Here is a 45,437-nt window from a genome sequence, read left to right on the forward strand (position 1 = left end):
TATATAGATGCTTCTCAAATTGGAATAACTGATGGTATTGGGGGGATGATTATTGATCTAATTTCAAACCATTTAGTTAATTTAAGTTCAAAAGTAATAAAACCGTTTGTGATGTTTGTTGATGAAGTACATAGATATACAAAGGGAGTCAATAATGAAGGATTTACATTTTATACCGGATTGAACAGTATAGCACGTGAAGGAAGAAAGAAAGGAATTTTTCTGTTCTTAACTACACAGAATCCAAATGATGTAGATAAGGTGCTCCTAGGGCAGGTTGGGACATTATTGGTTCATCGACTTACCTCTCCTGATGAATTAAAGTCGATACAAAATCACTTATCTGAAAATCAGATAAATCAGGTGAAGAAGTTAAATACAGGAGAAGCAGTTTTAACAAGCATCAACCTCCTGAAGGATATTTACATAAAGGTAGATAAGTGTAATCGACTACACCATAATGATACTCCAAGTCTGTTTAATCATTAAAGTTAAGTTTCTTGCCTTTTGCTCTCCCGCCATTTTCCAAAAGAAATCATACGGTGACTAAAAACTTCCTTGATTTTATGCTAAAATAGAGCTAAGTTATTTAGAACAGAATGGGAGTAGGTTATGGTTCCAGCGTATATTAGAATTCATGATGCGATTAAGAAAGAGATTGATGGGGGCGTTTGGGAGATTGGTCAGCGTTTGCCGAGTGAGCGTGATTTGGCAGATGACTACGAGGTGAGTCGTATGACGCTTCGTCAGGCGATTACGCTTTTGGTGGAAGAAGGGATTCTTGAGCGTCGTGTGGGTAGTGGGACTTATGTGGCTAGTCATCGTGTGCAAGAGAAGATGCGCGGGACAACGAGTTTTACGGAGATTGTGCGTTCGCAAGGTAAGATGCCGTCTTCACAGTTGATTTCTTATCAACGTAAGCCAGCTAATGACACTGAGATTCAGCAGTTACAGCTTAAGGCTAGCGATTATGTGGTGCGTATGGAGCGCGTGCGTTATGCGGATAATGTGCCTTTGGTTTTTGAGGTAGCATCAATTCCTGAGAAGTTGATTCAGTCGTTTAATCGTGAAGACATTACAGAGCATTTCTTCCAGACTTTGACGGATAATGGCTATGAGATTGGTAAGAGTCAGCAGACTATTTATGCGAAAAATGCCAGTGAGCGCGTGGCTAATTATCTTAAAGTGCCTAAAAATCATGCGGTGCTTGCATTGACTCAGGTGTCATATTTCTCAGATGGACGTCCATTCGAGTATGTTCACAGTCAGTATGTTGGCGACCGCTTCGAATTTTATTTGGAGAATAATTAAAATCAATAGGACAGCACATCATAGTGTTGCCCTATTTTTAGCGATATTTCTGGTATCGTTTACAAAAATATCAAAATAAGTCTGATTAACCAATTCTGACTATTAAAATCAGTCAAAATATGGTAAAATAAAGGCTATGGAAATTGAAAAAACCAATCGTATGAATGCTCTTTTTGAGTTCTATGCTGCTTTGTTAACGGACAAGCAGATGAATTATATTGAACTGTATTATGCGGATGACTATAGCTTGGCTGAGATTGCTGAGGAATTCGGCGTTAGTCGTCAAGCAGTTTATGACAATATCAAGCGAACTGAAAAGATTTTAGAAGCTTATGAGATGAAGCTACACATGTATTCGGACTATATTGTTCGTAGTCAGATTTTTGATGAGATTTTGGATAAATACCCATCAGATGACTTTTTGAAAGAAAAAATTGCGATTTTGAGCAGTATTGATAACCGAGATTAATTTACAGATAATTGATAATTTATAGATTTAGGTAGGAGAATTTATTATGGCTTTTGAAAGTTTGACAGAACGCCTGCAAGGGGTTTTTAAAAATATTCGCGGAAAGAAAAAGCTATCTGAAAAAGATGTTCAGGAAGTAACGAAAGAGATTCGTTTGGCTTTGCTTGAAGCCGACGTTGCTTTGCCAGTCGTTAAAACATTTATCAAACGCGTTCGTGAACGTGCAGTTGGTCACGAAATCATTGATACACTTGACCCAACTCAACAAATCGTTAAAATCGTTAACGAAGAATTAACAGAAATCCTTGGTTCTGAAACAGCTGAGCTTGAAAAATCACCTAAAATTCCTACAATCATTATGATGGTTGGTCTTCAAGGTGCTGGTAAAACAACATTTGCTGGTAAATTGGCTAACAAGCTGATTAAAGAAGAAAAAGCTCGTCCAATGATGATTGCGGCTGATATCTATCGTCCAGCAGCCATCGACCAATTGAAGACTCTTGGTAGCCAAATCAACGTTCCAGTCTTTGATATGGGAACTGACCACTCAGCCGTTGAAATCGTAACAAACGGTCTTGCACAGGCTAAAGAAAGCCACAACGATTACGTTATCATCGATACGGCTGGTCGTTTGCAAATTGATGAAAAACTCATGGAAGAACTCCGTGATGTTAAAGCTCTTGCGAAACCAAATGAAATTCTTTTGGTTGTTGATAGCATGATTGGTCAAGAAGCTGCCAACGTCGCTGATGAATTCAACAAACAATTGGATATCACAGGGGTTGTCTTGACTAAGATTGATGGTGATACTCGTGGTGGTGCAGCACTTTCAATTCGTGAAATCACTGGTAAACCAATCAAATTCACTGGTACTGGTGAAAAAATCACTGATATTGAAACATTCCACCCAGATCGTATGTCAAGCCGTATCCTTGGTATGGGTGACCTGCTTACATTGATTGAAAAAGCCAGTCAAGAATACGATGAAAAACGTTCAATGGAACTCGCTGAAAAAATGCGTGAAAATACCTTTGACTTCAACGATTTCATCGAACAACTTGACCAAGTGCAAAATATGGGACCAATGGAAGATCTTCTTAAGATGATTCCTGGTATGGCTAACAACCCAGCTCTTAAGAACTTCAAGGTCGATGAAAAAGCTGTCGCTCGTAAACGTGCTATCGTGTCATCAATGACGCCTGAAGAACGTGAAAATCCTGATTTGCTAACACCTAGCCGCCGCCGTCGTATTGCAGCTGGTTCAGGTAACAGCTTTGTTGATGTCAACAAATTCATCAAAGATTTCAACCAAGCAAAACAAATGATGCAAGGTGTCATGTCTGGTGACATGGAAAAAATGATGAAGAAAATGGGTATCAACCCAAATAACCTTCCTAAAAACATGCCAAACGGTATGGACATGTCATCACTTGAAGGTATGATGGGCGGAAACGGTATGCCTGACCTATCAGCGCTCGGTGGTGATATGGACCTTAGCCAAATGATGGGTGGCGGATTCAAAGGTAAAATCGGCGAATTTGCCATGAAACAATCAATGAAACGCATGGCAAATAAAATGAAAAAAGCTAAGAAAAAACGCAATAAAAAATAATTGTTAAAAAACCGAGAAGTAGTTCTCGGTTTTTTTGTGTTTGATTTAGTTATTTCTTTCTACCTTTGCTTCACAGAATTTATTGAGGCAATCATGGCATGGGCGTTTTTCTTTGTTAGGAGTAGTTTGTTTTTTGATATCATGCGGGTAAACACCGATATACTTTTTAAATAGGCTAGCAAAACGGCTGTGAGAGGTATAGCCGACCGCAATAGCCACTTCCTTAATTTCTAGTTGGGTTGTCATTAATAAGTGCTCTGCTAGCGCCATACGACGTCGTTGGATGTATTCGGTAATTGTCATATGATACTTGGTCTTAAAGGCTGTTTTGAGCTTGGTTTTACTCATCATAGCAATTTTAGCCAGTAAATCTTGTGGAATTGTTGCCATCAGATGATCATTGATATAATGGCGGACATTATCCAAAGCGAGGCTATCTTCTTGGCTCATTTCTTGTTCATCTTGTGCGGCATAATAGTTATTAATAATGACGCTTAGCCATTCTTTAGCCTTGATTTCATAGAAAAGTTCGCTGGCAGAAGATCCCAACTTATAGTGTAAAATATCATCAGCAATTTTTCCAAGTCCTGCTCCCAGAAAGTGATTGGCTTCTTTGAAAATATGACATAAATCATCAGGGTTTAATTGGTAGCGTCCGACAAGGCAGTCATCGATGATTTTTTGTTTAAAATCAAAGCAAACGGCTTGAAAATTAGTGTGCTCATGTAGTAAAGTCTGAAGAATTTGATGTTGATTGCAAATCACAAAGCTATCGTTACTTGAGAGTTGCTGGTAAGGTGGCAAGATTTCACCATTAGCAGAAATGACATGGGCTGAAAAGAGGGCAGTATCAGGAAAAGCCGACAAATCGCAACAATAGATAGTTTCCTTTTTTAGAGTAAAATCAAAAATACTAACTCGGAAGTATTCAGTCTCATAGGTCCAATAAAATCCTTCTAAATCATCACATGACAAGTAATAACTTTGACCGTGTGGAGCAAAGCGGCTGCAATTAGGGAGTAAAATAGCTTTTTGCTTGATGTTATCATTGAAAAAGATGGCTGACATGAAATCTCCTTTTTAAAATAACACGATTGGACGAATAGCACAATTCGCCAATATTGCTGAATATGCATTGAATACATAATTATTACATGCTAGAATGTATGTCAAATCCATTATAATGTTTAAATGCCTATTTATCAATATTTTGGATAAAAATAAGAAGGAGCTCATATGATTAAGGTTTATAAAAAGTTATTTTCTTATGTGCCTGAGTTTAAGTATTTGGCTTATCTTGCTATTTTATTAGCAGCTTTGTCAACTGTTTTTACGATTGGTGCTTTTTATGACATGTATCTCTTTTTAAATCATCTAATTGTTCAGAATAATGCGACAAATATTGCCCATTATGCAAAAACGGTTGTTGGTTTTATGATGACTGGGATTGGTATTTACCTCATTTCAGGGCTATTAACCCACATAGTAGCTTTTCGTTTGGAAACTAATCTTAGAAAAAAAGGGATTGATGCTTTGAGTCAATCAAATTTTGCTTATTTTGATACTCATACATCAGGATACATTCGTAAAACCATTGATGATAATGCTGCAGAAACACATACGATTGTTGCTCATTTAATTCCTGATAATACAACAAGTGTCATGACTTTGTTATTGCTGGTCCTTGCAACTTTTGCAGTTAATGTTTATCTGGGACTTGCTTTAATTCTGTTAGCAGTCGTTGCTTTGTTGCAGATTAAACAGATGATGGGAAACGCTGAGTTCATGGATGCTTATATGAAAGCTTTGGAAAAAATGAATAGTGAAACCGTTGAATATGTTCGCGGGATGCAAGTTATCAAGATTTTTAAAACTTCTGTACAATCCTTTAAAGCTCTTTATACAGCTATTAAATCTTATTCAGATTATGCTCTCAATTATAGCTTTTCTTGTCGTACAGCCTTCATTATCTTTCAAGTAATGTTTGCGACTTACGCAACTTTGATTGTGCCAATTTACTTATATTTCGTACCGCAATCACAACAATTAGCTTTGCTACCAAAATTTATTTTCTTCTATTTTGCGGTTGGTTTGCTGTATGTTACCTTTATGAGAATCATGTATGTTTTCATGTATCAGTATAAAGGAAGTGTCTCGGCAGAAAAGATTGAAACTTTGTACAATGATATGACCAGCCATCGTGTAGCTCTTGGAGATGAAGAACTTCTTGAAAATGGTAATATCATCTTTGATCACGTAAGTTTTGGTTATGAAGATCAAAAAGTTATTGACAATCTGTCATTTGAATTGGAAGAAAACAAGGTCTATGCCTTTGTTGGAAGTAGTGGTAGTGGGAAATCAACAATTGCCAAATTGATTGCTGGACATTATCGAGTTGATAGCGGAAGTATCAAATTAGGTGGAAAACCCATTGAATCCTATAGTCAGGATGCTTTGATGAGACAAATTGCATTTGTCTTTCAACAATCAAAACTTTTTAAAATGTCTATTTTTGACAATGTCAAAATCGGTAATCCAAATGCAAACGATGAAGAGGTTATGAAAGCCTTGGCACTAGCCTCATGTGAAGAAATTCTTGATAAATTCCCTGAACGTGAACAAACGATGATTGGTTCAAAAGGTGTTTATCTTTCAGGTGGTGAAAAACAACGTATTGCTATCGCACGCGCCATTCTAAAAGATGCTAAAATCGTTATTTTAGATGAAGCATCAGCTTCTACAGACGTTAATAACGAATACCAAATCCAAAAAGCTTTTGCTAATTTGATTGCTCATAAAACGGTTATTATCATTGCACACCGTTTGTCATCAATTAAAGGTGTTGATGATATTTTAGTGATTGATAAAGGTCAAATTATTGAACGTGGTAACAGTAATGAATTACTGGAAAAAGGTGGTAAATATAAAGCCTTTAGCGATCTTTACGCATCAGCAAATGAATGGAGGGTGTCATGAAAAAGAAATTACAAGAACTTTTTGCCTTGACTGAACACGGTGCAAGTCGTTTATTATATGCTTGCGTCACGGGATTATTTGTATCAGCAGCAGAATTAACACCGATTATCTTGATGATGTACTACATCAAGCATATTTTGGCACAGGAAACTCTTTCTTTTTGGACAGTTATTCTAGGTTTAGTTTTAGTTGCTGCAGTGACTTATGGCTTTTTCTACATCGATTATAATGCGACTTATACGGCTACTTATCAAGAAAGTGCTGATCTTCGGATCGATATTGCTGATACTTTACAAAAAATGCCTTTATCGTATTTCTCACAACGTGATTTGACAGATTTGTCACAAACCTTGATGAGTGATGTGGAACGTCTTGAACATGCTCTTAGCCATGCGATTTCTAAAACGATTGGCTTTGTCCTTTACTTTATTTTATTAACGATTACGCTTTTTTTCATCAATCTTCCTTTAGCTTTGTGTATTTTTGTCCCCATTTTTCTAGCTTTTTTAGCACTTATTTTGTCAAAAAATATGCAAAAGAAAGCTGTTAAGAAATACTGGAAACAGCTCCGCGAAAACTCTGATAGTTTCCAAGAAGCTATTGAATTACAGGAAGAAATAAAAGCTTACAATTTAAGACAAACCATCCATGATAAGCTTTATCAGCAAATGGAAAAAAGTGAAAAAATCCATATTATTTCTGAAGTTCTTCAAGGTATTCCAATTAATATATCCAACTCAATTATCAGATTGACAATCGGATTGGTGATTTTGGTTGGAACAAATCTTTATTTCCAAGGTCAAGTGAGTCTTCTGGTTTTGCTGATGTTTATTCTACTTGCTATCAAAGTTTCTGACAGTACTGAAAACATTGTTTTAAATGTCGGTGAAATTCTCTACATTGACTCAGCTGTTAAAAATATTAAAGAACTTCGTGCAGTCAAACAACAAAGTGGACAAGATGTTACTCTCAAGCATTTTGACATCGAACTCAAAAATGTTGGCTTTGCCTATAAAGATGGACAAAAGATTATCGACGGTGTATCTTTTGTTGCCAAACAAAATGAAATCACAGCACTTGTCGGACCATCAGGATGTGGTAAAACAACCCTATTAAGACTTTTATCTCGCTTGTATGATTATCAAGAAGGTCAAATCACTATTGACGGCAAGAACATCCAAGACATTAGCACCAATAGTTTATTTGATAACATCTCAATTGTCTTTCAAGACGTTACGTTGTTTGATAATACGATTTTGGAAAATATTCGCCTTGGTCGACCAGATGCAACAGATGAAGAAGTAAAAGAAGCTGCTCGTCTGGCAAATTGTCAACATTTTGTTGAAAAATTACCTGAAGGTTATGAAACAAGAATTGGTGAAAATGGTGCAAAATTATCTGGCGGAGAACGTCAACGTATATCTATTGCACGTGCCATTTTGAAACAGGCACCAATTGTTATCCTTGATGAAATCACTTCATCACTCGATATTGAAAATGAAAAGTTGATTCAAGATAGTTTAAATTATTTATTACAAGGTAAAACCGTCATTATCATTTCACATCGCCTCAAATCAATTGAAAATGCAGATAAGATTGTTGTGATGAAAGATGGTCAGGTTGACGGTATTGGTAAGCATCGTGATTTGCTTGAAAAATCAGCTGTTTACCGTGATCTCATTGAAACATCGCAAAAAATTGAAGAGTTCAAATATCAAAAGAATGCTTAGGAGAAAAAGATGAAAACAAATTCCTTCACTGTTAAAGATTTGATTAATGCTGGTTTATTTTCACTCTTAGTTTTTATAGCTATTTTTGCTAGTGGCATGTTTGGGTTGATTCCGATTTTTATGCCATTCATTCCTTTTCTATGCGGGCTTTTTGCTGGTCCTGTCTTTATGCTTTACAGCACCAAGATTCACCGTTTTGGTATGGTCTTAATCATGGGAGTCATTATCGGACTTGTTTTTACTGTCACAGGTCACGGAATTTATATCCTACCAGGAATGACACTCTTATCTTTAGTAGCTGAATACATTTTGAAAAAAGGTGGCTATGCTAGCGTAAATCACACGAAGTGGGCTTTTACTGTCTATTGTTTATCATTTGGTTTCAATATGATTCCGATTTATGTTTCTAGGGCTGCTTATGTGCAACGTTTGGTCGAAGAAGGCTATGGTCAAGCTTACGCTGATAAAATGATGAGTATCTTACCTTATTGGTCATTCTTCCCAGTTCTTGCCCTAGGAGCAGTAGGTGGTTACCTAGGAGCAACAATTGGTGTCAAGATGCTGAAAAAACATTTCCAAAAACTTGAAATGGCGTAAAATACAAAAAATGAATGCAAACTTGGTCGCTTGGTGCGGCCAAGATGCATTTTGAGAGTGAATGAGATGAAGTTAGATTTTCGAACAAAATTACTAATGACAGTTGTCATTTCCTTTGTTTTGCTATTTGGCAATTTGCAAAGAAGCTACCCGATTATTGGTTTGATTGTAACCTTTTTGCCTTATGCTTTTTTACTGCTAGAAAGAAAAGTAAGCAAAGCCCTTAAGGGAGCAAGTTTAATGATTTTTGCTTTAGTATTGCAATACTATGCAGGCTTGCATGCGTTTAGCGGCATTGGAGCGTCTGTTGTGTTATTCTTTTCTATTATCGTTTTACGGATGGGACCAGGGCTTGCCATGGGAGAATACAGTCTTTTAACGACAACCATGAGCGACTTAGTAGCTTCTTTAAAGAAAATGAAGTGTCCAGATAGTTTAATTATTCCTTTATCAGTCATGTTTCGCTTTTTTTATACGGTAAAAGAAGATTATCGCCAAATCAAGGAAGCTATGTACTTGCAGGGTTTGGTGACTAGTCAATTCTTCCGTCAACCTTTACGCATGATTGAATACCGATTTGTTCCGCTTTTGATGTGTTTGTCCCGCACGGCAGATGATGTGGCTATTTCGGCAACAACCAGAGGTATGACAGTCGGTCAGGAACGTTCAAGTATTTCAAAGAGTCGCTTGAGATTACTTGATTATTTTTGGATGTTTGCCATGTTGACCATTTTAATCTTAATGATTTGGAGTTAAAACTATGCTAAAACTCAACCATTTTTCACTAACTTATGACCAGCCAATCTTAGAAGATATCAATTTAAGTTTTAAACCAGGAGAAATTACTGTTTTAACAGGGAGTTCAGGTTGCGGAAAGAGTAGTCTTTTGAAGGCGATTAATGGGGTAATTCCTTATTTTCAGCCTGCTAAGTTATCTGGTGATATGACTTATGATGGAGAAAGTTTGCTTGATTTGGATATGGCTGAAAGAAGTCAAGTAGTGGCTAGTGTTTTTCAAAATCCTAAAACGCAATTTTATGCCGTTAATTCAACGGATGAAATGGCGTTTGCACTTGAAAATCGCAATATTCCTGCCAAAGACATTTTTGATCGTATCAACTATTACACGGATTTATTAGAAATGCAGGATTTGCTTGACCGTGATATTTTTACTTTATCAGGTGGTGAAAAGCAATTACTTGCTATTACCAGCGTTGCTTGCATGGATAATGACATTTATCTCTTTGATGAACCATCGTCATCGTTGGACCGTGAGGCAATCTCTCGCTTTAAACGCGTTTTGATAAAGCTTAAAGAGCTTGGAAAAATCATTATCATTGCTGAACATCGACTTTATTATCTGAAAGATTTGATGGACCAGTTTGTCCTTATTTCTGACAATAAAGCGCATGTTTATCCCATTTCAGCGGTTAATGATGACTTGATTCAAGCGAAAAATTTGCGCGCATTGACAGAAATCAGCAAATCTGAGCTCATCAAGATTTGCTCGTACCAAAAACAATCAAAATACTCTTCAAATCAGGCAAATGGCAAGTTGATTTGTCAACGTTATAGCTATCAACACGACGACCAGCCAAAGAAAATTTTTGATTTCAATCTAGGTATCGATCAAGGCATTAACTTTATCATCGGGAAAAATGGTATCGGGAAAACAACTTTTTTAAGATGCCTATCGGGGTTAAATAAGAAATTCAAAGGAAAAACATACTACGATAAGAAACTCGTCAAACCAAGCTATAAATGGCTAAGTGAGGTGGTTCAAGACGTGAATTATCAGCTCTTTACAGAGTCTGTTTGGTCAGAAATTTCGCTGGTTAGTGATGATGATGCTATCAAAAAGGATGCGCTTACACAGTTTGGATTAATAGATAAAATAAATCGACACCCACAAAGTTTGTCGGGCGGTGAAAAACAACGTTTATTGTTAGCCATGGCAAAAGCTTCAAATAAGCCAATTGTTGTCTTAGATGAGCCAACAAGCGGTTTATGTAGGCAACAAATGGACAAGATGATTGAAGATTTGCAGCAAATGGCCCAAACAGGAAAGATTATCATCGTGGTAACACATGATTATGAGTTAATTAAGCATTGCAAAGGAAGAATCATAGAATTCGTCGAATAAGCTTAAAATATCAAATATATAACGTAATAATATATCATAGAATATATTTAAAATAGATTGTTAATCTCTGACAGATAAATCATTTGTCAGAGATTTTTTAAAACAGAAAAATAAAATCAAAAGTAAGAGTACAAGTTAGTCAAAAATTCTAAAAAGCATTAAAAACGTTGATATAACAGATTTTTTGTAAAAAGACATAAAAAGATGATATCTCTTTCTATGATTTTTTCTCATTACATCTTTCCGAAAAACTGTAATTTTCTTGAAAAACAAATCAGTCTATGATAAACTACTATTATAAAGACATCTAGGGAGATTTTTAGATGAAACGTGAAAAATTACTTGAAAAAATTGATGAACTAAAAAATATAATGCCTTGGTATGTCCTTGACTATTACCAATCAAAACTTTCTGTACCATATAGTTTTACAACCTTGTATGAATACCTCAAGGAATATCGACGATTCTTTGAATGGATTCTTGATTCAGGTATTTCAAATGCTAATCAAATTGCTGATATTGAATTAAGTACTTTAGAACATTTATCAAAAAAAGATATGGAATCCTTCGTTCTTTATCTACGTGAACGTCCTTCTTTAAATACCTATTCAACTAAGCAAGGGGTTTCACAAACCACTATCAACCGCACTCTCTCAGCACTTTCAAGCTTATTTAAATATCTGACAGAAGAGGTCGAGGACGAAAATGGTGACCCCTACTTCTATCGAAATGTCATGAAAAAGATTTCGACCAAGAAAAAGAAGGAAACCTTGGCTGCTCGTGCTGAAAACATTAAAGGGAAGCTCTTTTTAGGTGATGAAACTATGGCCTTTATCGAGTATATCGATAAAGAGTACCAAAATAAGCTCTCTCACCGTGCCCTCTCCTCCTTCCAGAAGAATAAGGAACGTGATTTAGCGATTATCTCACTTCTTCTTGCCTCAGGAGTTCGTTTATCTGAAGCTGTTAATCTTGATTTAAAAGATTTAAACCTTAATATGATGGTTATCGAAGTTACTCGTAAAGGTGGCAAACGCGATTCTGTTAACGTTGCTGCTTTTGCTAAACCTTATCTTGAGGAGTATTTGAAAATTCGAGCACCTCGTTATAAAGCAGAAAAACAAGATCAAGCACTATTTTTAACGGAATACCGTGGTGTTCCAAATCGTATCGATGCTTCAAGTATTGAAAAATTAGTTGCTAAGTATTCGCAAGATTTTAAGGTTCGTGTGACACCCCACAAGCTACGTCACACTTTGGCAACAAGATTGTATGGGGCTACTAAATCACAAGTACTCGTCAGCCACCAATTGGGACATGCAAGTACTCAAGTTACCGACTTATATACCCATATTGTCAATGATGAACAGAAAAATGCTTTGGACAAATTATAATATTAAACCAAAGACCAGATGTCTTTATAGAAAATAAAACTAGAATCCATATTTTACATAAATAAAAATATGGATTCTAGTGTCACCTTTTAAAATTACTTTCCCAATAAACATTTTGATAAAAATAAAAGCAGGACAAATAGTCTTGCTTTTATTTTTGAGGTGTAATGAAAACTTGAGTTCCTTGCTCGATTTGACTTTTGATAGAAATATTTAGATTAAGACTATCTAAGACTTGTTTTGTCATATAAAGACCAAGACCAGTTGCTTTTTGATGTTCGTGACCATTAAAACCAGTAAAGCCTTCTTCAAAAATTCGTGGCAAATCTTCTTCAAGTATGCCAATACCATTGTCTGATATTTCAATACAACCTTTAGATATTTGAATAGAAATCTTTCCGCCATCTTTTGAATACTTAATGGCATTATCAATAAGCTGTGTAAGAGCAAAATTTATCCATTTACGATCTGAGTTGAGTTGCCAATCACCGCTAACTTCTACAGAAAGATGCTTTAGTAGACAAGAAACACGGTATTTTTTTACAATTTCAGTTACACAATCTTTAACTGAAATTTTTTCAAAACGAAAATCATCTTTATTCTGATTAAACTTCAAATAGTTTAACAAAGTGTCTAAATAATTCTGGAGTCGATTTAGTTGTTGTTCAACCTCTTTTTGTTGAAGTTGATTTGTTTGAGCCATAAGAGATAATGCTGACAAAGGAACCTTCATCTGATGTGACCACATTTTAATCAGATCTTGGATGTTTTCGATTTGTGTTTTAAGATTTAAAACTTCAGTAGCTTGTTCTTCTTTTTGCTTAAAAATAATGTTTTTAAATGCTTCTTCAGATGGCAAGTAAAAGTCATCTAATTCTTTTACATAAATAAATTGTTGTAAAATTACTTGTTTTTTCTTAAATTTACAGTATTGTCGTATACTGATGAAAATTAGTATTGTAATATTAAGGCTAAAACTGACTTCAAAATACGTAAGTGGCAAATGAAATAGGAAAAATGTTATTAGAAACAGACTTGCTAATATAGCATAAGTCAAATACCATATACTATATTCTTTAAAAAATTTGTGGATCATTTTAGAAGGTACCCTACTCCTCTCACGGTATGGATGCGATCAAAGCCAATTGGCTGCACTTTTTTGCGTAGGCGTGTCATGTTAACACTCAAAGTATTTTGGTCGATAAAACTTTCGTTCTCCCATAGTTTTTCTAGCAATTCTTCTTTTGGGACGACTTGATTTTGACGCTCAAACAAGATGCTTAGAATTTTATTTTCTGTTGGAGAAAGATTAATTTGCTCGCTTCCATTTGACAAAATACCATCACGTGACAGTGAAAACTCATCAAGTTGATAGTTATCAGAAGTGAACTGGTATGCTCTACGCAAAAATGCTGAAATCTTGGCATCCAAAATAGTTAGAGAGAATGGTTTAGAGACAAAGTCATCTCCTCCCATGTTAAGTGCCATGACAGTATCCATTTCATCATCGCTTGAAGAGATAAAAATAATAGGTAAAGTCATGGTTTTACGGATTTCGGTCGTCCAGTAAAAGCCATTAAAGTAAGGCAGTGTAATATCCATCAAAATAAGATCTGGTTTTATTTCTTCGATCTCTTGCTTAATAGCACGAAAATTGTTGACACTAAAAACGTCATAGGATTTAGTCAAGTGCTGCTTTAGCAAAGTTACGATGGTTTGATCGTCTTCGACAATATAAATTTTTCCTTGTTTCATATTTTCAATTGTAGCAAAAAATGGTCATTACGACCATTTTCAGCTGAACTTTCTTATCAAAATTTTTTTGGAGTTTTTATTTAAAAGAGTAGTTTTATGATTAGCGCTCGATTGCTTTGTAGTATGTTCGACTAGTAAATTTATAGATTAAGAAGTAAATGATAATGAGGCTTAGTATTGTAATACCACTCACAATAATCATACTTGAGCCAGTTACACCAAAGAGTAAGAGCATTTGTTTTAACATTGTTGACGCAAAGATAAAGTGCACAATTGCAACTCCAAGTGGCATGAAGAAAACAAGTAAGGTTTGTGAATTGATGGCTTTTTTCACAGCTTCTTTACTCATACCGACTTCTTGTAAAATCTTGTATGATTTTTTATCTTCGATTCCTTCTGTTAATTGTTTATAGTAGATGATTAGGGCGGCGCCAAGTAAGAAGCTAAGGCCAAGTAAGAAGCCTGTAAAGAGGAATCCTCCAGTAATAGCATACATTTCATTTCTGAAGTTTTCTTTCGTTTCAACGATACCTTGAACTTCTTGATGAACATCATCGTCAGGCAATACCATATCTTTAGAGATTTGGTTAACTTCATTTTTTGTCAAATTACCATAGGCAATTAAGTTCTCTTGCATTGGCATACGATGCGCCTTAAAAAGGTTCTCAACTTCTGTTAATTCTGAATCACTACTAAAGATGATGACACATGGATTGTAAGAATTTCCGAATTCTGGGAATGTTGCTGACTTGAAGTTTTTAACATTTTTAAATGTCTTATCAAATAAAGTTAATCTCTCAAGTTGGCTATCTCCTTTTTGTTTGTAAAAAGCGATTTGACCGTCTTTTAGTATTGGAGTATCATTCCCTAGCGCTCTGAAATCATCTTGTGTTGTCATATAAACAGATCCAAATGCATTGATATTAGGGTGTTTAACATCATTATCTGTAAGTTTCATTGACTTTCCTGTCGGAACAGAGAAAGCTGCCATATCGGATTGATAAGTTAGAAAATCATCATTTGATTTTCCGAGTTTATCACTAACTTGTCTTTTGAGAATATCAGTAAAATCACCTTCAGTGAGCGTTTTTGAATCGTCATTTGAGTTAATGTAATTAGTCAACGTAATCTGTGTATGTTCAGGAAACAAGGTATCAAGTTGATTTTGTCCACTGACGTACAATGATGTTGTTGTCGCAATCGCTACAAAAGACATGATGGCAAGTAACGTGATATTAGCTAGACCAACTGCATTTTGTTTCATTCTGAAAATCATTTGTGAAGTTGTTACAAAATGTTCGGGCGTGTAAAAATATTTTTTATTTTTGCGACGATGTTTTAGGTACCAAGCCATAAAACTAATGTAAAAGAGATAGGTACCAATAATGACTAAAACTACTGCGATAAAGAAACGATATACGACTACTAGCGCAGCTATTTTTTCAGAAGTTACTGATAGATAATAACCAGAACCGAGGCAGATAAGGCTGAGTAATGCAAAAATGATATTGCCTCGGGGTTCTTTTTCACCTTTTTCTTGGCGTTTAAACAAACTAAGAGGTGATGAACGATGAATGGTGATGAGGTTTACGATTTCTAGTAGGGCAAAAATTACCGCAAATGCAACAATATTTAGGATAAATGCTACAGGTGATAAAGACAAAATGAGCTTATCATAATGTAACAGGTTGACGAAGATGAGGTAGAAAAGCTGAGAAAAAATTGCGGACAGCACACTACCTAGTATGATAATACCAATGAATGACAGAATTAATTCAATCGTTGATACTAAGCTAACCTGTTTACGATTCATCCCTAAGATATTATATAGACCAAATTCTTTACTTCTCTGCTTTAACAAGAAATTGTAACTATAAACTTCCATGATGATTGTGAAAATCATTAGGACAATAATTGCAAGACCAAGAACGGAATTGCTATACTGCATGTCATCAGAGACTGGACTGTAAAGAATCAATAGTGTAGAACAATCTAGGATAAACAGTACAATACTTGCTAGTAAGAATGGGGCAAAGATGTTAAATGATTTTTTGAGGTTTGACCAAGCTAATTTAGCATAGAACATCTTACTCACCTCCTAGAAGGGCTGTCATCGCAAGTGAAATGTCTTTACTGAACTCTTGATTGGTTTTATTTCCACGGTAAATTTGGTGGAAAATACGACCGTCTTTGATGAACAACACACGTTTGGCATGACTTGCTGCATTTGCGGAGTGAGTTACCATAAGAAGTGTTTGACCATCGTTATTGATTTCTTCAAAAAGATTTAGAATATCTTCTGAATTCTTGTAGTCTAGCGCTGCTGTTGGTTCATCAGCTAAAAGAAGTTGCGGATTTGTTATCAAACTACGAGCGATAGCAACACGTTGTTTTTGACCACCAGATAGTTCAAATGGACGTTTTTCAAGCAGCTCTTCTATGTGTAATTTAGGAGCGAGTACTGCAATGCATTTTTCCATTTCTTGATAGTTAACACGCCCAAGTACTAAAGGCAAAAAGATATTATCCTTAACAGACAATGTATCCAGCAAATTAAAATCTTGGAAAACAAATCCTAAATTTTTTAAGCGAAAGTCGGCTAAGTTACTTTCTTTTATTTTTGTAATTTCTTGACCATTTAGGAAAACTGATCCGTTTGTTGGCTTTTCAAGTGTTGCCAAAATATTTAACAAGGTTGTTTTACCTGATCCGGATTCTCCCATGATTGCGATAAATTCTTTTTCATCAACCTTAAAATCAACGTCTTGCAGTGCGCGCGTCACTTCTTTTGAAAAGCGCGTGCGAAAAACTTTCTCTAAGTGATTGATTTCTAGTAACATAATTTCTCCTTTTTTTCATTATACCCTTTCAAGCTCAGAAATGCTTAGTTAGTCTTTTACTTTTGAAAACTTTTTAGCGCTCTTTTAGCGGTCTTCTACCACTCCAGTACCAAAAAGCCAAGCTTGCTACTCCTACTATGATGATAAATAGAATACTTATCAGACTATATAGTGCAACCATTTTAAGCACCTCCTTTTACTTTGTTATACGAAAGGCATATGAGATGATATAAACAATAGATCCCAGAAATAGCAATACAATCCAAATGAAAAAATGAATCCATAGGCTAAGATAGTGTTTAATTTCTTCTTTCATATACTGCTACTCCTTTCTTATTGACATCTTTAGTTTATCGGAAATCAGCTCTTTTTTTCTTACAGTTTTGGGGATGAAACCTTACAAAAATGTAAGAAAAACACAGAAGTATATTGGCTTCTGTGTTTTGTATTATCTTACAAGCTTTGTGCAATCTGTTTTAGGTAAGCATGACTTTCGAGCTGTTCAACTGGATTAGTTAAGTCTTTTAAGTTAATCTCGTAGATACTACTTGCTTTTTCGTTAAAGAGTGGCAAAGCTTTAGCCCAATCGATTTTTCCATGTCCGAGTGTCAGGCTATCATGGGTTTTACCTAGAGAATCTACTAAATGGTAATGAACGATATGATCCTTCAAAGTCTTTAGAGACTGTTGAAGAGCCTCGTTATCACCGTGAAGATAGATAAAAGCATGAGAAATATCATAGGCAAGCGGGTAAGCTTTTTTCGCTAGCAAGCCATCAAATTTAGGATCTCCATAGGCATAGAGCCTTGAAATCCCATTTTCAAACATGATATAACCTTTACCAATATGGCAAAAATGATCCATGCGAGAGAAAAGATACTGACGAGCATCCTCAATTGAAGCAAAAGGTTCTAATAGTTCAGCTTCTTCTAACTCGTAAGAGCCGTGAACCAGCACTTTACAGTCGTATTTTTTTGCTAAATCAAGTAATTTTTGTGTTGAAAAATCGATAAAGTTAACCAATTCAGCATTATTTTTTGGATGAGCTACTAATTCCAAACGCTTTCCTTGGTACTTCATGGGATGATGAAGAACGATAGTCTTTACACCACTTGATTTTACTTTCTTGATAGCTTCTTCTAGTTGTTTTAAGCCATCAGTTGTATAATCAGCTTCGCTTGTGAAAAATTCAAAAACATCTGGATGATATTTTAGACGACTAGCTACTTGCTCTGGAGCGCAGCTAGCTTTTAATCCTAATTGAATTGGAAACATGATGTCACCTCTTCTTTGATTAATAGGTTTAAACGTTAAGGTATTCTTCTAAGTCTTTCAAAGCACGTTCAGCAACTTTTTCGTAACGTTCTTTTTTATCACGGATACGTGGTCCTTCGAGTTCTTTAACGATACCAAAGTTAACGTTCATTGGTTGGAAATGTTTGCTTTCAGCATGAGTGATGTAGTGTGGTAAAGCACCGATAGCTGTTGTTTGAGGGAAAATAACAGGTTCTTCACCCTTGAAACGACGCACAGCATTGATACCAGCTACAAGACCTGATGCAGCAGATTCAACATAACCTTCAACCCCAGTCATTTGACCAGCGAAGAAAAGATTTGGATTTTGACGTGTAGCAAATGTTTCTGTCAAAAGGTTTGGTGAATCCATGTATGAGTTACGGTGCATAACGCCGTAACGTACAAATTCAGCATTTTCGAGGCCTGGAATCATACGGAAGACACGTTTTTGTTCTCCCCATTTAAGGTGTGTTTGGAAACCAACGATGTTAAATAAGCTACCAGCTGCATTGTCTTGACGCAATTGAACAACGGCATAAGGTGTTTTAAACTCGCCATCACGTGGTCCTTTGTAATCTTCTGGGTATTCTAGTCCGACAGGTTTCATAGGACCATAGAGCATTGTTTTAATGCCTCGTTTTGCCATGATTTCGATTGGCATACAACCTTCGAAGTATTTTTCTTTTTCAAATGAATTTAGCGGAGCTTCTTCAGCATTGACAAGAGCTTCGTGGAAAGCCATGAATTCTTCTTTTGTCATTGGGCAGTTAAGGTAAGCAGCTTCCCCTTTGTCATAACGTGATTTAAGGTAAACTTTATCCATGTCGATAGAACTTTTATCAACAATTGGTGCTGCCGCATCGTAGAAATAGAAGCCGTCGCCGCCGTTTAATTCGTGGATTTTTGCAGCCAAGGCATCTGAAGTAAGTGGTCCACTAGCGATAACTGTAATGGCATCATCTGGGATTTCAGTGATTTCTTCACGAATGACTTCGATAAGTGGATGATTTGTGACTTCGTCTGTTACCATTTGTGAAAAGCCATCACGATCAACAGCCAAAGCGCCACCAGCAGGGACGCGCGTGCTTTCAGCAGCTTTCATGATAACAGAATCCAAACGGCGCATTTCTTCTTTCAAAAGACCGACCGCGTTTGTCAAACTGTCACCACGAAGCGAGTTTGAGCAGACGAGTTCAGCAAATTTGTCTGTTTTATGTTGTGGTGTTGCTTTTTTACCGCGCATTTCATAAAGTTTAACTGGAATACCGCGCTTAGCAATCTGATAAGCAGCCTCAGAACCAGCTAAACCAGCTCCAATAACGTTAATGTATGATGATTGAGACAATATACTAATACCTCCAAAAATGAGCTTAGAAAAGCCTAAAACTCATTTTCCAGATGTGGGAGTTGGCCCATATCTGAATCTTTCTATTTTTGATACCTGACTATCATAACATAAAATCAGTGAAATACAAATAAAATCTTGTAATTGTTTACGTAAGTAAAATTATGTAAAAATCAATGATTATCTTTTCTAATCATATTCTGATACTGTAAGTGAATGCCGATATGACCAATTCCTAAAATAATTGCTGCTAAGGCTAAAAAAGGATTCTTACCATAGATGGCTAGGCATAGAACTGCAAAAATTGGTAAACTTGCTCCTGCTACTGGTATTTTCAAAATAGGGGCGTAAAAATCAGTCATCCTTTTTGATCCCATAAAATAACGAATCCAAAAGATTTCATAAAGAAGCATGCAAAGAGCTGCTGCTATTAGCCACCAATTCCAATTTGTCCAAGAATGCCAGTTAAAGTCAGAAAAGATGAGAACTAGACAGGTAACAAGCACTTCTCCAATACGTTCAAGTAGGGTTAAGTACTTATTTTCTTGGCACTGATAGTGGTCATAATCTTTTGGTTTATGTCGTGTCCAAATAAGATTTGGTACAGTTAGCAGTACTAAAAAGATCAATCCAACATAAGAAAAGCCAAAATGCATGATTATCCTCCCTAGAATATACAAATCCAAGCAGCTAATAGAACACTTAAGATACTAAATAATGAACCAATTAAATAATATTCTGCAAAAGCTGGGCTCTCTGAAATCTTATTATAACGTGCAATTGATTTTGCTGTGAAAACCAGACCGATTGAGGCGAATTGATTAAAGATAATACAAATACTCATCACAATACGTTCCAATAGTCCAATAGTCGCCCCAGCCCCTGCAATAGTATCCATTTTCTGATTATCGTGTGGTTGATATTTTTGAAAAAAGATTTTAAAGACAACATTCGTTGGTTTGGTGATTAAGACAAGAAATAAAATCATATTTAAAACTGGTCCTGTAACCTGGCTAGTTATCAAACTAGAATCTACTTGATAACGTGTTAACAAAACAATAATCACTAAATGTAAAATCTGATCAAGAAGGAAAGTTGTCATAGGATTTAACCGAAGCCAGTTAGCAACGTTTGATTTTCCAAAATCAATAACTGAATGCGTCAGGAAAATGAGTAGACTAATCTTCCACAAACTTGGTAAAAAGAGAGTTACTATTACCAAAGGAAAGGCGACACCAAGTAGGTGAATTAGAAGATATTTGTTTTCTGTGTTTTTACGATCTGCAACTGTTTGACTTTGTAGGTGAAAATCAGATAAAAAGTGACAGATTAAGAAAAGTGTCAAAATGGGATTTTGAATGAGATAGTGAGAAAGTCCAGTAATAGGCATTAAGCTAACTCCTCTCCATGATGTTTAAGGCATTTTAAAGCTGTTTTTCGTGCGCGAAGGTAAACTTTGATATTGCTGCTTTTAAGCCGTTTTGATAAGGCACTGGTCGTTAATTCTAATCGTTTAGCAAGCATTTGTTGGTCGAACTGCTCATCGTAAATTCCAAGCGCTAATAATTCTTTTAAGATAATTTCTTGACTTGCTCGCCAGTCTGATTTAATAGCTTCGCTGCTTGCAATCAAGGTATTAACAACGCTGACTTGATTCTCATCATCAAAAGAAACCGCAATTTGTGTATTGCCGTAGTCATTTTTTTGATGAATATAGTTAATGGCTTTTCTGGCATGCCAATAAGCTGGACCATCAGCACCAATACTTTGTTCGGGATTGATGTCTGTTAGAATTTTTCCTATCCCAATTCCGAAACGTACCTGATAAGGTTGCATAGCGAGATTGATGCGGTCAATAATTTGAAATAAAGGGGCATCAAGCGTCAATAATCCTTGAAATTCATCTCCCAATGTAATAGATAATTTTGAAACCAATACTTCTTTAAATTCTGTATTCAAATCATTTAAGCAAGTTTCTAATATTTTTTGAACTTGGTATCGATTATCGATTTTCTTTGAATCAATAATGTCGCCAATTAATGCAAAATAATTCATAAGCCACCTCTCTTATAAGTCTATTATAACAGACTTATCAAAAAAAGTCCGTTATAACGGCAATTATTCAAAAAGTCTATTATAATGGCAATGAAAACTGACCTAAAAAAACCTCACAAAGAAAATTTGCAAGGTTTGAAAGATTTATTTAACTTTTGCTTCTTCGTAGTCACATTCTTCGTTGCTGCAGACGACTTGTTTACCACCGCCACGAATTTTCTTCTCAACGAGGAATTGACCACATTTTGGACAAGAACGTCCGACTGGTTTATCCCATGAAGTGAATTCACACTCAGGATATCGGTCACAGCCATAGAAAAGACGATTACGTTTTGTCTTACGTTCAATCACTTGACCTTCGCCACAAATTGGACAAGTCACACCAATTTCTTTTGTGATGGCTTTGGTATTGTGACATTCTGGGAAATTGCTACAAGCGTAGAATTTACCATAGCGTCCTAATTTGATTACCATTGGGTGTCCACAAACGTCACAGTCAAAACCAGCAGGCTCATCTTTGATTTGAATTTTTTCAATTTCAGTTTCTGCTTTTGCTAGTTCTTTTTCAAATGGTTTGTAGAAAGCATCAATGACTTTTTGCCATTGTTCTTTTCCTTCTTCGACTTCATCAAGTTTACCTTCCATGTCAGCGGTAAATTTGACATCAACGATATCTGGGAAGAATTCAACAATCAAGTTATTAACGATTTCACCCAATTCAGTTGGTTCGAAGCGTTTTGAAACCAAGCGAACGTAGTAACGTCTTTGGATAACATCAAGTGTTGGTGCATATGTTGATGGACGTCCAACACCGTTTTCTTCAAGCGTTTTAATCAATGTGGCTTCAGAATAACGTGCAGGTGGTTGAGTGAAGTGTTGTTCAGGATTTGTTGAAACTTTCTTAACAACATCGCCTTCAACCATGTCGGGCAACATTTTATTCTTATCAGAATCGTTGTAGACAGCCAAGTAACCGTCAAATTTGACTTTACTACCGTTAGCTGTGAAGCGAACGCCATTTTGCTCCAAGTTAACTTTCATGGTATCAAACACCGCAGCTGTCATTTGACTTGCGACAAATCGATTCCAAATCAATGTGTAGAGTTTCAATTGGTCTTTGTCTAAGTGTTTTGCGATAGATTCTGGTGTTAGGTTAACGTTTGATGGGCGAATAGCCTCGTGGGCATCTTGAGCACCTGAAGCGTTTTTCACACGACTACCGTGTTTAGAGTAATTTTCACCGAAACGTTCTGTAATAAAGCCTGCAGCATCATTTTGCGCAACAGGGCTGATACGTGTAGAGTCGGTACGCATGTAAGTAATCAAACCTTGTGTACCACTCTTACCAAGACTAATCCCTTCGTACAACTGTTGAGCAACCATCATAGTCTTACGTGTACGGAAGTTGATTTTGTTAGCAGCATCTTGTTGAAGAGATGATGTTGTATATGGAAGTGGTGCGTTACGACGACGCTCTTTCTTTTCAACTTTTGCTACGTTAAACTCGTCACTTGTAAGTCGAGCAAGAACTGCTTGGACATCCTCGTTAGTGTTGAGTTTTAATTTTTTACCATCAATGCCATAAAAGGCTGCTTGGAATTTCTTAGTTCCTTTTTTGAAGAATCCATCAATTGTCCAGTATTCTTCAGGTTTAAAGTTTTTAATCTCGTTTTCACGGTCGATAATGAGTTTCAATGCAACAGACTGAACACGACCTGCAGAAAGACCTTTTTTAACCTTTTTCCAAAGCAATGGTGAGATAGAATATCCAACAATACGGTCAAGAACACGACGAGCTTGTTGTGCATCTACCAAATCCATGTCAATCTGACGTGGTTCAACGAAGGCATTTTTAACAGCATCCTTAGTGATTTCATTGAAAACGACACGGTTTTTATCATTTTCGTCAAGTCCCAAAATGTGTGCCAAATGCCATGAAATAGCTTCTCCCTCACGGTCCGGGTCACTTGCGAGATAAACTTTTTTAGATTTTTTAGCCTCTTTTTTCAAATCATTAATTAGAGGACCTTTACCACGGATATTAATATACTGCGGTTCATAGTTGTTTTCAAAATCAATAGACATGCTTGATTTTTTCAAATCACGGATATGACCAACTGAAGCGACAACTTTGTAGTTGCGTCCTAGATATTTTTCAATGGTTTTTGCTTTAGCTGGTGATTCCACAATAACCAAGTTTTTCTTGGCAGCTGTTTTTTTCTTTGTTGTTTTTTTACTTGTCTTTTTAACAGCTGTTTGGGCTTTTGTAGTAGTCGTTGCCATAAGCTCACTTCCTATCAGTAATAAACTTATAACATGATACCCCGCTTTTTCCAAACTGTCAATAAAAAAGTTGTATTTAATAGAAAAAACTTGTTTACAATTGGTACTCTGAAAGGACGTCTAAGCCTGATGTGATGCACTTTGCGCCTTCTTTGATCAAATGATGACATCCGTCAGATTTTCCGTCTAAAATATTACCTGGAATGGCAAAAACGTCTCGTCCTTCTTCTAGGGCTCGCTCACAAGTAATTAAGCTGCCAGATCGCAATTTAGCTTCTGCTACTATGACGCCTTGGGATAACCCTGCGATGATGCGATTGCGTTCTGGAAAATGGTATTTTAGTGGCGCTTCTACTGCTGTGTACTCACTTAAAATCAAATGATTTTTTCCAAGGTAGTCCTGCAACTGCTTGTTTTCTTTGGGGTAATAGATGTCAAGACCACAACCGATAACTGCTATTGTCGCTCCGCCATTTTTTAGGGCTGAAATATGTGCGCTGGTATCGATTCCTCTAGCTAAGCCACTGACAATGACGAATTGATTTCCAAGTTCTTTGATAATTTTTTGAACGGACTTGGTTCCTGTCTGTGTGGCTGTGCGTGCTCCTACTACTGCCATTTTTGGACGATTGAGTAGCTCAATATTGCCTTGATAAAAAAGCAAAACAGGCGGATTATAAGAGTGTTTTAATTCCAGAGGATAGTCGTCATCTAGTATTGAAATACTAGGGTATTGGTTAAAGACTTTTCGCAAAGTTTTACTATCCAAATCTTTGTATTTTTCCATAAATAAAATAGGATTCTTACATTTGGACACAACTGCCATATCGCGCAAGGAAAGAGATTTATTCTCTCGCTTTTGATAATCTAAAATTGCTAGAATATTGAGATTTGTTAGTCCTGCTTGTTTTAATTTAAATAGTTCAAAATTATTCATTAGTCACCTCACTACTTTTCTATTCGAAAAAAAGTCCTATAACCATAGGACTTTGTGAGATTTTTTTGAGTTAATCTAATATTTTGATGATTTTAGCTGGATTTCCGGCGATAACCACATTATCTCCAAATGATTTGGTTACAACAGAGCCAGCACCAACGACGACATTATCACCTAAAGTGACACCTGGTAGAATGGTTACCCCACCACCAAGCCATACATTATCACCAATAGTTATTGGCGCTCCATATTCCAAACCAGAAATACGTTCTTTCGCATCTAGTGGGTGAAGAGGAGTTAAAAACTGACAATTCGGACCAATCATAGCGTTGTCTCCAATGTGAATCTCGCAGACATCTAACATGGTACAGTTATAATTAGCGAAAAAGTTCTCACCAATGTAGATATTTGACCCGTAATCGCAGACAAAACGCTGCTCCATTAGCAAGTTATCGCCTGTGGAACCAAATAATGATTTGATAATTTCTTTACGTTTCTGACGGTCTTCTTCATTATTAAAGAGTGTGATTTGTTTACGGGCATGTAAACGCATGGCAAGTAGCTCACTGTCACCAGCATCATATAGCTGACCAGCTAGCATTTTTTCTTTTTCGCTTGTCATTTAGTTCTCCTTCAACATAGATTTAATTGGTTCAAATGTTTTACGGTGAATTGGTGTAATACCGTGTTCTTTAAGACCTGCAAGATGATCTTTAGTACCATAGCCGACATTTTTTTCAAATGCATAGCCAGGATACTCTTTGGCGTAATCCGCCATCATGCGGTCACGAGTGACTTTGGCAACGATAGAGGCTGCCGCAATTGATAAAGAATTAGCATCTCCTTTGATAAGTGATTGCTGAGGAATGTCAGTGTCTAAGTGCATGGCATCAATTAAAAGATAATCGGGTTTAGTCACTTGTCCCTTGATTTGGTCAATTGCTTGGAGCATACCAACTTTTGTCGCTTCATAAATGTTGATATCATCGATAACATTATTATCAATAACACCAATACCAACTCCTAAAGCACGCGCAAGAACTTCTTCATAAATTTCTTCGTGATGTTTTTTAGGAATTTTCTTGGAGTCATTAAGATGCTTGATTTTACAATTCTTAGGCAGAATAACGCAGGCAGTCACGACAGGACCCGCTAATGGCCCACGTCCTACTTCATCAATGCCTCCGATAGCTTCATAACCAGCTTGATAAAGCTCTTTTTCGTAGCGCAGCATTTTTTCAAGACGTAAATTTTCATCGATATCAGCTTGAATAGCCTTTTTACGCTGAATGATAGCCTTCTGAACACCTGCTCTGCTATCTTCTTCATAGACTTTCCAGCGCGCATCGTCAAGACTATCAATCTCAGCTAAGGCTTCTTTGATTTCTTTAACGGTCGCCATTTTCAACATCTCCTACAATGTCTAATGTGTAGCGCCCGAGTTTACCTTCGCGAACATCTTTGACAAAAAGAGCGTAGAAACGATCATAGTCATCACGAAAACCAAGTTTTTGTGTCATAGCCATGATAATTTCTGGTGCTTCTTCTTCCAAGTCAATGCCTTTATAACGTTCAATCAAACGTTCTGGGTAATGTTCTTTGAAGAAATTAAGTCCAAAGATAGTCACTTCGTCCATTGGTAAAAGTTGATCTTTGATAGCTCCGGTAAGAGCGAGTTTTAGACCAACCACTTCATCTTCGAATTTTGGCCAAAGAATCCCTGGGGTGTCAAGGATTTCCAAATCTTTATTAGATTTAAGCCATTGTTGTCCTTTTGTGACACCAGGTTTATTTCCGACAACGGCGATTTTCTTACCAGCTAAGCGGTTCATAAGAGTTGATTTACCTGCATTTGGAATACCGATAATCATCGTACGAAGGGTTTCTTTTTGAATACCACGTTCACGCAATTTAGCTAATTTGTCAGCCATTAAAGATTTAGCTGCTTCTGTAACTAATTTTACAGTTGCTTGTTCTTTTGAGTTGACAGCAAGAGTTTTAATTCCTTGGCTTTCAAAATAACGACGCCATTCTTTTGTACGATTGCTATCAGCCAAATCAGCTTTATTTAAAATCATAAGTTTTGGTTTATCACCAACGATTTTAGTTAGCATTGGATTTTGACTTGATAGTGGCAAACGCGCATCGACCAAAATAGTCACGAAATCTACGTGTTTAATATTTTCTTGCACTTGTCTACGAGCTTTAGACATGTGACCTGGGAACCATTGAATAGTAGCCATTAAGATATTTATCCTTTCATAGTAAGCTTTATTTGCTTGTGTTTGATACTCTATTTATCTTGTTTTATTAAGATTTTTAAAATCTTAAACCACGTTCTATTATACCATAAAGTCAATTCTTGACTATCTCTTAGCAAGGCGATACAATAAAATCACATAGGAAAAAGCTTTCAATCAAGGAGATTCAAATGGACGATTACAAAGGAATGACAAGTAAAACGTATCTTTCAGAGCGTTTAGAGCAAGCGATTAAATGCTATGATAAGAAAGCTCGTTTTCACCGTGCTTGGTTTATCGTGTTTAAAGTCATTCAAATCATTACCTTAGCTTTAATCCCGATTTTAGCTACTTTACCAATTCCTTGCTTTAAATTGTTGGCAGTGATTATTGCTTCTTTAGTTCTCGTTCTCGAAGCTCTCATTGCACTTTCAAGTCATAAAGATAAATGGCAACTTTATCAAGAAACTTCAAAAACGCTCGCTTCAGAAAAATTTGCCTTTGAGACTAAAGCTGGCATCTATCAGGAAAAATCAGATGATGAACGTTTTTCACTCTTGGTTGAACGCTGTGAAGTGATTATTAAGTATCGCAATTAATTAAAAGAACCCCGTGTTTTTAGAAACATGGGGTCTATTTTTTCTTTTGTAGTGAAATTAGTATTGGAATACTAGTAAGCGTTAGGTAATATAAAACATAAAACCATTTGTGACTTTGACCAAGCATAACGTAACTCATGATTAAATAAAAAGCACAGTATCCTAGCCATAATTTTGCTGTCGTTTTAGGGTGATTTCTTATAAACGAAGTGACTCTTTTAATCAATAATCTGATACTCCTTTTCAAATGTTTTTTGAGCAATAATACGGCGATTGGTAATATCGATATAATCGCCTAAGTATGCCAATTCATACATACCGTAGCCAGCAAATCCGCCACCTAGGCTTCCAATCGCTCCTGTTTTAAGGTTTTTAACTGTCGATGGCTTTAAACCAGCCGTTAAAACACGAAGGTGGTTATCTAACCAGCAAAAATATCTTTTTGCAAAAGCTTCTTTTACCCAGTCAGGACTATTTCGATTATCTTTGCTGACTTGCCAAACATCTGCAACTTTTCCCTTATAAGTAGCTTTCATTTTTTCTCCTTTTTTATTTCCCTTTTTATGATTTGCTAAAAGATTACAGTAACTATCAGTTTCACTAGGACGATGATACTTAGAGATTTTTGAATATTAGATTTAAGTTTTCTAGGCCACTTCATTAATCGCGTGATAGCTAGACAAATGCTTAAAAAACTTAAATAACTAACTATTGTTATCAATTGTTGCATCTAATTTACCCCAAAGTAATACTTCTATCCTCTATTTTACCAGATTAATCATTAAAAAAACGACCATGTCGTAAACAGTCGTTTTTTCGTCGTGAACGGTTATTTTTTAATGGAAAGAATGACTTCTGCTCCACCTATACTAGGATTTGAAATTCTTAAACCTCCATGATGTTTTTCAGCTACGACTTTCGCAAAAGATAGTCCAATACCATAGTGTTTTCCGCTTCTGCTATTATGTTCAGTGAAGAAAAATTTTGCGGCATTTTTAAGAGCTTCATCTGAAAATGGTTGACCATCATTCCAAATGGAGAATATGAGATGACTATCATCTTCTGAAATGCTAAGACGAATTTTTCCTTTTGGGGCATGTTGACTAGCGTTTACTAGGATATTAATCAGTGCACGTTTAAGATTTAAGCTATTTGCTAAAAAAGAATCGGTAGCACAGGTATTTCTCATCTTGAAATCAATTGCATTTGGTTTTAGAATATCTTCAATTTTTACCGATAAATCAGCTAAAAAAGGCTTTAAGAATAGCTTTTCTTTATGGTCGTTATCGCTTAATTGACGACTATAGTTAAGCATTGCATTGAAATAGTTTTCAAATACTAAAAGGCTATTATTGATTGATGTTAGAAAACTCGTTTGTTGTTCGTTAAGTGGTGTCATTTCAAGCAGTTCGATATTTCCCTTAATGACCGTTAACGGAGTTTTGACATCGTGAGCTAAGGCAGCGATTTGAAAAGATAAATCTTTCTTTTCGCTTCTTTCTCTTTCAATCAGTTCAGCTAATTCATCACTTTTTTGTGCTAAAACAGTTAAGGTGTCATCAAATTCCGCAATTCTAGAATGCTCTAGGAAATCTGAGTGAGACTTAGTTCCCATATTTTGAGTTGATTTTTGGATAGCATAAAAATTTGAAGTGAATTCTTTGAGCAGTCTTGTGATTGCAAAAATAAGGACCAGCAAAAAGCCGATGATAAAGATGATGTAAGTCAGCGTATTGTACGAAATTGAGCGAAGCGCATGATTTGAAAACTCTGGTATGCTAGATTGTCGGACAACTAAAACGTAGTGCGAATTTTGGGCAAGGTAATAGGTAACCCCATTTTCGTTTAAGTTTTTTCTCTCTTTAAAAGCTTTTTGGTAATACATCAAATCCTCAGTGACGTTTGTTCGCTTAATGACCTTCCCAGTCTGATCATACAAAACGTAGTCATAAGGTGTTTTCGTCATTTCCTTGACAATCTTATCCTTAGAGACCTTATCTGAAAGACTAATATTTAGCTGATTGCTGAGAGTAATTTGTTTCGTATAGGCAAGGACACTTGTTAAGGTTAAAATCAAACAGACAACAAGGACAGTTCCAATAATCACTTCAACCACAGTTTGAAAAATGCGTTGTTTTAATGTCTTAATTTTTTTTACTTTAATCATGCCACTGATATCCAACTCCTCGAACTGTTTTTATAGGATTGATGTCATAGGAAGAAAATTTTTGACGTATCTGATAAACGTATTCTGAAATTGATCTAAATAGAGCATCCGAATCATCGCTATATACGCTTTCGTAGATATTTTCACGTGTAAAAACTTTTTTAGGCTGGCTAGACAAGAGCTCTAGAATATGGTATTCACGACTGGTTAGAGGAACGCGTTCACCATTAATGTAAATGCTTTTTTCCTGCAAGTAAAATGTCATTGTAGAAAATTCACGTTTAAATTCTTGAAAGTCTTTTTTTGCCTGCTTAAAGCGTTCTTCCCTTTTTAAATGTGCTTCCACTTTTGCGACTAGTTGTTTAATACTAAATGGTTTGGTGATGTAGTCATCGCCGCCGAGTTTGAGACCAGAAATGATATCTTCTTCGCTATCTTTAGCACTAACAAAGATAATTGGTGTTGCAATACGATGGCGAATTTCTTGGCAAAGAGCCATACCATCCACATTTGGCATCATAACATCGAGTAAAATTAAGTCAAATCCCATAAAATCATTGATATCAATAGGAGAGTTTACTACTTGATAAGTTGTTACAGCATAATTTTGCATTTCAAAAATATTAGTCATTAGTTTTAAAATCTCAAAATCGTCGTCCACAACTAAAATTTTGTACACTTTTGTCACCTCAATTGTATTTGTTTCTATTTTACTATAAGAAACATGATTTCACTCATTTTTATTGCGTTTAAGTGTTAAAACGGCTATAACATCTAACATCAGTATCAAAGCTAACAAGATGAAAATGGTCTTAATCATTAGCTTTTTTTCAAGCATTAAGATAGCATTAACTGGCAAAATGATAGGAATCCAGAAATTACCCACAAAAGCATGATTTGAAGCAAAAATGATAAAAAGACACTCCACGAATGAGATAATGAGATTAAGACCTTTTCCTGCCCATAAGCTAAGTAAATGATGAAAATGATTGAGAAAGACAAGTAAAAGCCAAGTCAAGCTTCCTGAATAAAAGGCATAAGAGACATCATTGATCACATATCCAATGCTCCCCCATAAAATAAGACAAGGCAGAATAACAATAAGATCACGCGCTAACAACTTAAGCAACCAGATTTTAGCTCTATTGTGACTACTGTTGATATTTTGGCAGTGATTAGCTTGTTCTTCTTGCTCTATTGTTAGCAGCGAGACAATAGCCAGCATTAAACAATAAGCTAGCATGGGTAAAAAGGTCATCGCCTCTAGGGCGTAGGAGGTTTGATGATTTGATAAATAAACTGGTATGGTTAACCATTCTAACGCAAATAAACCAATCATCAGGTATAAAATAGCCGAATTTTTTAATTTTAAGAACTCGCTTTTTAAAATCTTAACCACGTTTTTGCTCCTTTAGTACTTTGATGAAGATAAGAAATAAAAGGACAGATAAACTGATTGCTACAATGCATAGTCCTACAGGATGAGGGTGATTTAGTACTTCTACTTCTCCAGAAGGTTTTAAGTGGAGAAGAGCTTGGGCGATTTTATAATGATATGTGTAGGGAAATAAATACCAAAAAGACGTTTGTGCTAAAAATGGCGCAACGAGCAAACATAAAAAAGAATTTAGAACGAAGACCAAATAACAATTAATCCATTTTGAAAGGTAAAATAAGAGAGGGACATTCCATGCAGAAGCAATAAGCATCAATAATAGTACCCAAGCGTCACGAAAAAAGTGGACAGTCATCACACCGCAAAAAACAAATGAGACAAGATAAAGAAAAAGTAACAGAACACAACTTGCTAAAAATAGGTTCTTTAATGCCGTCATGACTTTTGCGATTTTAATTTTTCCAGTTAATTTACCTTGAAGTGTGTTTTGGAAATGTCCAGCTCCTTCTTCAGCTTTATAATCATAAACAAATAACAATCCTGCCAAAGTAAATAAAAACAATGCTTCCCACCAATAAATTGAAAAACTCTCTAGAATCGTTGGTCCGCAAAGCAAAAAAGCGATAAACAGAGAGATAAATGGCAAGAATAAACATAATTTAAAGTAAGCACCATGTTTTTGTTTTAGGCATTCTGACTGAAGTATTTTTCTCATTTTTCATAACCTCCATGGACAATAGAAAAGAAGAGTTTTTCTAAATCTTGTTTGTCTTGATTGGGCTGATTGTAATGAATTTTTCCTTGATGCAGGATAACAATATCATCTGCAATCTTACTAACTTCATGTAATTGGTGACTTGAGATGAGAATCGTCACTCCTTTTTGCTTGAGAGAGTTGATTAAATCTAAAAGTTCTTTGATGCCATCTGGGTCTAAGCCGTTAGTTGGCTCGTCTAAAATCAGAAATTCTGGATTGGTAATGATTGCCATACCAAGTCCTAAACGTTGCTTCATTCCTAAAGAAAATTTGCCAGCTTTTTTGCGACCAGTATTTGCTAAACCAATTAAGTTCAAGGTTTCTCGTATGGTTTCGTCTGGAATATCATAAAGCAGTGCTTTAGTTTTTAAATTATCAAAAGCTGATAAATTCATGTAAATAGCTGGTGACTCAATTAAAGCACCAAATTTTTTATCATCTTTTATCTCTTTACTCGTTTTTCCATCAAATAAAATTTCACCAGCACTCTGACTTTCTAAACCATAGAGTATTTTCATTAATGTAGATTTCCCAGCTCCATTGACTCCCAAAAGTCCACAAATCGAACCTGATTCGATGGTAAATGAAATATCATTTAAAACTTTCTTATCCTTAAAGACTTTCTTGATATGTTTAATTTGAATTTGCATAAGCTAACCTCCTTTTTTATCAAGGATACATTAGTTTTTTCAGAATTAGTTCAGAAAACTAAAAAAGCTTGAGAAATTTCTCAAGCTTTTTCATTACATTAATTCATTGAAGTCCCAAACTTCTGTCCAACCTTCATAGAAATCAGGCTCGTGGCAAACCATTAGGACGCTACCCTTGTAGGCTTTAAGAGCACGTTTCAATTCTTCTTTAGCATCAACGTCTAAGTGGTTGGTTGGTTCGTCAAGTACTAGCACGTTGTTTTCGCGGTTCATAAGCAGGCAAAAACGCACTTTTGCTTGTTCTCCACCAGAAAGTACTTGAATTTGACTTTCGATATGTTTTGATGTCAAACCACAGCGAGCAAGAGCAGCACGCACTTCTGCTTGGTTCAATGCAGGAAAGGCATCCCAGACAGCTTCAAGCGGTGTTTGACGATTACCAGCAGCGACTTCTTGTTCAAAGTAACCAAGTTCAATGTAATCACCACGTTCAACGCTTCCTGAAATTGGCGGAATGATTCCTAGTAAGCTCTTAAGAAGTGTTGTTTTACCAATACCGTTGGCACCAACGATGGCAACTTTCTGATTACGTTCAAAAGTTAGGTTAAGTGGTTTTGTCAATGGACGATCATAACCAATTTCCAAGTCTTGTGTTTGGAAGATAAAGCGACTTGGTGTACGTGATTCTTTGAATTCAAAGGATGGTTTTGGTTTTTCAGCTTGCAACTCAATGCGGTCCATCTTGTCCAATTTTTTCTGACGTGACATAGCCATATTACGTGTGGCAACACGCGCTTTGTTACGATTAACAAAGTCTTGCAAGTCAGCAATTTCTTTTTGTTGACGCTCATAAGCTGCTTCAAGCTGTGCTTTTTTCATAGCATAAACGGCTTGGAAGTTATCATAGTCACCAGTGTAACGAACCAAATCGTGATTTTCCACGTGATAAACAATATTAATTACATCATTTAAGAATGGAATATCGTGTGAAATCAAAACGAAGGCATTTTCATAGTTTTGAAGGTAACGTTTCAACCATTCAATGTGTTCAGCATCAAGGTAGTTTGTTGGTTCGTCAAGAAGCAAAATATCAGGTTTTTCAAGCAAAAGTTTTGCTAAAAGAACTTTGGTACGTTGACCACCAGATAGTTCTGTGACGTCAGACTCCATGCCAAAATCCATAACACCAAGAGCGCGTGCAACTTCATCAATTTTGGCGTCCAAAGTGTAAAAATCGCGTGATTCTAGACGATCTTGCAACTCTCCTACTTCTTCCATCAGAGCATCCATATCTGCGCCTTCATCAGCCATAGACATGTAAATGTCATTGATACGTGCTTCTGTTTTGAAAAGCTCATCAAAAGCTGTACGTAAGACATCACGTACTGTCATCCCTGCTTCAAGTACAGTATGTTGGTCCAAGTAACCTGCAGTGACGTATTTTGACCACTCAACTTTTCCTTCATCAGGTTGTAAATGTCCAGTTACGATACTCATAAAAGTTGATTTTCCTTCACCGTTTGCCCCGACAAGACCGATATGCTCTCCTTTCAACAGACGGAAAGACACATCTTCAAAAATCGTACGCTCCCCAAAGCCATGACTTAAATGTTTAACTTCTAAAATACTCATCTCTTATATTCTTTCGTTTATTTTCTTTTTGAAAATAGCTGCGCAAACAGCCTATTTATAATAATCTTTTCAATTATAGCATGACTTTAAGCGCTAAAGCAATGACTTTAGCTGTTGAAAACGCAAACTAAAAAGCCTTTTTAAAAGGCTTTTGTGATTTATTCAGAAATCGCTTTAGCATGGCTTTTTTCTGGAATGAAGAATTGTTTTAAGATTGGGTATAAAATTGGCACAGAAATAATTGTGACAAGTGCTGAACCAAATGTTCCACCGATTTTAACTAAAGCTGTCAAAAAGGCTACTTGCAAATGAAGACCACCCACAAGACTGTTAATCAAAGTGTATTTAACAAGGTTACTAATGATTTTTGTAATGGCAGCTACGACCCCAACAATGATCACATTGCGTGTTTTAGTATCAGAATGCAAAAGTTTTTCAAAAACAAAATGAAGAACTAAACAAACAATTAATGATTCTAAAATCGTAATCCAAACTTCCGCAGCATAGCCATTAAGCACATCGAACAAGCCTAGCCCGATAGATGCAACAAGTGCTGCAATTCTTGAACCAAATAGTAGAACCGCTATTACAACCAAGGCATTACCAAAATGAACAAACTGAGCACCCAGCGGAATACGTAAAAACTGAACACTGATAAAGATTAATGCTGAATAAAAACTAAGTTCAACAAGTTGACGTGTGGTAAGATTTTTCATGCTTTTTCCTCCATTAATTGTTTGATTTGTAAAGCTAAGTCTGGCAAATAAGGTTCATATGACAAGCCAAAACGCAAATCTCGCTTTAATGACAAAGTCCTTTGTAAGGTCTTATCGATAAAGTTTAGAGCTACTTTTGCAACATCATCTAGACTTAAGCCGTGAAAATAGCCAGCCCCAAGAACTGCCGTTACTAAATCCCCTGTTCCAAAGAAATGATATGGATAGGCTTTCGAAAAATGATAAGTGATTTCTCCACTTTCGCTATCATAATGCGCTAATCCAACATTATCAGCTTCAAAAGAAACTCCGGTTAAGATAACGTGTTTATTATGAAGATGGGATAAACGTTCACAGAGTTGCTCGATATCAGTTTTTGTATAAGTCTCGCCAAGATAAGGATAATCAGCTAAAAGACAAGCTTCTGTTAAATTCGGCGTAATCACATCGGCATTTTTACAAAATTCTCGCATAGCTAGCACAAAATCTTGCTCATATCCAGCATACAGACGACCCTTATCAGCCATAATAGGATCAACAAAGCGTGGCAGCTTATGCTCACTAGCAAATTTAGCTAAGTCTTCTAACTGTATTTGATTCTTAAAATACCCTGTAATTAAACCATGACATGGGAAATCAAGCGTCTCCCATTGCTTGATGAAACCTTGTGTTGCTTGAGTTAAATCTGTAATAGCAATCTTATCAAATCCACCTGTATGCGAAGATAACAAAACTGTCGGCATAGGAATGACTTCAATTTGACAAGTTGATAAAACGGGCAAAGCACTGGATAGCGCCACTTTTCCAACCCCAACAACATCGTTGGCAACAATCACAGAACGTGTAATTTGATTCATAATAAATGGCTTTCTAATCTCGCCTCAAAACCAGATTCAATAACTTGAAAAGGTTTTAAATTAAGAGTTTAGAAATATTGTAAGAAAATTCAATTTATTATACAATAGGTATCATAAGAAACTGTATGGGGACAGATTATGACTAGTAAATACCAAGAAATCATAACAACTATCATCGACCAAATCGAAAATGGTAAATTGCAAAAAGGTGAGCGCATTCCTTCCATTCGCCGTCTAAGCCAAAAATTCCATTGCAGTAAAGACACTGTTCAGCGGGCTTTGCTAGAATTAAAGTTTAAAAATTACATTTATGCTGTTGAAAAAAGTGGTTATTATGTCCTTGAAGGAAAAAGCCAAAAGGAAACACCTCTGAATCTCAGTTTATCTGATTACAACAACATGGCTTATGAAGACTTTACAACGTGCCTAACAGAAACCCTTGTGAATCGTGAGAATTACCTCTTTAACTACTACTATCAGCAAGAAGGATTACAAGAATTAATCGATTCCTTGCAAGATTATCTTGAAAAGAGCGCTATTTACGCAAAAAAAGAAGACATTCTAGTTACTTCAGGGACTCAACAAGCCCTTTACATCCTTTCGCAGGTGACTTTTCCAAATCACAAGAAGACAATTCTTTTGGAACAGCCAACTTATCATCGAATGAATGATTTGGTTACTTCTCTAAAACTGCCTTATCAGACCATTGAACGTGATTTTGAAGGGATTGATTTAGCAAGGTTAGAAGAATTGTTTAAGACTGGTGATATCAAGTTTTTCTACACTATTTCACGTTTTTCAAATCCCCTTGGTTTATCGTATTCGACCAGTGAAAAGCAAAGGATTGTTGAATTGGCTGAACGCTACGATGTCTACATCATCGAGGATGATTACATGGGAGATTTTGCAAAATCAACGGATTTGCCTCTCCATTATTACGACACTTCTGGTCACGTTATTTACCTTAAGTCCTTTTCAATGACCATTTTTCCTGCTTTGCGTTTGGGGACCATTATCTTACCACCAGCTTTAACAAAAGCTTTTCTTGACCATAAGAAAATGATTGACTATGATACCAACCTTATCATGCAAAAAGCGCTATCGCTTTATCTGGATAGCGGTTTGTTTGAAAAAAATCTGAATTACCTCAAGCAAGTTTTTCAAAAACAAAGGCAGAAAATTGATATCGTTCTTACTGACTTTCCAAGGATTCAGCATTTCAGCAGCTCTCTTCAAGGATTGGTACTTGAACTTCCTAAAGACCAACACTTAGGTGACCTAAAATTCACCGATAAAATCAACTATTTGGAGGATAACTACCTTTCTTTGACAGAAAAACGATTCATTAAGCTTTCAAATAATCAGGATATTTTCAGCATTTTAAGAATGATAAGTGAGCGATAAAATAAAAAGCCAGAGAAACAGAATCTCTGGCTTTTTATATCGTTAATAGGAAAATTAATAATCAGGACGCAAAACACCTTTGACGGTTTCTTTTGTTGCTTCCACATCTCCATCGATAACAACATCGATGATACGTTTAGCATCTTCTGGTGGACAGCAAACCAAAGGCAAACGTAATGGTCCAGTTTCAAATCCAAGATAATTAAGCACGGCTTTAACTGGTGCTGGACTTGGATATGAGAATAAAGCATTAACTTTTGGAATGAATTGACGTTGGATAGCTGCAGCTTTCTTGATATCGCTGTTTTCAATAGCAGTTAGCATTTCGTGCATTTCATCACCGTTAACATGAGAAGCAACAGAAATTACCCCATCAGCACCTAAATTCATAGCGTGGAAAGCATCACCATCTTCACCAGTATAAATCAAGAAATTATCTGGTTTGTGTTCAATCAGGTAAGCCATGTTGGCGAGGCTTGTACACTCTTTAACACCGATGATATTTGGGTGTTCTGCCAAGCGTAACATTGTATCTGGTGTCATTTCGACAACAACACGTCCAGGAATGTTGTAGATAATGATTGGAAGGTCACTAGCATCAGCAATAGCTTTAAAGTGTTGATACATGCCTTCTTGTGATGGTTTGTTGTAGTATGGAACGATGGCAAGACCAGCAGCGAAACCACCAAATGCAGCAACTTCACGCGCAAATTCGATAGAATCGCGGGTGTCATTGGTACCAACACCAGCAATTAATGGCACACGACCTTTAACAATCTTTTGCACTGCAGCAAAAAGTTCCAATTCTTCATCGTGTGTCAAAGTTGGACTTTCAGCAGTTGTTCCAGCAAGCAAAAGAGCATCTGTGTGATGTGCAAGCAAATGTTCAATTAATTTTGGTAGTGCGTCAAAGTTAATTGAACCGTCTTCGTTAAATGGGGTAATCATCGCGGTGATGATTTTAACATCTCTTAAATCTTCAATAGACATAATACTCTCCCTCTTTATCTAAGAATTTATACCTGTTTGATTAAAAATGCTCAAAGACCAGCTTCTAAAAGAAACTGGTTTGAGTTGTTATTTTAGTTCGAATTTAAGCTCTTTAGTTGGGTGGACAAGACCGCGTTCGTGAAGTGTTTCAGCGATTTGAACAGAGTTCCATGCAGCACCTTTAAGAAGGTTATCAGAAACAACCCACATGTGAATACCATTTTCAACATCAAGGTCTTTACGGATACGTCCAACAAATGTTTCGCGTTTGCCCACAGCGTTAGCAGCTTGTGGGTAAACTTGGTTAGCAACATCATCTTCAAGAACTGCGCCTGGGAATCCAGCAATAGCTGCTTTCACTTCTTCGATTGGAGCTACTTCTTTTGTTTCGATGTAAACTGATTCTGAGTGTGAGAAAAGAACTGGCACACGAACACATGTTGCAGAAACTGGAAGTTCAGGCTCTTCCATGATTTTCTTAGTTTCGTTTGTCATTTTCATTTCTTCGTAAGTGTAGTCATTATCGGTGAAGACATCGATTTGTGCAAGAGCGTTAAATGCGATTGGGAAGTGTTTTTTATCACCACCACATGGCAAGATGTCAGCGTGAACGTCTTTTGGTTCAACACCATCATTAACAACTTCTTTGATTTCACGAAGTGTTTCATTGATAGCTGATTGACCAGCACCAGAAACAGCTTGGTAAGTAGAGACGATGATACGGCTCAAGCCCCATTTTTGACGAACGGGTTCCAAAGCAACCATCATTTGGATAGTTGAACAGTTTGGACAAGCAATGATACCATTGTGAGCATCTAAAGCGTGAGCATTGACTTCAGGTACGACAAGTGGCACATCTGGATTTTGACGGAAATAAGATGTGTTATCGACAACAACTGCTCCTGCTTTAACAGCGTATGGAGCGAATTTTGCAGAAACAGAACCACCTGCAGAGAAAAGAGCAATATCAACGCCTTCAAATGAATCTTCAGTTGTTAATTCAACAGTAACATCTTGTCCCTTATACTTCAAAACTTTCCCAGCAGAACGTGAAGATGACAAAAGACGTACTTTGTCAATAGGGAGTGTTGATTGTTCTAATTGTTGAATCATGCGAGTTCCAACGGCACCTGTGGCACCAACGACAGCGACTGTATAGCCCATTTCAATACCTCTTCCTGGAAAATAGAATACTATTCTCAATTTTCTAAAAATTTATAGTAGCTACATTATACAATTTTTTAACTCAAAAGAAAAGTCTGAATTTTATTTAATTTTAAAAATATTTTGACAACAAAAAAATCCCCACCAAAATTGGTAGGGATATGAGGCATTCAAAAATGAATGTGGCAAAAAGGTTCACACAGATTGCCAAAGTCCGCTCCTGCGTTTCTAGTCGAACTAGAATGACCCCCTCCTGCGCAAATAAACTCTCAAATCGAGTTAATTCGGCTCATCGCATGTTCCTAGTATACCATAGAAGGCAAGATTTGCAAATACTTTGTTTCTACATCAACGGTGCGATGGTTTTGACCAGTAATCCAATGAGTTTTTCATGGGTTGGTCGGCTATCAAGCGTCTCTTGAGTGACGCGTTTACTTTTTCGCATGGTTTGAATGCAGTCATCGTAAATATCACGAATGGCATCCACTTTATACATGTATGTCGCACATTCAAAATGATGATACAAACTACGATAATCTAGATTAATTGTTCCTACTACTGCTTTACTGTCGTCGCTGATAAAGACTTTAGCATGGACAAATCCTGGTGTGTAGAGATAGATTTTAACACCTGAGCGCATGAGTTTGCTAAAGTAAGTTTTTGCCAGCATATAAGGAACTTTTTTATCTGGAATTCCAGGCATGATAATTCGCACATCTACACCACGTTCCGCGGCAAAACAAAGCGCATGCTCCATTTCACTATCAAGAATGAGATAAGGTGTCATGATGTAGACGTATTCTCTGGCGTGGTTAAGAATATCAATATAAACATTCTCACCAATTTTATCGGTATCAAGTGGCGAATCACCATATGGAATAACATAACCATTTGCTTTTCGTTTTTTATCATGCTTAGCAAGGTAAGGTTTGACAACCATTTGTCTTTCAGTGATTGACCACATTTGTAAGAACAGTACTAAAAAACTGTCAACTGCCTCACCTTCAAGCATCAGTGCGGTGTCTTTCCAATGACCAAAACGATTGATTTTGTTAATATACTCGTCAGCTAAGTTCACTCCGCCGGTGAAACCTACTTTACCATCAATCACAATGATTTTTCGGTGATCACGGTAATTGTAATAAGTTGAGATAAAAGGTGAAATTGGTGAAAAAGCTTTGGCTTTGATACCAATTTTCTCTAAGCGTTGTGTGTAATCAAAAGATAAGGTTGAAAATTCAATCATGCCATCGTAGAGGACACGGACTTCCACTCCTTCCCTGACTTTTTGCTCTAGAATTCGTAGAATTTCACCCCACATCTTACCTTCTGCAATGATGAAAAATTCCATGAAAATGTATTCTTCAGCCTTGAGCAATTGTTTTTTTAGTTCTTCAAAAAACTTTTCTCCACTTGGGAAATAAGTCACTTCGGTATTTTGATAAGCTGGAAAGTCACCGCGACTACGGTCAAAATACTGAACCAGATGATAGGTCGTCGACGTGTTGCTTTTCAAAACTCTCAATGTTTCCAAATTATCTTGCAAATATTGGCTGCTAGCATCAACCAAATGGTTCATTCGAAGTTTGAGACCGCGATAACCCCAATCAAGCTTGGTATAAATGAGAAAAAGTGACCCTAACAAAGGGGCAATCATTACCAGAATAAGCCAAGTCACACGTGATAGAGCGTCCATTTCACTGTTTACAAGATATAATACAGTTGCAATGGCAAGAGCACGTTCAATCATAGCGACCCAAATACGATAGTGATCTAGCCAAGCAAATGATGCAATGATGAACAAAAGTTGCAAGATCAACAAGATAGAAATGACAGTTGTCCGACTAAAAATTCCTCGAAGAAAACTGCGTCGGCTTTTATCTAATAAGCGTAATGCTTTGATTTTATTAGTGCTTTTATTGTCGATAATCATAACCTCCACATCATTTTTTCTTCATTTACTTCTATTATATCATACTTTACTGGCTGCTTTTTTCTGGAAAAATAGAAAAAGCCGGCAAAAGCCGACCTTTTAGTGGTAAGTTTATTAGAACAATCCGATAGCTGTTCCATCTTCAGCAACGTCCATGTTAAGCGCTGCTGGTTTTTTAGGAAGTCCTGGCATTGTCATCACATCACCAGTCAAAGCAACGATGAATCCAGCACCAGTTTTTGGAACAAATTCACGAATTGTGATATCAAAGCCTTCTGGTGCTCCAAGAAGGGTTGGATTGTCAGAGAAGCTATATTGTGTTTTAGCCATACATACTGGCAATTTGTCCCAACCAAATTGAGCAAATTGTTTCAATTGGTTTTTAGCTTTTTTGCCGAAGATAACTTTGTTACCGCCGTAGATTTCAGTAACGATTTTAGTGACTTTTTCTTCAAGTGAATCGTCATCAGAGTAAAGACGTTTGTAGTTGGCATTGCCATTTTCAACGGCATTAACAACGGCTTTAGCAAGGTCAACCCCGCCGTCAGCACCGTTTGCCCAAACGCTAGCAAGTTCTACTGGAACATCGATTTCGGCACAAAGTTCTTTAAGTGCAGCAATTTCAGCTTCTGTGTCTGCTACGAATTCATTGATGGCAACAACTGCTGGAACACCAAATTTACGGACGTTTTCGACGTGACGTTTAAGGTTAGCAAATCCAGCACGAACAGCTTCAACATTTTCTTCACCAAGATCAGTCTTAGCTACGCCACCATGCATTTTAAGAGCACGAATTGTAGCGACGATAACCACAGCATCTGGTGTTGTTGGAAGATTTGGTGTTTTAATATCAAGGAATTTTTCAGCACCAAGGTCAGCACCAAAACCAGCTTCTGTAATTGTGTAATCAGCTAAGTGAAGAGCTGTTGTTGTTGCGAGAACAGAGTTACAACCGTGTGCGATATTGGCAAATGGTCCACCATGAACGAAGGCTGGTGTTCCATAGATAGTTTGAACAAGGTTTGGTTTAATAGCATCTTTAAGGATAAGAGTCAAAGCACCTTCTACTTTAAGGTCACGCACGTAAACTGGTGTACGGTCGTAACGGTAAGCAACCACGATATTTGCCAAACGTTCTTTCAAGTCTTTGATATCTGTTGCCAAACACAAGATAGCCATGATTTCTGAAGCAACTGTGATATCAAAACCATCTTCACGAGGAATACCATTAACTGGGCTACCAAGACCGACAGTGACATGGCGAAGAGCGCGGTCATTAAGGTCGACGACGCGTTTCCAAATGATACGGCGTTGGTCAATACCTAATTCGTTTCCTTGGTGCATGTGGTTATCGATAATTGCTGAAAGGGCATTGTTTGCTGTCGTGATAGCGTGCATATCACCTGTGAAATGAAGGTTGATATCTTCCATTGGAAGAACTTGAGCGTAACCACCACCTGCGGCACCACCCTTAATCCCCATAACAGGACCAAGTGATGGTTCACGAAGAGCAAGCATTGTTTTTTTGCCGATTTTATTCAACGCATCAGCAAGACCGATAGACATTGTTGATTTACCTTCACCAGCTGGTGTTGGGTTGATAGCTGTGACAAGGACAAGTTTACCTGGTTTATTTTCTTGAACAGATTTGATTTTATCAAATGATAATTTTGCTTTATATTTACCATAGAGTTCAATATCATCAAATGTGATACCAACTTTTTCAACAACTTCTGTAATTGGTTTAAGCTCAACGCTTTGTGCAATTTCGATATCTGATTTCACGGGGACTCTCCTCTGATATTTTTTGATTGATAAAAACATTATAACACACTTTTTTAAAAACGCACGATATTTATTAAAATAATTATTAATGTTCGTGTTTTATCGTTGTGAAACAACTTTTTTTATTAATTGTTATAGTTATTTACTATAACAAAGAACGTTTTTAAAACCCTTGAAATAACAGAATTCATTAGCAATTGTTCGTTTTGAAAACCATTGAAATCAATTGTTTTATTCTTCAAACTTCTCAGGAGAAGAGGTTGTTATTGTTCGTTTTTAGATAAAAATTTGAGATAAATAGGTATTTTCTAAATTAAAAGTGTGTCAAACAATTTACGAAAAAAATGTTTTTGTGTAAAATAAGGCTATGAAAATTTTAATAACATCCGGTGGAACAACCGAGAAGATAGATTCTGTGCGTGGCATTACTAACCACGCTACAGGAACTTTAGGAAAATATATCGCTGAAGTTTTTTTAGAAAAAGGGTATCAGGTAACTTTGGTTACAACTAAAGAAGCTGTTAAACCAGTAGACCATCCGTTACTAACAGTACATACTATTACGAATGTTGATAGTTTGCTAAAAACACTTGAACCACTTGTCAAAACGCATGATGTCTTTATTCATAGCATGGCGGTGTCTGATTATACGCCTGTTTATATGACAGATCTTAATGAAGTTGAACAGGCTGAACACGTTTCGGATTTGCTAAATCGTCAAAATACAGAATCTAAGATTTCTTCTAAAGAAGACTACCAAGTGCTTTTTATGAAAAAAACACCAAAAGTGATTTCTTTAGTGAAAACTTGGAATCCTGATATTTGCTTAATTGGCTTTAAATTGTTAGTTAATGTCAGCAAAGACGAGCTTTTTGCTGTTGCGCGTGAGAGTTTACAAAAAAATAAAGCACGCTATATTCTTGCCAATGATTTAACTGAGATAAAGGGAGATAAGCACCATGCTTATTTGCTAGATGAATCTCATGTCTATGAAGCGGACACTAAAAAAGCTATTGCAAACTTGATTTTTGAAAGGGTGACAAATCATGTCTAAAAGTATTTTATTAGCTGTTTCTGGTAGTATTTCTGCCTATAAAGCAGCTGATTTAACTAATCGATTAACCAAACTTGGCTATGATGTTCATGTTTTAATGACCAAGGCTGCTACTGATTTTATCACGCCACTGACGCTTCAGGTCTTGTCAAAAAATACTGTTCATCTTGATGTTATGAGCGAAGAGGATCCTAAGAGCGTTAATCATATCGAATTAGCAAAAAAAGCTGATTTATTTATCCTTGCCCCTGCTTCTGCTAATACTTTAGCAAAATTAGCACACGGTTTAGCTGATAATATGGTTACAGCTACTGCTCTTGCTTTGCCAGCTGAAACACCTAAATTAATTGCGCCAGCCATGAACACAAAAATGTATGAAAATCCCTTAACGCAGCGTAATTTATCGATCTTAAAAGAGGTCGGTTATGAGGAAATTGAGCCACGTTCAAGCCTTTTAGCTTGTGGAGATCTTGGTCGCGGTGCGCTGGCTGAACTTGACACAATTATCGAGCATATCGAAAAACGTCTATAATTTTACTCTTGTCAAGACACCTGTAAATTTGTATAATGTATTGGGCTTTCAAAAGAGAAGCCAAAAAAGTCATCTCTTAGGAGGAGTTATGAAAAACAATAAAGCAGCAAGTAATATTGCCACAGTTGCAATTTTCTTTGCTATCATGCTTGTTATTAATTTCTTAACAAGCCTTGTCTTTAACCTTTGGCCTGTGCCAATCAAGCCGACACTTATTCACGTTCCAGTAATCATTGCATCTATTGTTTACGGACCACGAATCGGTGCTACGCTTGGTGCTTTAATGGGAGTTATCAGTGTGACAGTAAACACTCTAACTCTTCTACCAACAAGTTACCTCTTCTCTCCATTTGTTGAAAATGGTAATCTTTCTTCATTAATTGTTGCCATGGTACCTCGTATTTTGATTGGTATCACACCATACTTTGTTTACAAATGGATTCATAATAGATTTGGTATCATTGTCGCTGGTGCTATTGGTTCTATGACAAATACAATCTTTGTTTTGGGTGGTATTTTCTTCCTCTTTGCAAATGTGTATAGTGGAGATATCAAAGCACTACTTGCAGTTGTCTTTGGTACAAATGCGATTGCAGAGATGATTATTTCAGCTATTTTAACGCTTGCAATTGTTCCAAAATTACAGAAAATCAGAGCATAAATAATGAAAATCACGGGAAAACCGTGGTTTTTTTAGTCACATGAAGTTAAAAAATTGGTTAATTTTTACCTTACACAAACGTTTGCGTAACTAGACAAAAGTACTCAAAAAGCCTGATTTAACAATATTTTCACTAATATTAAATTTTTACTAGAAA

The 45,437-nt window shown here is 36.4% G+C and carries 43 protein-coding genes; 15 read left to right on the forward strand and 28 right to left on the reverse strand.

The genetic code is table 11. From position 1 onward, the window contains the following. The 4 genes from SFC32_RS07415 to ffh form a co-directional block, all read left to right on the forward strand. Positions 1-489: ATP-binding protein (locus SFC32_RS07415; RefSeq protein WP_411216643.1), on the forward strand; the 489-nt coding region annotated here is incomplete at its 5' end. A gap of 123 nt (positions 490-612) precedes the next feature. Continuing rightward, positions 613-1,311 carry a GntR family transcriptional regulator gene (locus tag SFC32_RS07420; RefSeq protein WP_411049708.1) on the forward strand — a complete coding sequence of 233 codons (699 nt, stop codon included), beginning with the start codon at positions 613-615 and terminating at the stop codon, positions 1,309-1,311. 136 nt (positions 1,312-1,447) lie between these two features. After that, entirely contained in the window at positions 1,448-1,780 is a 333-nt protein-coding gene (locus SFC32_RS07425) for a putative DNA-binding protein (protein ID WP_004231629.1), read from the forward strand. Positions 1,781-1,826: 46 nt separating this feature from the next. Continuing rightward, on the forward strand, positions 1,827-3,392 hold the full coding sequence (ffh, locus tag SFC32_RS07430; protein ID WP_411049709.1) for a signal recognition particle protein: 1,566 nt from the start codon (positions 1,827-1,829) through the stop codon (positions 3,390-3,392). A gap of 45 nt (positions 3,393-3,437) precedes the next feature. Here ffh and SFC32_RS07435 read toward each other — a convergent pair whose 3' ends face one another. After that, complete coding sequence (locus SFC32_RS07435; RefSeq protein ID WP_411049710.1) at positions 3,438-4,460, reverse strand: helix-turn-helix transcriptional regulator; 1,023 nt, start codon at positions 4,458-4,460, stop codon at positions 3,438-3,440. Between the two features lie 171 nt (positions 4,461-4,631). Here SFC32_RS07435 and SFC32_RS07440 point away from each other — a divergent pair, with 171 nt between their 5' ends. From SFC32_RS07440 to xerS, 6 genes are all read left to right on the forward strand, one after another. Further along, on the forward strand, positions 4,632-6,368 hold the full coding sequence (locus SFC32_RS07440; RefSeq protein ID WP_411049713.1) for an ABC transporter ATP-binding protein: 1,737 nt from the start codon (positions 4,632-4,634) through the stop codon (positions 6,366-6,368). Continuing rightward, entirely contained in the window at positions 6,365-8,098 is a 1,734-nt protein-coding gene (locus tag SFC32_RS07445; protein ID WP_411049711.1) for an ABC transporter ATP-binding protein, read from the forward strand. The genes SFC32_RS07440 and SFC32_RS07445 overlap by 4 nt, the downstream gene beginning before the upstream one ends. Positions 8,099-8,107: 9 nt before the next feature. Next, complete coding sequence (locus tag SFC32_RS07450; protein ID WP_039696914.1) at positions 8,108-8,695, forward strand: MptD family putative ECF transporter S component; 588 nt, start codon at positions 8,108-8,110, stop codon at positions 8,693-8,695. A gap of 66 nt (positions 8,696-8,761) precedes the next feature. Next, entirely contained in the window at positions 8,762-9,451 is a 690-nt protein-coding gene (locus SFC32_RS07455; protein ID WP_039696913.1) for an energy-coupling factor transporter transmembrane component T, read from the forward strand. A gap of 4 nt (positions 9,452-9,455) precedes the next feature. Further along, positions 9,456-10,838, forward strand: a complete 1,383-nt coding sequence (locus tag SFC32_RS07460) for an ATP-binding cassette domain-containing protein (protein WP_411216644.1) — start codon at positions 9,456-9,458, stop codon at positions 10,836-10,838. 323 nt (positions 10,839-11,161) lie between these two features. Continuing rightward, positions 11,162-12,232: a tyrosine recombinase XerS gene (gene xerS, locus SFC32_RS07465; protein ID WP_199543976.1), complete on the forward strand. Its 1,071-nt coding sequence runs from the start codon at positions 11,162-11,164 to the stop codon at positions 12,230-12,232. A 151-nt stretch (positions 12,233-12,383) separates the two neighbouring features. Here the strand turns inward: xerS and SFC32_RS07470 are convergent, their stop codons facing one another. From SFC32_RS07470 to ylqF, 14 genes are all read right to left on the reverse strand, one after another. Further along, positions 12,384-13,328, reverse strand: a complete 945-nt coding sequence (locus SFC32_RS07470; RefSeq protein ID WP_411050263.1) for a sensor histidine kinase — start codon at positions 13,326-13,328, stop codon at positions 12,384-12,386. Beyond that, positions 13,325-13,987, reverse strand: coding sequence for a DNA-binding response regulator (locus SFC32_RS07475; protein ID WP_411050264.1), 663 nt, complete (start codon positions 13,985-13,987; stop codon positions 13,325-13,327). Before SFC32_RS07475 ends, SFC32_RS07470 begins: the two co-directional genes overlap by 4 nt. A gap of 100 nt (positions 13,988-14,087) precedes the next feature. Further along, entirely contained in the window at positions 14,088-16,073 is a 1,986-nt protein-coding gene (locus SFC32_RS07480; RefSeq protein WP_411050036.1) for an FtsX-like permease family protein, read from the reverse strand. Position 16,074: 1 nt separating this feature from the next. After that, positions 16,075-16,827, reverse strand: coding sequence for an ABC transporter ATP-binding protein (locus SFC32_RS07485; RefSeq protein ID WP_411050035.1), 753 nt, complete (start codon positions 16,825-16,827; stop codon positions 16,075-16,077). Between the two features lie 453 nt (positions 16,828-17,280). Beyond that, positions 17,281-18,102, reverse strand: coding sequence for a sugar phosphate isomerase/epimerase family protein (locus tag SFC32_RS07490; protein WP_411050034.1), 822 nt, complete (start codon positions 18,100-18,102; stop codon positions 17,281-17,283). 28 nt (positions 18,103-18,130) lie between these two features. Then, positions 18,131-19,468 carry a methylenetetrahydrofolate--tRNA-(uracil(54)-C(5))-methyltransferase (FADH(2)-oxidizing) TrmFO gene (gene trmFO / locus SFC32_RS07495; RefSeq protein WP_411050033.1) on the reverse strand — a complete coding sequence of 446 codons (1,338 nt, stop codon included), beginning with the start codon at positions 19,466-19,468 and terminating at the stop codon, positions 18,131-18,133. 173 nt (positions 19,469-19,641) lie between these two features. Then, complete coding sequence (locus SFC32_RS07500; RefSeq protein ID WP_411050032.1) at positions 19,642-20,124, reverse strand: hypothetical protein; 483 nt, start codon at positions 20,122-20,124, stop codon at positions 19,642-19,644. Positions 20,125-20,135: 11 nt separating this feature from the next. Next, positions 20,136-20,858, reverse strand: coding sequence for a DUF3307 domain-containing protein (locus SFC32_RS07505; RefSeq protein ID WP_411050031.1), 723 nt, complete (start codon positions 20,856-20,858; stop codon positions 20,136-20,138). Next, positions 20,858-21,523 carry a SatD family protein gene (locus tag SFC32_RS07510; protein ID WP_093814513.1) on the reverse strand — a complete coding sequence of 222 codons (666 nt, stop codon included), beginning with the start codon at positions 21,521-21,523 and terminating at the stop codon, positions 20,858-20,860. The genes SFC32_RS07505 and SFC32_RS07510 overlap by 1 nt, the downstream gene beginning before the upstream one ends. 144 nt (positions 21,524-21,667) lie before the next feature. After that, on the reverse strand, positions 21,668-23,806 hold the full coding sequence (gene topA / locus SFC32_RS07515) for a type I DNA topoisomerase (protein WP_074601924.1): 2,139 nt from the start codon (positions 23,804-23,806) through the stop codon (positions 21,668-21,670). Positions 23,807-23,900: 94 nt separating this feature from the next. Further along, a complete protein-coding gene (gene dprA / locus SFC32_RS07520) occupies positions 23,901-24,743 on the reverse strand; it encodes a DNA-processing protein DprA (protein WP_074964653.1) in 843 nt (280 codons plus the stop codon). Positions 24,744-24,813: 70 nt separating this feature from the next. Beyond that, entirely contained in the window at positions 24,814-25,365 is a 552-nt protein-coding gene (locus SFC32_RS07525; RefSeq protein ID WP_411050030.1) for a sugar O-acetyltransferase, read from the reverse strand. Continuing rightward, on the reverse strand, positions 25,366-26,145 hold the full coding sequence (locus SFC32_RS07530) for a ribonuclease HII (protein WP_411050029.1): 780 nt from the start codon (positions 26,143-26,145) through the stop codon (positions 25,366-25,368). Beyond that, positions 26,132-26,986: a ribosome biogenesis GTPase YlqF gene (gene ylqF, locus SFC32_RS07535; protein WP_039696900.1), complete on the reverse strand. Its 855-nt coding sequence runs from the start codon at positions 26,984-26,986 to the stop codon at positions 26,132-26,134. Before ylqF ends, SFC32_RS07530 begins: the two co-directional genes overlap by 14 nt. 188 nt (positions 26,987-27,174) lie before the next feature. On the opposite strand from ylqF, the gene SFC32_RS07540 reads away from it, so the two are divergent. Continuing rightward, positions 27,175-27,582, forward strand: a complete 408-nt coding sequence (locus SFC32_RS07540) for a DUF4231 domain-containing protein (RefSeq protein WP_278914442.1) — start codon at positions 27,175-27,177, stop codon at positions 27,580-27,582. Between the two features lie 218 nt (positions 27,583-27,800). Here the strand turns inward: SFC32_RS07540 and SFC32_RS07545 are convergent, their stop codons facing one another. From SFC32_RS07545 to SFC32_RS07585, 9 genes are all read right to left on the reverse strand, one after another. Then, a complete protein-coding gene (locus tag SFC32_RS07545; protein ID WP_039696897.1) occupies positions 27,801-28,118 on the reverse strand; it encodes a hypothetical protein in 318 nt (105 codons plus the stop codon). A gap of 293 nt (positions 28,119-28,411) precedes the next feature. After that, on the reverse strand, positions 28,412-29,749 hold the full coding sequence (locus SFC32_RS07550; protein ID WP_411050028.1) for a sensor histidine kinase: 1,338 nt from the start codon (positions 29,747-29,749) through the stop codon (positions 28,412-28,414). Then, positions 29,742-30,428, reverse strand: coding sequence for a response regulator transcription factor (locus SFC32_RS07555; protein ID WP_411050027.1), 687 nt, complete (start codon positions 30,426-30,428; stop codon positions 29,742-29,744). Before SFC32_RS07555 ends, SFC32_RS07550 begins: the two co-directional genes overlap by 8 nt. Positions 30,429-30,479: 51 nt before the next feature. Then, positions 30,480-31,148, reverse strand: a complete 669-nt coding sequence (locus SFC32_RS07560; protein WP_411050026.1) for an ABC transporter permease — start codon at positions 31,146-31,148, stop codon at positions 30,480-30,482. Continuing rightward, positions 31,141-31,860: a lantibiotic ABC transporter permease gene (locus tag SFC32_RS07565; RefSeq protein WP_411050025.1), complete on the reverse strand. Its 720-nt coding sequence runs from the start codon at positions 31,858-31,860 to the stop codon at positions 31,141-31,143. The genes SFC32_RS07560 and SFC32_RS07565 overlap by 8 nt, the downstream gene beginning before the upstream one ends. After that, complete coding sequence (locus SFC32_RS07570) at positions 31,857-32,552, reverse strand: ABC transporter ATP-binding protein (RefSeq protein ID WP_411050024.1); 696 nt, start codon at positions 32,550-32,552, stop codon at positions 31,857-31,859. The genes SFC32_RS07565 and SFC32_RS07570 overlap by 4 nt, the downstream gene beginning before the upstream one ends. A gap of 93 nt (positions 32,553-32,645) precedes the next feature. Continuing rightward, complete coding sequence (locus SFC32_RS07575; protein ID WP_074625733.1) at positions 32,646-34,184, reverse strand: ABC-F family ATP-binding cassette domain-containing protein; 1,539 nt, start codon at positions 34,182-34,184, stop codon at positions 32,646-32,648. Positions 34,185-34,342: 158 nt separating this feature from the next. Next, positions 34,343-34,900, reverse strand: a complete 558-nt coding sequence (locus tag SFC32_RS07580; RefSeq protein ID WP_258256189.1) for an ECF transporter S component — start codon at positions 34,898-34,900, stop codon at positions 34,343-34,345. After that, positions 34,897-35,757, reverse strand: coding sequence for a pyridoxamine kinase (locus tag SFC32_RS07585; RefSeq protein ID WP_411050023.1), 861 nt, complete (start codon positions 35,755-35,757; stop codon positions 34,897-34,899). The genes SFC32_RS07580 and SFC32_RS07585 overlap by 4 nt, the downstream gene beginning before the upstream one ends. Positions 35,758-35,895: 138 nt before the next feature. On the opposite strand from SFC32_RS07585, the gene SFC32_RS07590 reads away from it, so the two are divergent. Further along, positions 35,896-37,161 carry a PLP-dependent aminotransferase family protein gene (locus SFC32_RS07590; RefSeq protein WP_411050022.1) on the forward strand — a complete coding sequence of 422 codons (1,266 nt, stop codon included), beginning with the start codon at positions 35,896-35,898 and terminating at the stop codon, positions 37,159-37,161. A gap of 54 nt (positions 37,162-37,215) precedes the next feature. Here the strand turns inward: SFC32_RS07590 and dapA are convergent, their stop codons facing one another. The 4 genes from dapA to SFC32_RS07610 all read right to left on the reverse strand — a co-directional run bounded on the left by dapA (position 37,216) and on the right by SFC32_RS07610 (position 43,033). Then, a complete protein-coding gene (gene dapA / locus SFC32_RS07595; protein ID WP_074560168.1) occupies positions 37,216-38,151 on the reverse strand; it encodes a 4-hydroxy-tetrahydrodipicolinate synthase in 936 nt (311 codons plus the stop codon). An 87-nt stretch (positions 38,152-38,238) separates the two neighbouring features. Continuing rightward, positions 38,239-39,315: an aspartate-semialdehyde dehydrogenase gene (locus SFC32_RS07600; protein ID WP_074601956.1), complete on the reverse strand. Its 1,077-nt coding sequence runs from the start codon at positions 39,313-39,315 to the stop codon at positions 38,239-38,241. A gap of 343 nt (positions 39,316-39,658) precedes the next feature. Then, positions 39,659-41,248 carry a cardiolipin synthase gene (cls, locus tag SFC32_RS07605; RefSeq protein WP_411050268.1) on the reverse strand — a complete coding sequence of 530 codons (1,590 nt, stop codon included), beginning with the start codon at positions 41,246-41,248 and terminating at the stop codon, positions 39,659-39,661. 114 nt (positions 41,249-41,362) lie between these two features. After that, positions 41,363-43,033 (reverse strand): formate--tetrahydrofolate ligase, encoded by a 1,671-nt coding sequence (locus SFC32_RS07610; protein WP_074867570.1) that lies wholly within the window; start codon positions 43,031-43,033, stop codon positions 41,363-41,365. A gap of 367 nt (positions 43,034-43,400) precedes the next feature. On the opposite strand from SFC32_RS07610, the gene SFC32_RS07615 reads away from it, so the two are divergent. The 3 genes from SFC32_RS07615 (at position 43,401) to SFC32_RS07625 (ending at position 45,280) form a co-directional block, all read left to right on the forward strand. Then, a complete protein-coding gene (locus SFC32_RS07615) occupies positions 43,401-44,087 on the forward strand; it encodes a phosphopantothenate--cysteine ligase (RefSeq protein ID WP_411216645.1) in 687 nt (228 codons plus the stop codon). Beyond that, a complete protein-coding gene (coaC, locus tag SFC32_RS07620; RefSeq protein WP_252520183.1) occupies positions 44,080-44,619 on the forward strand; it encodes a phosphopantothenoylcysteine decarboxylase in 540 nt (179 codons plus the stop codon). Before SFC32_RS07615 ends, coaC begins: the two co-directional genes overlap by 8 nt. An 88-nt stretch (positions 44,620-44,707) precedes the next feature. Continuing rightward, on the forward strand, positions 44,708-45,280 hold the full coding sequence (locus tag SFC32_RS07625) for an ECF transporter S component (protein WP_074964641.1): 573 nt from the start codon (positions 44,708-44,710) through the stop codon (positions 45,278-45,280). The last annotated feature ends 157 nt before the right edge of the window (positions 45,281-45,437 follow it).

It is taken from the genome of Streptococcus sp. TATVAM-FAB8, from assembly GCF_046592795.1.
Taxonomy (GTDB): Bacteria; Bacillota; Bacilli; order Lactobacillales; family Streptococcaceae; genus Streptococcus; species Streptococcus ruminicola.

What these genes read in the sequence shown, in the direction of transcription:
- SFC32_RS07600 (WP_074601956.1), bottom strand. Translation starts at nt 39,315, where the DNA reads ATGGGCTATACAGTCGCTGTCGTTGGTGCCACAGGTGCCGTTGGAACT.
- dapA (WP_074560168.1), bottom strand. Translation starts at nt 38,151, where the DNA reads ATGTCTATTGAAGATTTAAGAGATGTTAAAATCATCACCGCGATGATT.
- SFC32_RS07550 (WP_411050028.1), bottom strand. Translation starts at nt 29,749, where the DNA reads ATGATTAAAGTAAAAAAAATTAAGACATTAAAACAACGCATTTTTCAA.
- SFC32_RS07490 (WP_411050034.1), bottom strand. Translation starts at nt 18,102, where the DNA reads ATGTTTCCAATTCAATTAGGATTAAAAGCTAGCTGCGCTCCAGAGCAA.
- SFC32_RS07435 (WP_411049710.1), bottom strand. Translation starts at nt 4,460, where the DNA reads ATGTCAGCCATCTTTTTCAATGATAACATCAAGCAAAAAGCTATTTTA.
- dprA (WP_074964653.1), bottom strand. Translation starts at nt 24,743, where the DNA reads ATGAATAATTTTGAACTATTTAAATTAAAACAAGCAGGACTAACAAAT.
- SFC32_RS07575 (WP_074625733.1), bottom strand. Translation starts at nt 34,184, where the DNA reads ATGAGTATTTTAGAAGTTAAACATTTAAGTCATGGCTTTGGGGAGCGT.
- SFC32_RS07585 (WP_411050023.1), bottom strand. Translation starts at nt 35,757, where the DNA reads ATGAATCAAATTACACGTTCTGTGATTGTTGCCAACGATGTTGTTGGG.
- SFC32_RS07460 (WP_411216644.1), top strand. Translation starts at nt 9,456, where the DNA reads ATGCTAAAACTCAACCATTTTTCACTAACTTATGACCAGCCAATCTTA.
- SFC32_RS07540 (WP_278914442.1), top strand. Translation starts at nt 27,175, where the DNA reads ATGGACGATTACAAAGGAATGACAAGTAAAACGTATCTTTCAGAGCGT.
- xerS (WP_199543976.1), top strand. Translation starts at nt 11,162, where the DNA reads ATGAAACGTGAAAAATTACTTGAAAAAATTGATGAACTAAAAAATATA.
- SFC32_RS07500 (WP_411050032.1), bottom strand. Translation starts at nt 20,124, where the DNA reads ATGCATTTTGGCTTTTCTTATGTTGGATTGATCTTTTTAGTACTGCTA.
- SFC32_RS07525 (WP_411050030.1), bottom strand. Translation starts at nt 25,365, where the DNA reads ATGACAAGCGAAAAAGAAAAAATGCTAGCTGGTCAGCTATATGATGCT.
- SFC32_RS07545 (WP_039696897.1), bottom strand. Translation starts at nt 28,118, where the DNA reads ATGAAAGCTACTTATAAGGGAAAAGTTGCAGATGTTTGGCAAGTCAGC.
- SFC32_RS07450 (WP_039696914.1), top strand. Translation starts at nt 8,108, where the DNA reads ATGAAAACAAATTCCTTCACTGTTAAAGATTTGATTAATGCTGGTTTA.
- cls (WP_411050268.1), bottom strand. Translation starts at nt 41,248, where the DNA reads ATGATTATCGACAATAAAAGCACTAATAAAATCAAAGCATTACGCTTA.
- SFC32_RS07455 (WP_039696913.1), top strand. Translation starts at nt 8,762, where the DNA reads ATGAAGTTAGATTTTCGAACAAAATTACTAATGACAGTTGTCATTTCC.
- SFC32_RS07590 (WP_411050022.1), top strand. Translation starts at nt 35,896, where the DNA reads ATGACTAGTAAATACCAAGAAATCATAACAACTATCATCGACCAAATC.
- SFC32_RS07565 (WP_411050025.1), bottom strand. Translation starts at nt 31,860, where the DNA reads ATGAGAAAAATACTTCAGTCAGAATGCCTAAAACAAAAACATGGTGCT.
- SFC32_RS07470 (WP_411050263.1), bottom strand. Translation starts at nt 13,328, where the DNA reads ATGATCCACAAATTTTTTAAAGAATATAGTATATGGTATTTGACTTAT.
- SFC32_RS07580 (WP_258256189.1), bottom strand. Translation starts at nt 34,900, where the DNA reads ATGAAAAATCTTACCACACGTCAACTTGTTGAACTTAGTTTTTATTCA.
- SFC32_RS07625 (WP_074964641.1), top strand. Translation starts at nt 44,708, where the DNA reads ATGAAAAACAATAAAGCAGCAAGTAATATTGCCACAGTTGCAATTTTC.
- SFC32_RS07505 (WP_411050031.1), bottom strand. Translation starts at nt 20,858, where the DNA reads ATGCCTATTACTGGACTTTCTCACTATCTCATTCAAAATCCCATTTTG.
- SFC32_RS07445 (WP_411049711.1), top strand. Translation starts at nt 6,365, where the DNA reads ATGAAAAAGAAATTACAAGAACTTTTTGCCTTGACTGAACACGGTGCA.
- ylqF (WP_039696900.1), bottom strand. Translation starts at nt 26,986, where the DNA reads ATGGCTACTATTCAATGGTTCCCAGGTCACATGTCTAAAGCTCGTAGA.
- SFC32_RS07570 (WP_411050024.1), bottom strand. Translation starts at nt 32,552, where the DNA reads ATGCAAATTCAAATTAAACATATCAAGAAAGTCTTTAAGGATAAGAAA.
- coaC (WP_252520183.1), top strand. Translation starts at nt 44,080, where the DNA reads ATGTCTAAAAGTATTTTATTAGCTGTTTCTGGTAGTATTTCTGCCTAT.
- SFC32_RS07485 (WP_411050035.1), bottom strand. Translation starts at nt 16,827, where the DNA reads ATGTTACTAGAAATCAATCACTTAGAGAAAGTTTTTCGCACGCGCTTT.
- SFC32_RS07480 (WP_411050036.1), bottom strand. Translation starts at nt 16,073, where the DNA reads ATGTTCTATGCTAAATTAGCTTGGTCAAACCTCAAAAAATCATTTAAC.
- SFC32_RS07615 (WP_411216645.1), top strand. Translation starts at nt 43,401, where the DNA reads ATGAAAATTTTAATAACATCCGGTGGAACAACCGAGAAGATAGATTCT.
- topA (WP_074601924.1), bottom strand. Translation starts at nt 23,806, where the DNA reads ATGGCAACGACTACTACAAAAGCCCAAACAGCTGTTAAAAAGACAAGT.
- SFC32_RS07475 (WP_411050264.1), bottom strand. Translation starts at nt 13,987, where the DNA reads ATGAAACAAGGAAAAATTTATATTGTCGAAGACGATCAAACCATCGTA.
- SFC32_RS07510 (WP_093814513.1), bottom strand. Translation starts at nt 21,523, where the DNA reads ATGAATTATTTTGCATTAATTGGCGACATTATTGATTCAAAGAAAATC.
- SFC32_RS07530 (WP_411050029.1), bottom strand. Translation starts at nt 26,145, where the DNA reads ATGGCGACCGTTAAAGAAATCAAAGAAGCCTTAGCTGAGATTGATAGT.
- SFC32_RS07420 (WP_411049708.1), top strand. Translation starts at nt 613, where the DNA reads ATGGTTCCAGCGTATATTAGAATTCATGATGCGATTAAGAAAGAGATT.
- SFC32_RS07425 (WP_004231629.1), top strand. Translation starts at nt 1,448, where the DNA reads ATGGAAATTGAAAAAACCAATCGTATGAATGCTCTTTTTGAGTTCTAT.
- ffh (WP_411049709.1), top strand. Translation starts at nt 1,827, where the DNA reads ATGGCTTTTGAAAGTTTGACAGAACGCCTGCAAGGGGTTTTTAAAAAT.